At 58.7% G+C, this 56,657-nt stretch carries 57 protein-coding genes and 3 pseudogenes (2 of these 60 running past the window's edge); 39 read left to right on the top strand and 21 right to left on the bottom strand.

The window, feature by feature from the left end:
• A protein-coding gene (ggt, locus tag IHQ71_RS14650) for a gamma-glutamyltransferase (protein WP_258162707.1) crosses the window boundary here: on the top strand, positions 1-1,448 show its 3' portion. Its footprint begins 139 nt before the window's first position; 1,448 of the gene's 1,587 nt are visible here — the last part of the coding sequence; its start codon lies beyond the left edge, outside the window; the stop codon is at positions 1,446-1,448.
• Here the strand turns inward: ggt and IHQ71_RS14645 are convergent, their stop codons facing one another.
• Positions 1,449-1,964 (bottom strand): cupin domain-containing protein, encoded by a 516-nt coding sequence (locus IHQ71_RS14645; RefSeq protein WP_258162705.1) that lies wholly within the window; start codon positions 1,962-1,964, stop codon positions 1,449-1,451.
• A 337-nt stretch (positions 1,965-2,301) separates the two neighbouring features.
• On the opposite strand from IHQ71_RS14645, the gene IHQ71_RS14640 reads away from it, so the two are divergent.
• From IHQ71_RS14640 to IHQ71_RS14605, 8 genes are all read left to right on the top strand, one after another.
• The gene (locus IHQ71_RS14640; RefSeq protein ID WP_258162704.1) at positions 2,302-3,408 is read left to right on the top strand and encodes a BMP family ABC transporter substrate-binding protein; all 1,107 of its coding nucleotides are present in this window, start codon (positions 2,302-2,304) and stop codon (positions 3,406-3,408) included.
• A 70-nt stretch (positions 3,409-3,478) separates the two neighbouring features.
• Positions 3,479-4,591, top strand: a complete 1,113-nt coding sequence (locus IHQ71_RS14635; RefSeq protein ID WP_258162702.1) for an ABC transporter permease — start codon at positions 3,479-3,481, stop codon at positions 4,589-4,591.
• Entirely contained in the window at positions 4,591-5,511 is a 921-nt protein-coding gene (locus IHQ71_RS14630) for an ABC transporter permease (protein WP_258162700.1), read from the top strand. Before IHQ71_RS14635 ends, IHQ71_RS14630 begins: the two co-directional genes overlap by 1 nt.
• A gap of 19 nt (positions 5,512-5,530) precedes the next feature.
• Entirely contained in the window at positions 5,531-6,256 is a 726-nt protein-coding gene (locus IHQ71_RS14625) for a cysteine hydrolase family protein (protein ID WP_258162841.1), read from the top strand.
• Entirely contained in the window at positions 6,253-7,776 is a 1,524-nt protein-coding gene (locus tag IHQ71_RS14620; protein WP_258162699.1) for an ABC transporter ATP-binding protein, read from the top strand. Before IHQ71_RS14625 ends, IHQ71_RS14620 begins: the two co-directional genes overlap by 4 nt.
• A gap of 1 nt (position 7,777) precedes the next feature.
• A complete protein-coding gene (locus IHQ71_RS14615) occupies positions 7,778-8,458 on the top strand; it encodes a cysteine hydrolase family protein (RefSeq protein ID WP_258162698.1) in 681 nt (226 codons plus the stop codon).
• A 21-nt stretch (positions 8,459-8,479) separates the two neighbouring features.
• Positions 8,480-8,869 carry an oxalurate catabolism protein HpxZ gene (gene hpxZ, locus IHQ71_RS14610; RefSeq protein WP_308737955.1) on the top strand — a complete coding sequence of 130 codons (390 nt, stop codon included), beginning with the start codon at positions 8,480-8,482 and terminating at the stop codon, positions 8,867-8,869.
• An 18-nt stretch (positions 8,870-8,887) separates the two neighbouring features.
• Complete coding sequence (locus tag IHQ71_RS14605; protein WP_258162697.1) at positions 8,888-9,538, top strand: GntR family transcriptional regulator; 651 nt, start codon at positions 8,888-8,890, stop codon at positions 9,536-9,538.
• Here the strand turns inward: IHQ71_RS14605 and IHQ71_RS14600 are convergent.
• The 3 genes from IHQ71_RS14600 to IHQ71_RS14590 form a co-directional block, all read right to left on the bottom strand.
• Positions 9,535-10,686 carry a serine hydrolase gene (locus IHQ71_RS14600; protein WP_258162696.1) on the bottom strand — a complete coding sequence of 384 codons (1,152 nt, stop codon included), beginning with the start codon at positions 10,684-10,686 and terminating at the stop codon, positions 9,535-9,537. The genes IHQ71_RS14605 and IHQ71_RS14600 overlap by 4 nt on opposite strands.
• A gap of 67 nt (positions 10,687-10,753) precedes the next feature.
• The gene (locus IHQ71_RS14595) at positions 10,754-11,680 is read right to left on the bottom strand and encodes a DMT family transporter (protein WP_258162695.1); all 927 of its coding nucleotides are present in this window, start codon (positions 11,678-11,680) and stop codon (positions 10,754-10,756) included.
• Positions 11,681-11,768: 88 nt separating this feature from the next.
• On the bottom strand, positions 11,769-11,939 hold the full coding sequence (locus tag IHQ71_RS14590; RefSeq protein ID WP_258162694.1) for a hypothetical protein: 171 nt from the start codon (positions 11,937-11,939) through the stop codon (positions 11,769-11,771).
• A 189-nt stretch (positions 11,940-12,128) separates the two neighbouring features.
• On the opposite strand from IHQ71_RS14590, the gene IHQ71_RS14585 reads away from it, so the two are divergent.
• Entirely contained in the window at positions 12,129-12,359 is a 231-nt protein-coding gene (locus IHQ71_RS14585) for a hypothetical protein (protein ID WP_258162693.1), read from the top strand.
• Between the two features lie 7 nt (positions 12,360-12,366).
• Here the strand turns inward: IHQ71_RS14585 and IHQ71_RS14580 are convergent, their stop codons facing one another.
• The 4 genes from IHQ71_RS14580 to IHQ71_RS14565 form a co-directional block, all read right to left on the bottom strand.
• Positions 12,367-12,735 carry a hypothetical protein gene (locus tag IHQ71_RS14580; protein WP_258162692.1) on the bottom strand — a complete coding sequence of 123 codons (369 nt, stop codon included), beginning with the start codon at positions 12,733-12,735 and terminating at the stop codon, positions 12,367-12,369.
• Between the two features lie 85 nt (positions 12,736-12,820).
• Positions 12,821-13,639, bottom strand: coding sequence for an SDR family NAD(P)-dependent oxidoreductase (locus tag IHQ71_RS14575; RefSeq protein ID WP_258162691.1), 819 nt, complete (start codon positions 13,637-13,639; stop codon positions 12,821-12,823).
• A 2-nt stretch (positions 13,640-13,641) separates the two neighbouring features.
• Positions 13,642-14,772, bottom strand: a complete 1,131-nt coding sequence (locus IHQ71_RS14570; protein WP_258162690.1) for a class II histone deacetylase — start codon at positions 14,770-14,772, stop codon at positions 13,642-13,644.
• A gap of 87 nt (positions 14,773-14,859) precedes the next feature.
• Complete coding sequence (locus IHQ71_RS14565; RefSeq protein ID WP_258162689.1) at positions 14,860-15,333, bottom strand: group II truncated hemoglobin; 474 nt, start codon at positions 15,331-15,333, stop codon at positions 14,860-14,862.
• Positions 15,334-15,454: 121 nt separating this feature from the next.
• Here IHQ71_RS14565 and IHQ71_RS14560 point away from each other — a divergent pair, with 121 nt between their 5' ends.
• Positions 15,455-16,147, top strand: a complete 693-nt coding sequence (locus IHQ71_RS14560; RefSeq protein WP_258162688.1) for a superoxide dismutase — start codon at positions 15,455-15,457, stop codon at positions 16,145-16,147.
• 171 nt (positions 16,148-16,318) lie between these two features.
• The gene (locus IHQ71_RS14555; RefSeq protein ID WP_258162687.1) at positions 16,319-18,289 is read left to right on the top strand and encodes a calcium-binding protein; all 1,971 of its coding nucleotides are present in this window, start codon (positions 16,319-16,321) and stop codon (positions 18,287-18,289) included.
• 13 nt (positions 18,290-18,302) lie between these two features.
• On the opposite strand, the gene IHQ71_RS14550 is transcribed toward IHQ71_RS14555, so the two are convergent.
• Entirely contained in the window at positions 18,303-19,856 is a 1,554-nt protein-coding gene (locus IHQ71_RS14550; protein WP_258162686.1) for a S10 family peptidase, read from the bottom strand.
• A gap of 233 nt (positions 19,857-20,089) precedes the next feature.
• Between IHQ71_RS14550 and IHQ71_RS14545 the strand changes: the two genes are divergently transcribed.
• From IHQ71_RS14545 to IHQ71_RS14530, 4 genes are all read left to right on the top strand, one after another.
• Positions 20,090-21,520, top strand: coding sequence for an MFS transporter (locus IHQ71_RS14545; protein ID WP_258162685.1), 1,431 nt, complete (start codon positions 20,090-20,092; stop codon positions 21,518-21,520).
• Positions 21,521-21,727: 207 nt separating this feature from the next.
• A complete protein-coding gene (locus IHQ71_RS14540; RefSeq protein ID WP_258162684.1) occupies positions 21,728-21,991 on the top strand; it encodes a hypothetical protein in 264 nt (87 codons plus the stop codon).
• Positions 21,992-22,064: 73 nt separating this feature from the next.
• Positions 22,065-22,958 carry a hypothetical protein gene (locus IHQ71_RS14535; RefSeq protein WP_258162683.1) on the top strand — a complete coding sequence of 298 codons (894 nt, stop codon included), beginning with the start codon at positions 22,065-22,067 and terminating at the stop codon, positions 22,956-22,958.
• Positions 22,945-23,226: a PqqD family protein gene (locus IHQ71_RS14530; protein WP_258162682.1), complete on the top strand. Its 282-nt coding sequence runs from the start codon at positions 22,945-22,947 to the stop codon at positions 23,224-23,226. The genes IHQ71_RS14535 and IHQ71_RS14530 overlap by 14 nt, the downstream gene beginning before the upstream one ends.
• A gap of 4 nt (positions 23,227-23,230) precedes the next feature.
• Here the strand turns inward: IHQ71_RS14530 and IHQ71_RS14525 are convergent, their stop codons facing one another.
• Complete coding sequence (locus IHQ71_RS14525) at positions 23,231-24,556, bottom strand: S8 family serine peptidase (RefSeq protein WP_258162680.1); 1,326 nt, start codon at positions 24,554-24,556, stop codon at positions 23,231-23,233.
• Between the two features lie 104 nt (positions 24,557-24,660).
• On the opposite strand from IHQ71_RS14525, the gene IHQ71_RS14520 reads away from it, so the two are divergent.
• Both IHQ71_RS14520 and IHQ71_RS14515 read left to right on the top strand, forming a co-directional pair.
• Positions 24,661-25,191, top strand: a complete 531-nt coding sequence (locus tag IHQ71_RS14520) for an RNA polymerase sigma factor (RefSeq protein WP_258162678.1) — start codon at positions 24,661-24,663, stop codon at positions 25,189-25,191.
• Between the two features lie 5 nt (positions 25,192-25,196).
• Positions 25,197-25,994, top strand: a complete 798-nt coding sequence (locus tag IHQ71_RS14515) for an anti-sigma factor (protein ID WP_258162677.1) — start codon at positions 25,197-25,199, stop codon at positions 25,992-25,994.
• Here IHQ71_RS14515 and IHQ71_RS14510 read toward each other — a convergent pair.
• Positions 25,991-26,434 (bottom strand): hypothetical protein, encoded by a 444-nt coding sequence (locus tag IHQ71_RS14510; RefSeq protein WP_258162675.1) that lies wholly within the window; start codon positions 26,432-26,434, stop codon positions 25,991-25,993. The genes IHQ71_RS14515 and IHQ71_RS14510 overlap by 4 nt on opposite strands.
• A gap of 105 nt (positions 26,435-26,539) precedes the next feature.
• Between IHQ71_RS14510 and IHQ71_RS14505 the strand changes: the two genes are divergently transcribed.
• The 7 genes from IHQ71_RS14505 (at position 26,540) to rfbA (ending at position 32,226) form a co-directional block, all read left to right on the top strand.
• Positions 26,540-27,052, top strand: a complete 513-nt coding sequence (locus tag IHQ71_RS14505; RefSeq protein ID WP_258162674.1) for a hypothetical protein — start codon at positions 26,540-26,542, stop codon at positions 27,050-27,052.
• A 59-nt stretch (positions 27,053-27,111) separates the two neighbouring features.
• Positions 27,112-27,615: a cupin domain-containing protein gene (locus IHQ71_RS14500; protein WP_258162673.1), complete on the top strand. Its 504-nt coding sequence runs from the start codon at positions 27,112-27,114 to the stop codon at positions 27,613-27,615.
• A gap of 175 nt (positions 27,616-27,790) precedes the next feature.
• Positions 27,791-28,801 (top strand): NAD-dependent epimerase, encoded by a 1,011-nt coding sequence (locus IHQ71_RS14495; RefSeq protein ID WP_258162672.1) that lies wholly within the window; start codon positions 27,791-27,793, stop codon positions 28,799-28,801.
• A 21-nt stretch (positions 28,802-28,822) separates the two neighbouring features.
• Entirely contained in the window at positions 28,823-29,377 is a 555-nt protein-coding gene (rfbC, locus tag IHQ71_RS14490) for a dTDP-4-dehydrorhamnose 3,5-epimerase (RefSeq protein WP_258162670.1), read from the top strand.
• 21 nt (positions 29,378-29,398) lie between these two features.
• The gene (gene rfbB / locus IHQ71_RS14485; protein WP_258162668.1) at positions 29,399-30,454 is read left to right on the top strand and encodes a dTDP-glucose 4,6-dehydratase; all 1,056 of its coding nucleotides are present in this window, start codon (positions 29,399-29,401) and stop codon (positions 30,452-30,454) included.
• A 3-nt stretch (positions 30,455-30,457) separates the two neighbouring features.
• The gene (gene rfbD / locus IHQ71_RS14480) at positions 30,458-31,342 is read left to right on the top strand and encodes a dTDP-4-dehydrorhamnose reductase (protein WP_258162667.1); all 885 of its coding nucleotides are present in this window, start codon (positions 30,458-30,460) and stop codon (positions 31,340-31,342) included.
• An 11-nt stretch (positions 31,343-31,353) separates the two neighbouring features.
• Positions 31,354-32,226, top strand: a complete 873-nt coding sequence (gene rfbA, locus IHQ71_RS14475) for a glucose-1-phosphate thymidylyltransferase RfbA (RefSeq protein ID WP_258162666.1) — start codon at positions 31,354-31,356, stop codon at positions 32,224-32,226.
• Between the two features lie 102 nt (positions 32,227-32,328).
• Here the strand turns inward: rfbA and IHQ71_RS14470 are convergent, their stop codons facing one another.
• The 10 genes and pseudogenes from IHQ71_RS14470 to IHQ71_RS14425 all read right to left on the bottom strand — a co-directional run.
• Positions 32,329-32,688, bottom strand: coding sequence for a cytochrome C oxidase subunit IV family protein (locus IHQ71_RS14470; RefSeq protein ID WP_258162665.1), 360 nt, complete (start codon positions 32,686-32,688; stop codon positions 32,329-32,331).
• A gap of 9 nt (positions 32,689-32,697) precedes the next feature.
• Positions 32,698-33,420: a heme-copper oxidase subunit III family protein gene (locus IHQ71_RS14465; protein WP_258162664.1), complete on the bottom strand. Its 723-nt coding sequence runs from the start codon at positions 33,418-33,420 to the stop codon at positions 32,698-32,700.
• Between the two features lie 12 nt (positions 33,421-33,432).
• On the bottom strand, positions 33,433-34,137 hold the full coding sequence (locus tag IHQ71_RS14460; protein WP_258162663.1) for a cytochrome c oxidase subunit 3: 705 nt from the start codon (positions 34,135-34,137) through the stop codon (positions 33,433-33,435).
• Positions 34,134-35,912 carry a cytochrome c oxidase subunit I gene (locus tag IHQ71_RS14455; RefSeq protein ID WP_258162662.1) on the bottom strand — a complete coding sequence of 593 codons (1,779 nt, stop codon included), beginning with the start codon at positions 35,910-35,912 and terminating at the stop codon, positions 34,134-34,136. Before IHQ71_RS14455 ends, IHQ71_RS14460 begins: the two co-directional genes overlap by 4 nt.
• 56 nt (positions 35,913-35,968) lie before the next feature.
• On the bottom strand, positions 35,969-36,784 hold the full coding sequence (locus IHQ71_RS14450) for a cytochrome c oxidase subunit II (protein WP_258162661.1): 816 nt from the start codon (positions 36,782-36,784) through the stop codon (positions 35,969-35,971).
• 130 nt (positions 36,785-36,914) lie between these two features.
• Positions 36,915-37,301 (bottom strand): cytochrome c family protein, encoded by a 387-nt coding sequence (locus IHQ71_RS14445; RefSeq protein ID WP_258162660.1) that lies wholly within the window; start codon positions 37,299-37,301, stop codon positions 36,915-36,917.
• A 69-nt stretch (positions 37,302-37,370) separates the two neighbouring features.
• Complete coding sequence (locus IHQ71_RS14440; protein WP_258162659.1) at positions 37,371-38,186, bottom strand: DUF2189 domain-containing protein; 816 nt, start codon at positions 38,184-38,186, stop codon at positions 37,371-37,373.
• Between the two features lie 490 nt (positions 38,187-38,676).
• A complete protein-coding gene (locus IHQ71_RS14435) occupies positions 38,677-39,120 on the bottom strand; it encodes a hypothetical protein (RefSeq protein ID WP_258162658.1) in 444 nt (147 codons plus the stop codon).
• A 488-nt stretch (positions 39,121-39,608) separates the two neighbouring features.
• Positions 39,609-40,294 (bottom strand): annotated as a pseudogene (locus IHQ71_RS14430) (IS5 family transposase); the annotation flags it as partial.
• 161 nt (positions 40,295-40,455) lie between these two features.
• Positions 40,456-40,832 (bottom strand): annotated as a pseudogene (locus IHQ71_RS14425) (IS5 family transposase); the annotation flags it as partial.
• A 324-nt stretch (positions 40,833-41,156) separates the two neighbouring features.
• Here IHQ71_RS14425 and IHQ71_RS14420 point away from each other — a divergent pair.
• From IHQ71_RS14420 to IHQ71_RS14360, 14 genes and pseudogenes are all read left to right on the top strand, one after another.
• Positions 41,157-41,468, top strand: coding sequence for a hypothetical protein (locus IHQ71_RS14420; protein WP_258162656.1), 312 nt, complete (start codon positions 41,157-41,159; stop codon positions 41,466-41,468).
• Positions 41,469-41,819: 351 nt separating this feature from the next.
• Positions 41,820-43,949, top strand: coding sequence for an AAA family ATPase (locus tag IHQ71_RS14415; RefSeq protein WP_258162655.1), 2,130 nt, complete (start codon positions 41,820-41,822; stop codon positions 43,947-43,949).
• Between the two features lie 1,175 nt (positions 43,950-45,124).
• Positions 45,125-45,820 carry a sugar transferase gene (locus IHQ71_RS14410; protein ID WP_258162653.1) on the top strand — a complete coding sequence of 232 codons (696 nt, stop codon included), beginning with the start codon at positions 45,125-45,127 and terminating at the stop codon, positions 45,818-45,820.
• A gap of 50 nt (positions 45,821-45,870) precedes the next feature.
• Positions 45,871-46,836: a UDP-glucuronic acid decarboxylase family protein gene (locus IHQ71_RS14405; RefSeq protein WP_258162652.1), complete on the top strand. Its 966-nt coding sequence runs from the start codon at positions 45,871-45,873 to the stop codon at positions 46,834-46,836.
• A 10-nt stretch (positions 46,837-46,846) separates the two neighbouring features.
• Positions 46,847-48,211: a UDP-glucose/GDP-mannose dehydrogenase family protein gene (locus IHQ71_RS14400; protein ID WP_258162650.1), complete on the top strand. Its 1,365-nt coding sequence runs from the start codon at positions 46,847-46,849 to the stop codon at positions 48,209-48,211.
• 175 nt (positions 48,212-48,386) lie between these two features.
• Positions 48,387-49,196 carry a WecB/TagA/CpsF family glycosyltransferase gene (locus IHQ71_RS14395; protein WP_258162649.1) on the top strand — a complete coding sequence of 270 codons (810 nt, stop codon included), beginning with the start codon at positions 48,387-48,389 and terminating at the stop codon, positions 49,194-49,196.
• Positions 49,197-49,219: 23 nt separating this feature from the next.
• Entirely contained in the window at positions 49,220-50,227 is a 1,008-nt protein-coding gene (locus tag IHQ71_RS14390) for a glycosyltransferase family 2 protein (RefSeq protein WP_258162648.1), read from the top strand.
• Positions 50,228-50,295: 68 nt separating this feature from the next.
• Positions 50,296-50,901 (top strand): annotated as a pseudogene (locus IHQ71_RS32060) (glycosyltransferase); the annotation flags it as partial.
• The gene (locus tag IHQ71_RS32055) at positions 50,902-51,576 is read left to right on the top strand and encodes a glycosyltransferase family 4 protein (protein ID WP_374990024.1); all 675 of its coding nucleotides are present in this window, start codon (positions 50,902-50,904) and stop codon (positions 51,574-51,576) included.
• On the top strand, positions 51,573-52,655 hold the full coding sequence (locus tag IHQ71_RS14380; protein WP_258162647.1) for a glycosyltransferase: 1,083 nt from the start codon (positions 51,573-51,575) through the stop codon (positions 52,653-52,655). The genes IHQ71_RS32055 and IHQ71_RS14380 overlap by 4 nt, the downstream gene beginning before the upstream one ends.
• Positions 52,656-52,702: 47 nt before the next feature.
• Entirely contained in the window at positions 52,703-53,662 is a 960-nt protein-coding gene (locus tag IHQ71_RS14375; protein ID WP_258162646.1) for a glycosyltransferase family 2 protein, read from the top strand.
• Positions 53,659-54,963, top strand: coding sequence for an O-antigen ligase (locus IHQ71_RS14370; protein WP_258162644.1), 1,305 nt, complete (start codon positions 53,659-53,661; stop codon positions 54,961-54,963). The genes IHQ71_RS14375 and IHQ71_RS14370 overlap by 4 nt, the downstream gene beginning before the upstream one ends.
• 10 nt (positions 54,964-54,973) lie before the next feature.
• Positions 54,974-55,912 (top strand): hypothetical protein, encoded by a 939-nt coding sequence (locus IHQ71_RS14365; RefSeq protein ID WP_258162643.1) that lies wholly within the window; start codon positions 54,974-54,976, stop codon positions 55,910-55,912.
• Positions 55,909-56,657 carry the 5' portion of a hypothetical protein gene (locus IHQ71_RS14360; RefSeq protein WP_258162642.1) on the top strand. Its footprint extends 589 nt past the window's final position, so only the first 749 of its 1,338 coding nucleotides appear in the window; the start codon lies at positions 55,909-55,911; its stop codon lies beyond the right edge, outside the window. Before IHQ71_RS14365 ends, IHQ71_RS14360 begins: the two co-directional genes overlap by 4 nt.

The following is a 56,657-nucleotide window of genomic DNA, read 5'->3' as shown; positions in this document are numbered from 1 at the left end:
CGGCAGCCGTTCAGGCGGTGGTCGAACCGCAATCGACGGGCATCGGTGGCGATTGCTTCGTGCTCTATTCGCCGAAGGGTGAGGGGAAGGTACTGGCGTTCAACGGCTCGGGGCGGTCGCCTCTCGCGGCGGAACTCGATTGGTACCTGGAGCGGGGTTTCGCCCAAATCCCGGAAACGGGCGCCCATGCGGTGACCATTCCCGGCGCAGTGGATGCCTGGTGCCGGCTGCTCGCGGATCATGGGAAGAAGGGCATCGATGCGGCGCTGGCGCCCGCCATCCGCTATGCCGAGAAGGGCTGTGTGGTGCATGATCGCGTCGCCTTCGACTGGGAGGAGATCGCGCCGATACTGGCCCAGGATGAATATAGCGCCCGGATGTTTCTGAGGGATGGGCAGCCATTCAAAGCCGGTGACATCCATCGCCAGCCGGAACTCGCGCGCAGCCTCCGGCTGATCGCGGAAAAGGGTAGGGCGGGTTTCTACGAAGGCGAGGTGGCCGGCGACCTGGTGGCACGTCTCAGGGCGCTTGGGGGGCTTCACATGCTTGAAGACTTTGCCGCGACCAAAGGTGACTATGTCGTGCCGATCAGCGTCAACTATGGCGGCCACGATATCTTCCAGATGCCGCCGAACAACCAGGGTCTGACCGCGCTCCTGATGCTTAACATCCTCTCGGGCTTCGATCTAAAGAACCTCGATCCAGACGGCGCGGAAAGGCTGCATCTGGAGATCGAGGCGGGCCGGCTCGCCTATCGCGATCGTGACCGTTATCTCGCCGACCAGGACAGAGTGCATGTTCCGGTCAGGGAACTGCTGTCGAACGAATATGCTGCGGGCCTGCGGGCCGCAATCGATCCCGACAAGGCAATGGCTGAGCTTCCCGCTGTGGAGCTGCCCCGAGGCGACACGGTCTACATTTCGATCGTCGATGCCGATCGCAATGCGGTGTCCTTCATCAACTCCACCTATCATTCGTTCGGCGCTGCCGTGACGGGGCCGAAATCCGGCGTGGTATTGCAGAACCGGGGGACGAGCTTCCGGCTCGAAAGGGATCACCCGAATGTCATCGCGCCCGGCAAGCGCCCGCTCCATACGATCATGCCGGGAATGGCGGTGAAGGATAGACGTGTCGTCATGCCCTTCGGCGTCATGGGCGGCGCATACCAACCCTTCGGCCACGTGCATCTCATGACGAACGTCATCGATTTCGGCATGGACGCACAGCAGGCGCTGGACGCGCCGCGCGTCTTTCACCGCGACGGTGTGGTGGAAGTGGAAAACGGGGTCGCGCAATCGGTCATTGATGGCCTTTCGGCAAAGGGACATAAGGTCAAGCGGTCGGCAAAACCCTTCGGCGGCGGGCAGGCAGTGGTTATCGACTGGGAGAAAGGCACCCTGACCGGCGCGTCGGATCACCGCAAGGATGGCTGCGCGCTCGGCTATTGATCAGGATTTCGCATTCGGGTGGGCGTGGATCGGGTCGACCCAGTAGACCTCTTCCGGCTTCTCCACCGGATCGACATCCGTGATATTGACCACGACTGCCGTGTCGTCAGAGCGCACCAGCACGCATTCAAGAGGGTTGGCCGGGTCGGCGTTGATTTCCTGATGCGGCACATAGGGCGGCACGAAGATGAAGTCGCCGGCATCGGCTTCGGCGACATATTCCAGCCGCTCGCCCCAACGCATGCGCGCCTTGCCCTTGACCACATAGATCACGCTTTCGAGTGCGCCGTGATGGTGGACGCCTGTCTTGGCATTGGGCTGGATCGTCACGGTTCCCGCCCAGATCTTCTGCGCCCCGACGCGCGCGGTCGTGATGGCGGCCTGGCGGTACATACCCGGCGTCTGCGGCGTGTTGTCGTCGAGCTGGTTGCCCTTGATCACGCGGATGCCGTTGTGCTTCCAGTAATCGGGGGCGTGGTGGTGATCGTCGTGATCGTGGTCGTGATGATCGCCCATGGTTCCCTCCGCATATGGCTTTTTGGATTATAGGCACGGGCAAGCGATTGTCACCCGGGTCCGGTCGATCCGGTGCCGACGGGCACAAGGCGACGACTCGATCCTTCGAATTGTATGCAATGCATAAAATATTGCCTAAAAAATATGCGTATAGATATTGATGATGTAATATTGATCTATCCGCTCACTCGACACGGCGCGCCGCCAGAATCGATGCGGACTATAAAATTAATAAAAACAATATCTTACGTTTTTGAATTTTCCGAATTCCGTCTGGCATACAATTTGCGTTTCCCTTTACAGGGCGCATGACGCGCTGTTTCAGAGGGAGCCTGCCATGTCATCATTTGAAATTTCCCGCCGCTCGCTGATCAAAACCGGTCTGGCCAGTCTTGCCGCATCGGCCATGCCGCTTTCCCTAGCCCGGGCACAGTCCCCCGTCATCGTCGGCATTGTCTATGTCGGCCCCCGTGACGATTTCGGTTGGAACCAGGCCCATGCGGTCGCTGTCGAGGCGCTCAAGCAGGTGCCGGGCGTGACGGTCGTCGAAGAAGAAAACGTGCCTGAGACCGATGCGGTCGCCAAATCGATGGAGTCGATGATCAATATCGATGGCGCCAATCTCATCCTCGCCACCTCGTTCGGCTATTATAAGCCCTTCGTGCTCGAAATGGCGGCGAAATATCCGGCGGTTGCCTTCCGCCACGCAGCGCCGCTGTGGAACAAGGACGCCGATCCGAAAAATGCCGGCTCCTATTTCCCCTATCTCAACCAGGCGCATTACGTGAATGGCGTCGCAGCCGGGCTTTCAGCGCCAGGCGGCAAGATCGGCTTCGTCGCGGCCAAGCCGATCCCGTCGGTTCTCTCCAACATCAATTCCGTGCTGCTCGGCGCGCGCAGCGTCAATCCCAATGCGACCGTTCGCGTGATCTTCACCGGCGAGTGGTCGATGCCGGTGCGCGAGGCGGAAGCCGCCAATGCGCTGGTCGATGCGGGTTGCGAAGTCATCACCTGCCATGTGGACAGTCCGAAAGTGGTGATCGAGACGGCCGAAGGCCGTGGCGTCAAGACCTGCGGCCACAATGCCTCGCAGGCCTCGCTGGCACCGAAGGGCTTCATCACCGGTGCCGAATACAAGTGGGAAACGATTTACAAATCCTATGCCGCCGATATCGCGGGCGCCAAGGAACTGCCGAACTTCCTGGTCGGCGGCTACGACAAGGACATGCTGCGCTCGACGCCCTATGGCGCGGCCGCCACGCCTGAGGCGATCAAAGCTGCCGATGCGGCGATTGCGGCTCTGACCAAGGGAGAGCCGATCTACAAGGGCACGCTCAAGGACAATACCGGCAAGCTCGTCGTCGAAAAGACCTACGACAATTACGATCCCTATCTCGACGGCATGGGCTGGCTGCTCGAAGGCGTGCAGGGCTCGATTACCTGATCCGTCGCATCTGCGGAAATACCGGGCGGCCAATGTCGCCCGGCATCGAAACGAGCGGCAGGAGAAGGTCATGGCAATAAGCATAGACGCGGCGGCGGCAGTGCCGGTCAGTCGAGGCCAATCGGTGGCGGGGCTGAAATTCGCCGAGGCCGTCATCATTCCGGTGGCGGCACTCGTCGCATCGGCGCTGCTGTTTTCGATCTTCCTGCTGCTGCTCGGCAAGTCGCCTTTGATGTTCTTCGGCCTGATCTGGACGGGTGGCTTCGGTTCGAGCTTCTCTTTCCAGAACACGTTGCAGCGGGCTGCGCCATTGGTGCTCACGGGGCTCGCCTTTGCCATTCCAGCGCGGATCGGCCTGACCATGATCGGCGGGGAGGGCGCGTTGGTGCTGGGCGGATTTCTTTCGGCTGCCGTCGCCATTCCGCTGGTATCCAATGCGGTGCCCGTGTTCCTGACACTGCCGCTGATGGCGATAGCGGGCATGCTGGCGGGTGCCTTCTGGCTCGGTCTGACCGGCTGGCTCCGGCACTATCGCGGCGTCAACGAGACGATCGCCTCGCTGCTGCTCTCCTACATCGCGATTGCGATCATGAACTTTTTCGTCGAGGGCGGGCTGCGTGATCCGGCCTCGGCCAACAAGCCATCGACCATGCCGATCGGCGATGCCTATCGCGTTGGTGCCATGCCCGGCACCGATGTGCATTGGGGGCTCGGCGCGGGCATCATTCTCGCCATCCTGCTGCATTTGCTGATGACTCGCACCACCTTCGGCTTTGCCGCGCGGATGACCGGCGGCAATCCGCGTGCCGCCCAGGCACAGGGTCTGCCGGTCGGCTTCCTGCTGGTGACATCCTGCGCGATTGCCGGCGCCTGCGCCGGGCTCGCAGGCTTTTTCGAGGTCGCGGCGATCCATGGTCAGGCCAATGCCTCGCTGGTCGCGGGCTACGGCTTCACCGGCATTCTCGTTGCCTTCCTCGCGCGCCAGGTGCCGCTGGCGATCATTCCGGTCGCCGTCCTGTTCGGCGCGCTGGCTGCGGCTGGCGGCATCATCCAGCGGCGCATGGGATTGCCGGATGCAACGGTTCTAGTGCTGCAGGGACTGATCTTCGTCGTGTTGCTGACGTCTGACACGCTCTACGGCCGCATACCCTTCCTGCAGCCGAAATCCGGGAGTGCACGCTGATGGAAGACTCCATGCTCGTCACGGCGTTGATCGCCATGCTCGGCGGCGCGATCCGGGTTTCGACGCCCTTCATGTTCGTGGCGCTCGGCGAATGCCTGACCGAGAAGTCGGGCCGGGTCAATCTCGGTCTCGAAGGCTCGCTGGTACTGGGCGCCATGGTCGCCTATGCCGGTTCCTACCAGACCGGCAATCCCTGGTTCGGCGTGGTTCTCGCCGGTCTCTCGGGCATGTTCCTCGGCGCCATCCACGGCTATATCTGCAAGCTGCCCAAGGTTAACGACATGGCGATCGGCATCGCCATCATGAGCTTCGGTACCGGTCTCGCCTTCTTCTTCGGCAAGCCCTACATCCAGCCGACGGCACCCCGGCTTGAAGCCATCCCGCTTGGCGGCTGGACAGGCGACCCGCGTCTGGCCCAGGCGCTGGAAGTCAATCCGCTGTTCTTCGTCGGCATCGCGCTCGGCGTCTTCCTCTGGTGGGCGCTGAAGAACACCAAATGGGGCCTCATCGTGCGCATGACCGGCGACAGTGCGCCGGCGGCGAAGGCGATGGGCGTGTCGGTCGATCTTGTGCGCTTCATCGCCACCTCGATCGGCGGCTTCATGGCCGGCATCGGCGGCGCATTCCTGTCGCTCTATTATCCCGGTTCATGGAACCAGGGCCTGTCGTCGGGGCAGGGGCTGATGGCGGTGGCGCTGGTGATCTTCGCGCGCTGGGGACCGCTCCGCTGCCTGCTCGCGGCACTGCTGTTCGGCGCTGCCGGCGCGCTGGGGCCGGCGCTACAATCGATCGGGATTTCGCAAGGCTACTACTTCTTCAATGCGGCGCCCTACATCCTGACGCTGTTCATCATGATCGCCTCGGCCCAGTCGAAATCGGCTGCTCGTGAAGTGCCGGGCGAGCTCTCCATCAATAAATGAGGTCACGGTCATGGCATCCATGGACGAACGTATCGAGGCGGCAATCATCAAGGGCGGTATCACGCTCGCCGCCGATCCCTATCCTTGGCCCTTCGACGGCAACTGGGGCCCGCACAACACAGCGCTCGTCGTGATCGACATGCAGACCGATTTCTGCGCGCCGGGCGGTTATGTCGATTCAATGGGTTACGACATTTCGCTGACGCGCGGCCCGATCGTGCCGATTCAGAATGTGCTGAAAGCCATGCGCGCGAAGGGCTATTTCATCATCCACACCCGCGAGGGGCATAAGCCCGATCTCTCCGACCTGCCTGATAACAAGCGCTGGCGATCGCAGCGCATCGGCGCGGGAATCGGCGACCAGGGGCCGTGCGGGCGCATCCTCGTGCGCGGCGAACCGGGCTGGGAAATCATCCCGGAACTTCAGCCCGAGCCGGGCGAGGCGATCATCGACAAGCCGGGCAAAGGCACGTTCCTTGCGACCGATTTCCAGCTTGTCCTCAGTATGAAGAACATCCGCAATATCGTCTTCACGGGCGTCACCACCGACGTCTGTGTCCACACGACCATGCGCGACGCCAATGACCGTGGCTACGAATGCCTGCTGCTCGAGGATTGCTGCGCGGCGACCAAGGTCGAGAACCATCTCGCCGCCATCGACATGATCAAGATGCAGGGCGGCGTGTTCGGCGCGGTTTCAAATTCGGCAGATTTCATCGCCGCGCTGCCGGAGGCGAGCTCATGACCGAGACAGCCAAACGCGCGCCTTCGCTCGAAGCGCTCGGCATGACCAAGACTTTCGGCCATTTCACGGCGCTGGGCGATGTGTCGCTGCGGGTCGAAGCCGGTTCCTTCCATGCGCTGCTCGGCGAGAACGGCGCGGGCAAATCGACGCTCGTCAAGTGCATCATGGGCTTCTATGCCGCCGACAAGGGGCAGGTGTTGCTCGATGGGCAGGCTGTGTCGGTCAAGTCGCCCAAGGATGCGTTGGCCAATGGCATCGGCATGGTCTATCAGCATTTCACGCTGGTGCCATGCCTGACGGCGGCGGAGAACCTCGTCATCTCCCGCGCCGACGCGCCCACGATCATCGATTGGGCCAAGGAGCGCAAGGCGCTCGACGCCTTCATGCAGACCATGCCGTTCCGGGTGCCGATGGACACGCAGGTGTCGTCGCTGTCGGCCGGCGAAAAGCAGAAGCTGGAAATCCTCAAGCTGCTCTATCTCGACCAGCGCTTCATGATCCTCGACGAGCCGACATCGGTGTTGACGCCCGGCGAGGCCGACGAGATGCTGGGCCTGTTGCGCGGCATGACGGAACGCGGCGAGATCACCGTGTTGATGATCAGCCACAAGTTCCGCGAGGTGAAGACGTTCTGCGATCATTTCACCGTGCTGCGGCGCGGCCGGCTAACGGGCGACGGCGATGCCAACGCCTCCACCGTCGAGGACATGAGCCGGATGATGATCGGCGACACTGAAGTGAAGGAGCGCGCCGTCCGCGCGTCCATCGCTGAGAAGAAGGATGTGCTCGATCTCGCGGGCCTGTTCGCCGAGGACGAACTGGGGCTGCCGGCAATCCATGCGATCAATCTCAAGGTCAGGTCGGGCGAGATCGTTGGCATCGCCGGTGTCTCTGGCAATGGTCAATCCGCGCTTGTCGAGACGCTCTCGGGCCAGCGCCAATTGAGCCAGGGTCAAATCTTCGTCCGTGGCAAGGATTTCACGCCGACGCGCGGCAATTTCGATCGCTTCAAGGTGTTCGGCCTGCAGGAAGAGCCGCTGAAGAACGCGGCGGTCCCACGCATGAGCGTCGCGGAGAATATCGCCTTCAGAACCTATGACAAGCCGCCGCTCGCCAGTTTCGGCTGGTGGATGAAGCCCGGCCCGATGCGGCGCAAGGCCGAGGACTTGATCAAGAAATACAACGTCAAGACCACATCTCCGGACGCGCCGATCGAGGCTCTATCAGGTGGAAACGTGCAGCGCGCCATTCTTGCCCGCGAACTCTCGGGCGACGTCGATGTGCTGATCGTTGCCAACCCCTGCTTCGGGCTCGACTTTGCCTCGGTGGCCGATATTCGTTCGCAGATCATGGAGGCCCGCAATCGCGGTGCCGCCGTGCTGCTGGTCTCCGAGGACCTCGACGAGATCCTCGAACTCGCCGACCGGGTGGCGGTAATGTCGGGCGGCACGATCACTTATGTCTCGCCCATTGAGGATACCGACCGCAATACGATCGGCCAGCACATGGCGGGGCACTGAGATGATCGAGGTGCCCGCACGGCCCTATCCCTTTCCGCTCGACCCAAGACACACTGCACTGGTGGTGATCGACATGCAGCGTGACTTCATCGAGCAGGGCGGCTTCGGCGACAGCCTCGGCAACGATGTGGCGCGGCTCGAAGCCATCATTCCCACGGTTGCCAGTCTGATCAGCCTGTTTCGCAGGCAGGGCTGGCTGGTGATCCATACCCGTGAGGCGCACAAGACCGACCTCTCAGATTGCCCGCCATCGAAAATCCGACGCGGCAACCCTTCGCTGAAGATCGGCGAGGCCGGCGCCATGGGCCGGCTGCTGGTGCGTGGTGAACCCGGCAACCAAATCGTTGAGGGTCTTGCACCGATCGATGGCGAGGTTGTAATCGACAAGCCTGGCAAGGGCATGTTCTGGGCGACGGGGCTTGACGGGACGCTAGCGGAGCGCGGCATCACGCATCTGATCTTTGCCGGCGTCACCACGGAAGTCTGTGTCCAGACCTCGATGCGCGAGGCCAATGATCGCGGCTTCGAATGCCTGCTGGTCGAGGATGCGACGGAGAGCTATTTCGCCGAATTCAAGACCGCGGCGATCGAGATGATCGTGGCGCAGGGCGGCATCGTCGGCTGGGTCGCGCCGCTTGGGGCGCTGGAGAAAGCGGTCGCGGAGGCAGGGGCTCATGTCTGAAGAAAGACGTGGGAAGGCCGGATGATGGTGATCAACGATCTCGCCACGCTTGCCGAAGTCCAGGCGATCTTCGCGGCCTATGAGGCGGCTTTGCTCAGAAACGATAACGATACGCTTGCCCGCATGTTCCTGGAGCGGGACGAGACAGTGCGTTACGGGCTCAACGACGTGCAGCACGGTTACGTTGAAGTGCTCGCCTTCCGCGCGACGCAGGCGCCTTTCGAACGTAAGCTTGACCGCACCGTCATCACCAGTTACGGCACCGATTGCGCGACCGCCCAGACGCTGTTCATCCGCGACGATGCGCCTGATAAGATCGGCCGGCAGACGCAAGTCTGGGTGAGGACCGCGACGGGCTGGAAGGTTGCGGCCGCGCATGTGAGCATGATGGATGAACTTAATGGGCCTTGACCCCAACCGGATTGAACCGTGCTGAAGAGAGTGCCGCGCACATCGGCGGAGGATATCCGCCGCCAGCTTTCCGAACGCATTATCGGCGGTGAACTGGCGCCCGGTGCTGTGCTGGACGAAACCCAGCTTGCATCGGAGTTTTCCGTCTCGCGGACGCCGATCCGCGAAGCGCTCAAGCAATTGGCGGCGAGCGGGCTTGTCGAGCAGAAGCCGCATAGCCGGACGATCGTCGCCAAGCCCGATAATGATGCTTTGACCGGCATGTTCGAGCTCATGGGTCATCTCGAGGCGCTTTGCGCGGCGCTCAGCGCCGAACGGATGACCTCCGCCGAACGCCGTGCGCTGGACCAACTCCATGGCGAGATGGCGGGCGTGGTCTCCAACGGCGACCGGTTGAGCTATATCCGCTACAACGAGTTGTTCCACAATGCGATCTATACCGGCTCGCATAACAGCTATCTGGAGGATGTGACGCGGCTGACGCGCCAGCGGCTGCAGCCCTTCCGCCGGGCGCAGTTCTCAACGCTCGGACGCCTTGCCAAGTCGCATGCCGAGCACGGCCTGATCGTCGAGGCGATCCTCAGGGGCAACGGCATCGATGCCCAGAGTTTCATGCGCGCGCATATCACGCTGGTCGAGGACGCCTGGAACGAATTCGCCGGCGGTTAGCGCAGGGCATCCGCGATGGCGCGGAATGTCGCAAGCGTCAGCTTGTCGAGCGCGTCATCGACAGGTAGGGGCTGGGACGAGAACTTCACCGCAGTGACCCCGGCGCCCTTATCGACATAGATCCATTGGCCATGAATGCCGATGGCGCAAAAGGTGCCGGGGTGATCGGTGGGGATGTACCACTTCGAACGGTATCGCGCCTCGGGCAGCAGGTTGGTCATGTCACCCTTCTGCCAGGCCTCGGGATCACCTGATGTCATGATGTCCTTGATCCAGGCTTCGGGAATGACCTGGCGGCCATTGGCCTTGCCGTCCTGCCGCATCATGTCGCCGAAACGCGCAAGATCGGAAAGCGTGACACAGATGCCGCCGGCCGTGCGGGCGGCGCCGTTGCGATCCACGGTGATGAAGCCGCTGCTCTCGGCACCCATCGGCTGCCAGAGATAACGTGACAGCATTTCCGCCATCGGCAAGCCGCCGGCGTTTTCGAGCACCCAGCCCAGCAGGTCGGAATTCGGCGAGACATATTGGAAGCGCTCGCCGTGTGGGCCATCATCCCTCGGCAGCGTTGCGAGGAAATAATGCAGCCCGCCCTGATAGGGAAAGGCGCCGGGCGGATTCCAGTCCATGGCGACACGGTAGCGGGCGACATCGCCGAGCGGATCGAGATAATCCTCGATGAAGCGGACAGACACGGTCATGTCGAGGAGGTTGCGTACCGTGGCATCACCATAGGCGGAACCGATGATCTCCGGCACGTAGCGCGAGACTGGCGCATCCGGATCGAGTTCGCCGCGATCCGCCAGCACGCCCGCAAGCGTGCCGGTGACGGACTTGCTGACGGAAAAGATGATGTGACGGGACGAGGCGGTGGCCGTAGGCCCGTATTGCTCGACTACCACCGCGCCGCGATGGAGAACCATGAAGCCATCGGTATGGCTCTGCAGCAGCCCGCTTGATGCGCTCGATCCATCGACCATGACGGCCGCGAGGTCCAGTATCCTGCCGCGCGGCAGAGGGACGGTGCTCGGCGCGCACTCGATCGGTTGGGTGGCGATGAGCCGATCGACATTATGGAAACCGCGAACGTTGAATGGATGCGTGCGCCAGTTGGCAAGCGAGGCTTCGGGATAGTCTTCTTCGAGCATGTCACGATCCGGATCGATTAGGGCACAGGCTTTTGTGGCACATGGGCATCGCCGGTCCATCGGCTGCTTATGCAGGCTTGTTTTCGCGGGCACTCGGCGACGATAGGGCGAACATGCCCGCGGCAATGATAAGGCCGGCCCCGGCGAGGGTCGTGAGATGCGGAATCTCGCCGAAGAACAGGTAGCCCCAGAGCGGCGCCCAGAGCATGCCGGTATATTCGAATGACGTGACGACGCTAGCCTTGGCGATGCGGTAGGCGTTGGTGAGCAGGGTCATGGCAACCGCTGCGATGACACCGCAGGAGGCGATCAGCAGGAAATCCCGGGTGTTCGGCATCGACCATCCACGGATCAGGAAATCGATCGAGGGATGACCGGCCTCGTGCACGCCTATCGCACCGAAGAAGCCTGCGATCATCAAGGCCCCGGTGAGATAGACGCCGTTCTGGTAGAAGGCCATCACGGGGGCCGATGTCTCGGTACCCATCTTGCGGGCCATCAGCATTGCCAGCGCATAGGTCACGGACGAGAAGAGCGACAGCAGGGCGGCCGGTTCGAACAATCCGGCGCCGGGCCTGAGCATCACCATGACACCGACAAAGCCAACCGCGACAGCTGTGATACGGCGCCAGCCTATCGACTCTCCCAGAATGGGTGCGGCGAGCGCCATCGCGAAAAGCGGCACGGTAAAGAACAGCGCCACGGCATCGGCCAGTGGCAGGGCCGGAAACGCCATGTAATAGGTGGTATAGGCCACAAGCATCAGGGCTGAGCGGGCCACGAGCTTCCAGAATTCCCGGCCGATCAGGGAGCTGAGGCCGCCGTCGAAATGCACCATGACGAGAAGAATGGGCGCAGAGACAAGGCAGCGAATGGATACGACCTGGGTCAGGGCGTAGTCGCCCGACACGGATTTGATGATCGCATCCTGAATGGAGAAAATCAGAATCCCCAGGCAAAGATAGCCAATTCCAAGCGCGGCGCGATTCTGCAAGCTAGTCTCCCGATCTGCCGCCCTTCTACATTATCGGGAGATTTTTGCCTTCCCGACCGCGACATGCATGGCGCGGTCTGGCTCGCGCTCATCTTTTCGTTGCAGAACTCGTCATCGACCGCGCCGCCGCCGACATCGCATCACGATAGGTGGCGAAGGGACCGGCAAGCCATATCACCCGGTCGCCTGTATGAATCAATGCCGATTTGGAAATCGGGTCGAATATGAGATTGAAATTCGTCTTAGCTTTGCTGCGCATTCTGGATCTCCACGGGCTCATGTGGCTGTAAAATGCCAGCTGGATCGAACTGTTCCAAAACGGCGCAAAACGCGTGCAAACAGGGTGAATGAAGGGTTAAGAGGGGGTTCGCTCTATTAGGCATCTTGCAAATGCCATATAATACGCGCAATGTGCGTCGCCTTGAGGATCTTGAACAGGAGGAGAGCCATGTCTTTCCCACTTGACGCTGCGTCCTGCGTGATAAGACCCGAGCAGTTTGAAACGATCAAGCATGTCTATGAATCAGTGACCGCCGAAGAGTGGTTCACGCCGTCTTCCAAGCGCCGTGAGCAATTTGCCGCTTATCTGATGGAAGCATATCGCAACGGCTTGACCGATCCGTTCGAACTGAGAACGCTGGGCCGCGCTGCGGCGCGTGAGCGTTTCGCCATTCACTAATGCAACGTCAATGCAACGTCGGCGCTCCCAGCAAGGAGTGCGCGATCACGGTGAGGTTGGCCATATCGGGCGCCATCGTGTAAGCCGCCACGCGCTCGGGAAGCTCTGACTGGCTGTCATTGCCCGCGAATACGAAGGGGATGTCGAGTTCGACCAGGATATCGGCGATCGAGGTCGCCGCCTGCCGATCCAGCGCTGTGTCGAGGATTGCTGCCGAAATCGCCTGGTTTTCGAGAATGCTGGTGATCTGCTGCTTCATCGCCGATGGATCGTTGAGGCCAAAGCCGGCATATTCAAGCGCCAGCCGCATCTCGCTGACGAATTCATTCTGGATCACCAGAATTTTGGGCTGCAGCGGGTTTTGAATCTCCTGCATTTGCATTCTCCTTCGGCTGATCAACCGGATGGGAGATATTTTGTTCCAGCAATAGTTTAGCACTGGCCATCGCGGCGTTATTCGCTCAATCCTTTCGCACTGCTCCGGAAAACAGACTAGCGCCACGCGTCTCCAAGAGTTTCAGCGACGTATAGTCGAGGATTGATAGTCCGCCATCGACAACCAGCGTCTGGCCGGTGACGAAGGACGCGTCATCGCTAGCGAGAAAGGCCACGGCGTTGGCGATCTCGGCCGGCGTGCCCATGCGGTTCAGCACGCCGGGTGGAAGCTCCCATTGCCCGCTCGCTGTGCCGGTCGGGTTCTCGCTCGCATCGAGATCGGTGGCGATCCAGCCGGGGCTCACGCAATTGGCCCTGATGCCGAAGGGTGCGCCTTCGACGGCAAGCGAGCGGGTCAGCGCCTCGACCGCCGCCTTGACCACGCAATAGAGGCCCCAATTGCCGTGCAGCGTCGCCGTCGAGGATATGTTGACGATCGCACCGCCGCTGTCGCGCATCAGGGGCAGGGCATGGGACGAGACGAAATAGGTGGAGTCGAGGTTCGGCCCGCGCATCTTGTCCCAACGTGCGCCCGGGGCATCGTTCTCCTCGATACCGGAGCGGCGTGAGCCGATGCCCGCATTATTGACCACGACATGCAGGCCGCCCCAATCGGCGATGTTCGAGATCAGGTCGCGCACATCAGCTTCATCGGCCAGATCGCACGGGAAGAAAGTCGCGCGACCCCCAAGCGCCGCCGCTTCCGCCTCGACCCGGGCGCCCTTTTCGAGGTTGCGCCCAGCGAAGGCGACACGCGCGCCTTCTTCGATGAAGCGATGTACTATGCCCCGGCCGATACCGGAATTGCCGCCGGTGACCAGCACGATCCTGTCCTTGAAACGCATGCTCAGAACCTCCGCGCAGCAAATATGTCCGCCATCCGGTCGATCTGCGCCTTCTGATAAGCGACGAAATCGGCATTCGGCTGCTGGAAGTCGAGCCTTGTCTCCAACGGGTCCGGCGCGTCGATCGACGAGCCGGCAAGCGTCGCGATCACGGCATGTCCGCAAAAGGGCACATGGGCCTCGGAATAGCCGCCCTCATGGACCAGCAGCAACCTGCCGCCGCAGAGCTCGTCCGCCGCCTGCATTGTCAGTCGTGTCATATCGCGGAATGTACGGGAGGAGGCGAGCATGCGCGAGAGCGGATCGACGCCCGAGGCATCAAAGCCGCAGGCAACCACGATCGCGTCCGGTTTGTAGGCATGCAGCGCCGGCAGCACGATCCGTTCGAAGGCATGGAGATAGCCAAGATGGCCGGTGCCGGGAACCATGGGCACGTTGATATTGTAGCCTTCGCCGCGTCCGGCGCCGCGATCCTCCACCTTGCCGGAGTCACGCGGATAGTTGTTTTCCTGATGCAGCGAGATCGTCAGCACGTCGTCGCGCTGGTAGAAGATTCCTTCGGTTCCGTTGCCGTGATGGACGTCCCAGTCGATGACGGCTATGCGAGCTGCGCGCTTCTCGGCGAACGCTGCCTCGATCGCGATGGCGATATTGGCAAGCAAGCAGAAGCCCATCGGCTTATCGGGCAGGCAATGGTGTCCCGGCGGACGCGACAGGGCATAGGCGTTTCGCTGCTCGCCCTTGAGAACCGTGCGAAGCGCCTCGGATGCGAGACCGGCCGAGAGGGCGGCGATTTCGTAACCGCCAGGTCCGAATGGCGTACGCTCGCCCAGTTCGCCACCTTTTTCCGAGGAAAGCCGCTTGAAAGCACCGACATACGAAGCCGGATGGACTCGGCGCAGTTCCTCCTCCGTGGCGAGAGGCGCAGTAGAGACTTGCAATTGCCGAATTAATCCCGTGACTTCCATGAGATTCTTGAGACGCCGCTTCGTCTCGGGGTTCTCAGGTAAACCCCCTGCCACGAGCGGCTGCACCAATCCGCCCACAGGCATGATAAAGGCGTAGGACCCGCCGGAGTGCCAAAAACATTTCTCGTCCCACCAGAAGCCGGTTCCCGATACGCTCGCCGCCAATTCCGAATCCTCCTCGCCAAAGAGACTCGTTCATAGCACGGGCGGCGCCCAATGTCGGAAGAGCCAACGGGTCTGATGGTTCGAATACTAGGCCTTCTTCTTCGGAATGAATGGCCCGCCGGTCTCGCCCCAGCCCCACTTGGGCATCGGTGCATTTTCCCAGACCTTGGCGCCGGGAGCGGAGTTGATTACCGCCAGCCGCGTGCCCCATTCGAGATAACCGACCAGGGCGGAGGCGAATTCCGGATCGGCCGGCAATTCGAGATCGGTATAGGTGTCGAGCAGCAGGTTGATCCAGCGCCGGCGCATCGCTTCGGTCAGATGCTTGCCTAGGTGATGGCGGACCATTTCAGGATGGCCGCCGCGCTCCGTCGAATAGAGCGGTGGCCCACCCAGCACTTCGGCGAGGAACATGGCGACATGTCGGGGATGGCCCGCGTCCATGCCGGCGAAGACCGGCGAGAGCAGTTCGTCCTGATGGACGCGGCGGTAGAATTCATCGGTCAGGTGGTCGAGCGCATCGATGCCACCGATCCATTCGTAGAGTGTGGGTACTGTCAAAATTGATCTCCCTTTGGCGGAAAGATATGGAGATGCATGGACGCTATCAAGCGGTGGTGATGGAAACATTTTGAGCCTTGTTAGTTTGCGGATCATCGATCAGGAAACGAGGAGATCCGCCATGCATGTCACCCGCCGCACCGTTCTGACAGCCACGACCGTCGTCGCCAGTGCCGCAATCATCGGGACGCCGCATGTCTTGCGCGCCGCATTACCGCTGAAACAGCCGCCGCTGCCTTTCGCCGAGGATGCGCTGGCGCCGCACATTTCCGCGCGGACGGTCGGCCTTCATTACGGCAAGCACCACAAGAAATATTTCGATACGCTGAACGAGGCGGCCAAGGGCACGCCCTATGCGGACATGGAGCTTGTCGAGATTGTGAAGGCATCTGCGGGCAAGGACGCCGACAAGAAGATATTCAACAATGCTGCGCAGGCCTGGAACCACGTGGCCTATTGGGATCAGTTCGCGCCCGGCGGGCCCAAGAATCCGGAAGGCGATCTCGCCAAGATGATCGACGAGACATTTGGCGGCTACGATGCATTAGCGGAAAAGGTCGTCTCGGTTTCCGATACGGTCTTCGGCACCGGCTGGGTCTGGTTGACCCGCGACGATGATGGCAAGCTGGCGCTGGTCGGCTACGAAGACGGCAACAACCCGATCGCCGTCGGCCGCCCCGCCTATCTCGGCATCGATATCTGGGAGCACGCCTATTATCTCGACTACGAGAACCGCAAGCCCGAGCACATCAAGGCGGTGATGAATAATATTGTCAACTGGCGGGTCGTGGCTGACAGGGTAGCTGCGGGATAGGGAAACTGTTGCTCACCATTGCCCAACCGCTTCAGCGGCGGCCGGGCGGGTTCTCGAAATGCCTGCACAGCACAAATTTCCACTTGCATCAAATATGCGATCAGATGCATCTTTGAGCTGTGATGCTGGTTGTTGTTTATTAAAAGTTTGGCGTGCGGGGGGTGAGGATTTATGGCGAGCAGGCGTAAATTATATGGTTCGGAGGGAGACGATACACTTGCGGGCAGTTCCGGCGTCGATTGGATCTGGGGACTGGAAGGCCATGACATCGTTCGCGGCTATGGCGGCAATGACAGCATCGCGGGCGGTGCTGGAAATGATGTATTGTACGGCGGGCGTGGCGACGATTACCTGCATGATACAGAAGGAGACAGTGAACTTTACGGCGAAGAGGGTAATGATATTCTTAGCGCCGTGTACGGTATATTTACCCTCGTTGGTGGCGCGGGTAATGACCGTCTCTACGCCAGCGTCGCCACTGGTCTTTTTGACGGCGGCGGCGGTCGTGATCTTATTTCGCTCGGCACTCTTGCCGGCGGCGTCGCGAGCATCACGGGCGGCACAGGGGACGACACGATCGTCCTACAGAACGCCAACGGTAACAGCAATCTCTCGATAGACGCCGGGGAAGGTTTTGACACGTTAGGGTTTACGGTTTGGGATCCCTCCACAGTGGACGTCGACTGGAGCCGCGTATTGAATGTTGAAAGCATCGAATGCGAAGTCGATTACGCGAAGTTCATCATCAGCGATACCATCTTCGAGCACAACGAACATTGGAGAATTTCCGGCACGCAACTGGACGCGTCAGCTGTTACCAAAGGCACCGTTGAACTGATTGGCTCTTTTCGCAGTGCCGACACTTTGGTCGGCGGCTCTCTTGACGATGTGCTTTTTGGCGACTGGAAGAATGATATACTCAAGGGCGGTGACGGAGACGACAGGATCGACGGGGGCCGCGGAGAAGACATAGCTTTGTTCGATGGAGATTTTGCGGATTACTCCATCGCATACGACTTCAAAAAGGGCATCGTGACTGTAACTGATGTGGGCCCCGGCGAAACCGACACGATCAGCAATGTCGAACTCCTCCGTTTTGACGACCTTGATTATCATGTGGAAGTCTTGGGGTTCACCCGTACAGGCGGTGCAGGCAACGACAAGCTTGCGGGTGGCAACGGCAACGATATCCTCATAGGGCGGGGTGGAAATGACCAACTGGCCGGCAAGAGAGGCGCCGACTGGCTCGACGGCGGAGCCGGCAACGACACGCTGAGGGTTAGCACCGTGGGTTCCGGCGATGAGGGCCACGACACTCTACTTGGCGGTGAGGGCAATGACGAAATCTGGGTTAACGGCGGATATGGCTTTATCGATGGCGGGGCCGGCCTGAACAGAATCAATGTGTTCGGAGGGGTACATACGATTTTGGGTGGTGTTGACGGAGATGCTATCTGGGTTAGCGATGCGCTGGGAGGGACGGTGCTGAGCGGCGCGGGCGATGATTTCGTCATGGCCTATGGAACGTCACTATTCGTTGACGGCGGCAAGGGCAATGACGTTTTGCAAGGCTGGCCCAGCAGCCATAAGATGGATGTCGATTTCGACGGGGGCGAGGGCTTCGACACGTTCGTTGTGTTCGAAGCCAGGTTAGTCGATTGGAGTCGCCTGATCAATATCGAGAGGCTGGAAGTCGAATTTATAGACACCGCCATATTCGAGCTGACGGATGCGATGTTTGCTCGCCAGTCTTCATGGATCATCGATTTTTCGGACTCGAAAGACGGGTTTACGCCAGATGATCCGCCTGTGCTCATTGACGGTTCCGGTGTAACGGCGGGACAACTCACACTGATCGGCCGTGACCTTACCGGGGACACCTTGATCGGCGGCGCCCTGGATGACAGCCTGTCGGGTTTGAATGGCAACGATATTCTTGACGGCGGCAAGGGCGACGATTTCATCGATGGCGGGAAGGGCGTCGACGGCGCAGTCTTCAGCGGCGCGCTTGCCAATTATGCGATCTCCTACGACGAGGAATCGAAAACCTATCAGGTGACCGACAACGTAGGCGACGATGGCACCGATACGATCAAGGATATCGAGAAGCTCCGTTTCACCGATCAAGTTTATTGGTTCTGACGCAACGAGGTTGCTATTCCGTGCTGGCGCCGCCCGCATAGAACGCCCGCGCATCCCGGCTCGCCTCGGTCCGTGAATCAGCCCGCGTGTAGAACATGTGCCCGCCGCGATACTTGGTGAGTTCCGTCCGCCCTTTGGCGAGTGTCGGGGGCAGGTGGTCGAGCACGTAGCGGCTGGCGCCGTAGGGCGTCAGCACGTCGCTGTAACCGTGCATCACCATCAGCCTGAAGCTTGGAATGGCGGACAGGAGGTCGCGGATATCTTTCGAGGCGCCGGCATCGGCGCGGGAGCTCTCGCGTCCTTCGCCCCAGTTCCAGCGGCGGTTCACATCGAGCGACAGCAGGTTGTAGGTCATATCGCAGGCATAGTTGAGTTCGTTGCGGGCGTAACCGGCAAAGACTGAACCATATGCACGGGTGAAGCCATCGAGCACCGGGTCATCGGAGCGGTCCAGCGGCGTTTCCGGATAGGCATCCGGTGCCGTGTAGCCTGCGTCATAAGGGCTTGCGATCCGGCCGTCTTCGGTTTTCGAGAAAACGTCGCCGACGAAGCCGCCGGCCCGGACGATCTTGTCACGGTCAATGCCGGTCATTTCGGCGAGTTTCGAATAGAACGCATCGCCGTCCGGTCCGGATGGCGTCGCGCCGGCCAGCGAGACCATGTAGTCGGTCATCGCATAGTGTTCGGCCTTGGCGACAGCTTCGGGGCTGAATGTGTTTGTGCGTTCGAGTTCCGCCGCAGCGATGGATGGAAGCTGCAATGCGGCGCCAAGCGGATAATCGGTTGCACCGAAAATCAGCCGTGCTTCGATCAGCGGCGAGACCATGATGATGCCGGAGATCAGCATGCCCTGAGTGTTTTTCAGCGCCATTCCGACCTTGGCCGCACGGAAGCCACCATAGCTTTCGCCGAGCAGATATTTTGGCGCGGAAGTGCGGTTGTTGTGCTGGGTGTAGAGTGCGATGACCTTGGCAATCGTCTCGGCGTCCTGCCTGACGCTGTAGAAATTGTCGGAATTGTTTGCGGCCCGGCTCCAGCCGGTGCCGACCGGGTCGATCAGGACGAGGTCGGTGAAGTCGAGCCAGCTGTCGGGATTATCTTTCAACTCAGGTGTCGCGCCATCGTCGTTGCCGGGGCCGAAATCGAGAACGCGCGGTCCGACCAGGCCGAGATGAAGGTAGGCGGAGGCGGCGCCCGGCCCGCCATTGAAGGCGAAGGTGAGGGGACGCTTGCCGGTGGAATCCTTCGCCACATAGGCGGTGTAGAAAATCTTGGCCGAAATCTTGCCGTCCTGGCCGAAGAGATCGAGCGTGCCCGCTGTCGCGATGTAGGCGATTTCGCGTTTTGCGGTCTTCAGGACGTGGCTGGTCTCGGCATTGGCCGGCAGGAGTTTGAGTACTCCCTCGGCGGGCGTGTTATCCCGTGCCGTCCCAGCATACGCCGGCGCACTGTCCCGCTTCGTCTCAGCGTTGGCCGACGCGCCATCCCGCGCGTTCTCGGCGTAGGCCGGCGTGAGCATAAGTGCGGTCGCCGTGACGACCAGGGGCAGCAATGCGCGAAGCTTCATCTGGATTCGGTCTCCGTTTCGATACGGTTGCCCGAACTCTAAGGCGGCATTCAGGCCCGGGACACTCAATTAATGTTGATCCCGGTTTTGAACCCGGGTGCGCTGCCTGCAACTGGGTCTGGCGCCGAACGAAACCTTGCGCCGAACGGGGCAAGCCCGCTTGCCGTCGCTGCAATCTGGATGGTAGCTAGAGGTCGAGACCTACGGGACTCGGGCCCACCTGAAAGACATCCATGGATAAATCAGCATCCGCACCTGGCGAAGCGTCGGATTCCGCTCCGCCGCCCATTGTTTCGCCGGCCGTTCTCCGCTGGGTTCTGCCGGTTACAATCCTTGGCTCCAGCATGGGCTTCATCGATGGATCGGTGGTGAATGTCGCATTGCCGGCAATGCAGTCGTCGCTGCAATCGAACCTTGCAACCATGCAATGGGTCGTCAACGGATACATGCTGACGCTCGCTAGCCTCATACTGCTCGGTGGTTCGCTTGGCGATCGTTATGGACGGAGGCGGATCTTCATCCTCGGGCTTATCCTGTTTGCCGCTGCCTCTTTCTGGTGCGGCATGGCGCCGAGTGCCGGGATGCTGGTCTGGGCGCGGCTGGCCCAGGGCGCGGGCGCGGCACTGCTCATGCCTACGAGCCTTGCGATTATCGGCGCCGCCTATCCGGAGGCGGAACGCGATCGCGCGATTGGCATATGGGCTGCGTCCGCCGGCCTGTTGACCGCGCTTGGCCCGCCGCTCGGCGGCTGGCTGGTGGATGTGATAGGCTGGCGCTCGATATTCTTCATCAATCCGCCGATCGCGCTTCTTGCGCTGGTGCTCGCATTGAAACTGCCTGCCGACCGCCGACCCGAGAAACCGAAGCGCCTGGATTGGGCGGGCTCGGCGCTAGCGGTCCTGACGCTCGGGTTGTTCAGCTACGGTCTGGTGGCGCTCGGCGACGGAAGCGCCGCGACGGGCCTCGCCACGCTTGGAGCGTCGATCGTCGCGGGCATCTTGTTCCTCGTCGTGGAGAGCCGGTCGAAGGCGCCGATAATGCCTCTGTCGCTGTTCAAGAACCCGAATTTTTCGGGCGCCAATGCGGTCACCGTCCTGCTTTATGCCGCACTCAGTGGAGCGCTTTTCATTCTACCCTTCCTGCTGGTCAAGGTGCATGGCTATAGCGCCACGGCCGCTGGTGCCGCACTGTTGCCGTTCTCGGTAATCATCGGGCTCGGTTCGCGCTGGGCAGGCGGCCTTTCTGGCAAGCTAGGCAAGCGGACGCCGCTGATCGCAGGACCGGCGCTCGCCGCGACCGGATTCGGTATCCTCGCCCTGACGGGGCACATTGAGAGCTACTGGATCGGTGCATTTCCCGGCCTGCTCCTCTCCGGTCTTGGCATGACGATCAGCATTCCACCCTTGACGGCGGCGATCTTCGACGGCACGCCGGAAGAAGCGAGCGGCACCAGTTCGGGGATCAACAATGCGGCTGCGCGCGGTGGCGGCCTCCTTGCGGTGGCCGCGATCGGGCTGGCGTTCGGCGGCGCCGATCTCACCGAGATCGATGCGGCATCTCTGCAGTCCGCGTATGCCATCGTCATGGCCGGCGCTGCCGTGCTTGCACTGTTGTCGGCAGGCTGTGCCGCCATTTCAATCAGCCCGGTTCGCAAAGCCGGCTGAGCCACCCACAATCTTCCTGACATTTTTTCTCCGCGTGCGGGGAATAAGGCACGCGATCTTCCGTTCTTCCCCTCGAAAGCAGCGTGGAAACGCGAACCCCGGGGGTTTCCAGGCCGCTTCTCGTCAATAGCTGGCCAGTTGGCCAGCGTCCACACGACAACTGGGTGCAAATCCAAATGCGCCGAAAATCGATTGGAAGGACAGAAGATGACTGACAAGAAGAACCCGGATATCGAGACGACCGACGGCGAGCAGATTTCGCTGTCCCGCCGCTCGGCCCTTCTGAAGCTTGGACTTGCGACTGTCGCGGTCTATGCGGCACCTGCTCTGCTGACGCTGAGCGAGGCGGAAGCAGGTAGGCGCGGCGGTTCCGGCAAGAAGTCGGGCAAGAACACCGGCAAGGGCCGGCGCAGCAGGCGATCGAAGAGGTCGAGACGGTCGCGGCGCAGCAGGCGTTCCCGCCGCAGCTGATAGCTGCTGCACGTGAGACAGACGCGGCCGGTCGCGACCGGCCGCGATTTCTTCGTCAAGACGAGTTTCAGAGATGACCATCCATCGCTTCGAGATTTACGGCGAGCCGGTCGATTTCGTCGACTGCCGAGAGGTTGCGAAGGGATTCGCATCCATCCTGCGGGGTTGGGAGGTGAGCGAAGTGCCTCACGATCCGGCCATTCCCGCCTATGTCACATTCTGCCGGGCGGGAGGCATCTACGATTGGAACACGCCCTGGCTCAAGGGTCGCAATCGCCGCGATGACAATCCAAGCCTCGACCTGATGGAAGCGGTCTGCGATTTTCATTATGAATTCATCGATTGGTTTACCGACCGGAACCCGGCGCATTTCTGCGTCCACATGGCGGCTGTGGAGTTCGGCGGCAAGGCTGTGCTCTTTCCCGCTATTCAAAAGGCCGGAAAAAGCACGCTGGCGCTTCATTGCGTGCAGAGCGGTTTTCGATTGCTGGGCGACGATGTCGTGGCGATCGATGGAGGCACGAGCGAAGCCATCGCGTTGGGCCTGTTACCGCGCATGCGGCTGCCGCTTCACCCATCCTTCGGACCGGGTTTCGTGGATTTTATCGGCCGCCAAGCCGGGCTTTCCGACAAGCGCTGGCGATATGTTTCCCTCATCGAAGGGCAGATCGCTCCCTATGGTGAGCGTTTCCCTATCGGCGGCGTGGTGATCCTCGATCGCCGCAAGGGTATGAAGGCGTCAATTTCGCATGCGCCCGACAGCGCTGCGCTAAAGGCGCTGATCGATCGCAATTTCGGCGCGCTCGGTGATCCCGGACGCATATTCGATTGCTTCAGAACGCTGGTCCGCGCCGCGGATTGCCGCGTGCTGGCCTATTCGGATCCCGAGGAGGCGGTGGCTCTTCTCGCCAAAACGTTCGGCGATGCGTCGAATCCAGCAAGGGAGAGGGAACATGCCAGCGCCTAGCCGGCAATTCGTCCGCTATCGTTCTGTGCGCGAGGAGCGTGTGGACGACGTTCTTTTCCTTATCGATCAGGAGGGCAAGGCGATCCATGCGCTGGCGCCAATCGGCGCGGGAATCTGGTCGTTATTGCAGACGCCGGCTTCAATTGCCGAGACCAAGCGGATATTGAAGCAGGCCTTTCCGGGTGTTCCGGCCCGGCGCATCGCCATGGATGTGGATGAGATATTTGCCGAGTTCGAAGATTTCGGGTTGATCCAGCATGCGCGCTGACACTTCAACTCCGGCAGAGGCCGCTTATGTCGAGCAATCCCCAGCCGAACACATCGTCGCGGCCCGGTGTGCCGAGATCGTCGGTCTGGTTTTCGAGCACGATACGAACCTCTTCGTTGGAGAAGCCGGGATTGTTCGCCTTGATCAGCGCTACGGCGGCGGTGACGAAGGGCGCGGCGAAGGATGTGCCGTTGCGCGGTCGCTGCCCGCTGACGGAGGCTGCGGTCCAGACATTCACGCCGGGCGCCGCGATATCGATATGGCCGCCCTGCGCCGCGCGCCGGTAGATCCGTTTGTTATGGTCCACGGCGGTCACGGCGATCACATTAGGGTAGGCAGCCGGATAAACCGGCTTGGCGCGCGGGCCGTCATTGCCGGCTGCGGCAACGAGAACGATCTCCCGGGCCTGCGCATCGGCAATGACCTTGTGCAGAAGCGCATTGTCCGGCCCCGAAAGGCTCATGTTGATGACGCCGATTTCACGGGATGCCAGGATATCGATGGCCCGCACGAGATCGAGGCCGGCGGCGATATCGCCTTTGCGGAAAGCATCGACAGCAATCAGTTCCCAACCAGGCAGCAAACCCGTCACGTCGCCCTTGCCGACGAGAAGGGCCGCCACCGCCGTGCCATGCTTGGCACCAGAGCGCTCCGCTTCTCCCTCTATCAGGGGCATGGATGTGATGCGGCTTGCGGCGAGCGAGGGATGCGCCGTGTTGATCTGCGTGTCGATAAGGCCGATCGGTTGGGCCGGGCCGCACCGGAGCGAGTTCGAGTCCTCTGGCCAACCCGCGATATGGCGGACGAGGCAGCGCTCGCCGATGCATTGCCGGGCGTCCGGCCGGTAGTAGTGATTGAAATCGACCAGTGCGGCTGGTGCGACCGCGCGCACCGCCAGCCGCGCGGCATTGAGCGTCATGCGACGCGGAACCTGGAGCTTGACGATGTCGGTGTCTTCAAGCGCCAGGCGGTGGCGCTCGACGATCCGGTAGCCGCCCGCAGTGAGCGTCGCGATCGTATCGTCGCTGAGACCGCTCGCGATCAGCATGCCCGGCTCGTATTGCGCAGGACGCGTCTCGGCGCGCGAAGCACGCCGCTGACGCGGTCGGCGCTTGCGGAAGAGTTCGAAGATCGCCGGGCGGTCATCGTCGATGCGTTCGCCACGATCGCGGTTGCGTCCGCCACCCCTGCCGCCACCGCCGCCATCATCGTCGGCGTAAGCCGAGCTGATCGAGGGCGTCATGCCAGGCTCGTCGAAATCGGTCATCGTGAAGGCGACCGCTGCCAGCATTGCGATCACGCTATTCCAAAGTTTGCTAGATTTGGTCATGATGCGTTCAACCGGTCAGGCTTGAGGGACAGCTGTTCCGGTCAAACGTTGTGGCAGACGATTTATTCCGTGAGAGCGCAAAGAATCTGGCGGAGGAGGTAGCCATGTCTCAGGTAATTTCGTTCAGTGCACGGCTTATCGGCTTCCTACCCAATATGCGTCGCTTCTCCATCTCGCTCACCGGTTCGCCGGATATCGCCGACGATCTGGTCCAGACAGCCTGCGAGCGTGCGCTTGCGCATCAGGAGAGCTTCGACCCTGACACCCGATTCGATGCCTGGATATTCCGTATCATCCGCAATCTCTGGATCGACCAGGTGCGGCGGATCCGGACTGCCGGTCCGCGCGAGGAAATAGACAATCACGCGGCCGTCCTCGGCGTCGGCGGCGAAGGCGATGCGCTGGCGCGGATGGAACTGAAGGAAGTGGCCACGGCGATGGCAAGCCTTTCCGCCGACCAGCGCGAGGTGCTCGTTCTGGTCTGCATCGAGGATTTCTCGTACCGGGACGCTGCCGACATGCTCGACCTGCCGATCGGTACAGTAATGAGCCGATTGGCGCGAGCCCGGAAAAATCTCGCGATTGCGAGTGGAATAATTCAAGGCAAGGACCGTTCTTCGGATGAGAAAGGTTGAGGCAGATGACCACAGCGGATTTTGACGATGAGACATTGATGGCCTTTGCCGACGGGGAGGCGGACGAGATCACGATCGCGCGCGTGATGCGTGCCATGGCGGGCAGCCCCGCGATCGCGGCGCGTGTCGAGATGTTTCGTGCCACGCGTACCAAGGTTGCGCAGTCCATGAAGCCTCTGATCAGCGAGCCGGTGCCGCCCGGACTCAGGTTATCGGTCGATGCGATGATCGAGCGCGACGCTGAGGCAAGGGCGCTGAAGGCCCGAACGCAGAAGGCGCCCGAACAGAATATCGTTGAGCTCGCGCCTTGGCTCAAAAAACGTCCTGGGCTCAGGACGCCGCCATGGTTCGCGCCGCTCGCAGCCTGCATCGTGCTGATGATCGGAGCGGCCGGCGGCTATGTCGCCGGCGTGACGATGCCTGCTCAGGTGCAGCCTGAATTCGCTTCGATCCAGGATCCCGCGATCATCAAGGCGCTCTCGGAAATTCCATCCGGCGGCCATGTCGATTTGCAGGCATCGGGCCGCACGCTGGAACCAGTGCTCAGCTTCAAGCTGGAAGATGGCACGCTATGCCGCGAATACAAGCTGCGCGAAGCCAATGCGAAGGGCGTGATTTCAATCGCGTGCCTGGACAATGACCGCTGGCAGACGCATCTGTTGATGGCTTCGGCGCAGCCTGAAGAAGGGTATGCCCCGGCGGGTGCCGCCGAGACGATCGATGCTTATCTTGCCTCCATTCACGCAGGTTCGCCGCTCGATGGTACGGCTGAGGAGGAAGCACTTCGTTCGATCCGGCGCTAGCGGATCGAGGAGCGAATGCTATCGACCACGTTCGGTGGCAGATGGGAAGCGAGATCCCGCAGGCGATGCCGCAACTGATCATAAGCGCGATCGGGGGCACTCTGCGCCGGCGCGACGCTGAGCCTGCCAAGCACGAAGGCTGCGGCCGAGGCTGCGAGCACCGCATAGAACGGATAAGTCCGCACGGTCGTGGTGACCGTATCCGTCGCTGTGCCTGCGGAGTGCGCTACCGCTCGGCCAGCCTTGTTGCCCATCTTGGCCAGCGACCCGCTCAGCGTTTCGACCTGCTCGCGCAGCGCCTTGAGCTGCTCGTTCAGGTGCTGGATCGCGGTCTGCCGTTCCTCATTCGTCATCATGTTCTCCTGACCATCATCGCCAACTTTCGTTCCATCCTTGCCGACTACGGCCAGGGGTACCTTTTCTCCGATTTTCGCTGCCATGACGGCCTCCTTTTGTGTTGCCGCCTTAACGTGTGCCAGCGAGGGAAGTTCCGATTTCCGGAACAAAGCCTCGACTCGGCGGTTGCTTGGCAAAAGGAGACAGTCATGCGAAAGCTTCCATTTCTCACCCTCGCGGCCGCAGTCCTTGTTGGCGGTGCAACATCGCTTCAGGCGGCCAATGAAGCCGAATTCCTCAATTCGCTCGATGGACAATGGTCGGGAGGCGGCATGGTCAAGATCAGGACCAATCGTGACCCGATCAACGTGACTTGTAATTTCCAGTCGAACGGAATCGAAACCGCGCTTTCTCTCGACGGCAAATGCCGCGGTCTGCTGGTTGTCAGCCGATCGATCTCCGTCGACCTGAAGACGGACGGCGGCCGGTATCACGGCCAATACCTGGGCGCGGGAACGGGCCCCGCCAATCTGGCGGGATCGCGCGAGGGTAACCAGATCAACCTGACGATCAGGTGGGCCAAGGAGGTCAATGGCGACCGCCGTGCGGAATTGAAAGTGCGCAAGGTCGGCGACAATGGCATGAAGCTGACGACTGTAGATGTCGATCCGGAAAGCGGAAAGCGCGTGGTCACCAGTGAAATCAATCTGGTACGGGAGTAGTCGCCCGCTGTTTGCGAGCTGATGGGGAAGAGCCGGTTAGCATTATCGGAAAATCAGGCATGACTGTCGAAAGCACACTGTTCGAGCGAAGTGATTGGGTTCCCAACAATCCGACTTTGCCTGTGCTTATCTATCGCCGGGCATTGCCCTTGCATGCCGACATGGCGGCCGAGTTTGAGGAAAGCTTCAGGCAGAACGGCTGGCAGGGCCTGTGGCGCAACGGCGTGTTTTCCTATCAGCATTATCACACACATGCCCATGAAGTGCTGGGTATTGCTCGCGGGCAGGCGCACTTGCTGATCGGCGGACCTGCCGGACGCAAGATGAAAGTCGGTTCGGGCGACTGCCTGGTCCTGCCTGCGGGGACCGGACATATGCGGTTGAGCGCGAGCGACGATTTCCTGGTTGTCGGCGGCTATCCGCCGGGTCAGCATGCCGACATCCGCACGGCTGATCCAGGTGAGGCAGGGCTTGCAGCCATCAAAGCGGTGGCTCTACCGCGGACCGATCCCATCGAAGGGCGAGATGGCGCTCTTGTGAAGCTATGGAAATCGCACGAGTGAAACGTCCTAAAGCGCACTTGCTCTCGAACGGATTTTGAACCCGGGTTCACAGCCTTTGCGGACAATCTTGCAGCGAAGAGGTTGTTCGCTGCGATTTTTTATGTAGGACAACGGGCGGGTCCGCCATCCTTAGTCAAGCGTACCCGACGGTCGGCTGGACGACAGGGAGTTCGCATTGAGATATTTCGTGACGGGAACCGCTGGTTTCATCGGGTTCCATCTTGCTAAGCGGCTCCTGGACGATGGGCACTCCGTCACCGGTTTCGATGGCATGACCCCCTATTACGACGTATCGTTGAAGGCGCGGCGCCACGCGATTCTCAGGCGTTACGAACGCTTCCGCCCGGTGATCGGCGTGCTGGAGGACAAGGACGCGCTGCTGGCTGCCGCGCAGGAAGCCGAGCCCGACGCGATCATTCATCTCGCGGCACAGGCCGGCGTCCGCTACAGCCTGGAAAACCCCAAGGCCTATGTCGATTCCAATCTGATCGGCTCGTGGAACCTGCTGGAAGTCGCCAAGCACATCCGCCCTGCTCACCTGCTTCTCGCATCTTCCTCGTCGGTCTATGGCGCGAACGAGAAAATCCCCTTTGCCGAAGACGACCGCGCCGACGAGCCGATGACGCTCTACGCGGCGACCAAGAAATCCATGGAATTGATGGCGCACAGTTATGCGCATCTCTACGATATCCCGACCACGGCATTCCGCTTCTTCACGGTCTATGGTCCCTGGGGCCGGCCCGATATGGCGCTCTTCAAATTCGTCGATGCTATCCTGCATGACCGCGAGATCGAGATCTATGGCGAAGGCAAGATGAGCCGTGACTTTACCTATGTCGATGATCTCGTCGAAGGGATCGTCCGGCTGATCGGGATCGTGCCGGATGAAGGGAACCGCATCGTCGTGGATGGCGTGTGTGATACATTGTCCCTCCAGGCGCCCTTCCGCGTCGTCAATATCGGCGACGGTCACCCGGTCGAGCTTATCCGCTTCGTCGAGACGATCGAGCGGGCCATCGGCAAGCCGGCAATCCGCAAGTTGTTGCCGATGCAGCAAGGCGATGTGCCGCGCACCTATGCGTCGTCCGGGCTGCTCAATGCGCTGACCGGATTTACGCCACAGGTTGATGTGGAGGAGGGCGTGAAGGCCTTCGTCGATTGGTATCGTGCCGAGATCATGCGATAGCGGCGCAAGCGGGGATAGATCATGGAATTCAAGACCTTCGACATTTGCGGACCCTTGTTGATCGTGCCGAAGCGTATCGGCGACACGCGCGGATGGTTTGCCGAGACATTTCGTGCCGATCTTTTCCTGGAGAATGCTGGGCCGGTGGAGTTCGTCCAGCACAATCAGTCGATGTCGGCAGCCAAGGGTACGGTTCGCGGGATGCATTTTCAGCTGGAGCCCATGGCGCAGGGCAAGCTCGTGCGCTGCCTGAAGGGCGCTATCCTCGATGTTGTCGTCGATATCCGCCGGTCGTCGCTGACGTTCGGGCAGCATGTCTCAGCGGAACTGACTGCGGAGAATGGGCATCAACTCTGGGTGCCACCCGGCTTTGCGCATGGCTTCGTCACGCTTGTCGAGAACACGGAAGTCTTTTATCTGGTGACCTCCCGCTACAGTCCCGCGCACGACCGAGGGCTGTTGTGGAGCGATCCGGCACTTGGCATCGATTGGCGGATCCGCGAAGGAGAGGCCCAGCTTTCGGACAAGGATCGGAAACTGCCTGTGCTAAATGATCTCCAGGACCTTTTCGACTAACATCCATGTGATGGGAATATCATGCGTATATTGGTGACAGGCGGGGCGGGCTTTATCGGATCGGCGCTTGTTCGCCATCTCGTAAGAGACGTCGGCGCTGAGGTGCTCAACGTCGACAAGCTGACCTATGCCGGCAATCTTGCATCGCTGAAGACCATCGAGAATGCCCCGAACCATCGTTTTCTCAAGGCCGACATCTGCGATGGCGTGGCCATGCATGCCGCGTTCACGGAGTTCCGGCCAGATCGCGTGATGCACCTTGCGGCGGAGAGCCACGTCGATCGCTCGATCACAGGTGCTGCCGATTTTGTCCAGACCAATGTCATGGGGACGTTCCAGTTGCTGGAAGCCGCGCGTCGCTATTGGAACGGCTTGCAGGGCGCCGAGAGGGACGCGTTCCGTTTCCTGCATGTGTCGACAGATGAAGTCTACGGCTCTCTTGGCGACGAAGGACTGTTTCACGAGACGACGCCCTATGATCCGTCGTCACCCTATTCCGCCTCCAAGGCGGCCAGCGATCATCTGGCAATCGCCTGGCAGCGGACATACGGCCTGCCCGTCGTCGTGTCCAATTGCTCCAACAATTACGGACCCTATCATTTCCCGGAAAAACTGATCCCGCTCATTATTCTCAATGCGCTCGAGGGAAAGCCGCTGCCGGTCTATGGCCAGGGCGTGAATATCCGTGACTGGCTCTATGTCGAGGACCACGCACGCGCGCTTGACCTGGTTGCTTCGAAGGGGCAGGTGGGCGAGAAATATAATGTCGGTGGCCGCAATGAGCGCCGCAACATCGACGTCGTCAGCCGCGTGTGCGAAATCATGGACCGGCACAATCCATCCGGCGGTCCGCACGAGCGCTTGATCAACTATGTCACCGACCGTCCCGGTCATGATGCACGCTATGCCATCGATGCAACGCGTCTGGAAACCGAGTTGGGCTGGAAGGCGCTGGAGACGTTCGATACGGGAATAGAGAAAACCGTGGCCTGGTATATCGAGAACGGCTGGTGGTGGAAGCCGCTTCGCGACAAGGTCTATTCCGGCGAGCGACTGGGCGTCTTGAAGAAGGATTGATCGATGCGGATCGCGGTGACCGGCAAGCAGGGGCAGGTGGCGCAATCGCTGGCCGAGATCGGACCCGATAGGGACGTCGAGATCGTTCTCGTGGGGCGTGCGGAACTCGACCTGCAAGATGCTTCGACAGTGTATGAAGCAATCTCCCGGGCGAAGCCGGATATCGTTGTCTCCGCCGCTGCCTATACTGCTGTGGACAAGGCCGAGTCCGAACCGGGCCTAGCTTTTGCAGTCAATGCTGCGGGTGCCGGGGCGGTTGCCGAAGCGGCGGCAAGGCTGGGTGTTCCGGTCATTCATCTCTCGACGGACTACGTCTTCGACGGCTCGCTGGATCGGCCCTATCGCGAGGATGACGAGGTCGGGCCGGCGTCGGTCTATGGCGCATCCAAGCTCGAAGGAGAGCGGCTTGTTGCTTCTGCAACGCCAGATCACGTGATCTTCCGCACGGCATGGGTCTATTCCCCGTTCGGTAACAATTTCGTCAAGACTATGCTCCGGCTTGGAGAGACGCGGGGAGAGGTCGGTGTGGTCGCGGACCAGATCGGTTGCCCGACGTCGGCGCTGGACATCGCCGAAGCGATCATCGCCGTGGCCGCGAAACTTGCAGCGGAGCCCTCATCAGACCTTCGCGGTATCTTTCATCTCACCGGATCGGGCCAGGCGAGCTGGGCCGATTTTGCCGAGCATATCTTCAGGTCAGCCGTAGCCGCGGGCAGGACGCCGGTAAAGGTGAACCGGATCACGACTGCGGATTATCCGACGCCGGCCCGGCGTCCGGGAAATTCGAGGCTGTCTGGCGAGAAGCTGCAGCAACGATATGAAATTCAATTGCCGTACTGGCGAGGGTCGGCGGATCGTGTCATCAGGCGCCTGTTGTCGGATGTCTAAGGGAGAACTGCATGAAGGGCATCATACTTGCCGGCGGCAGCGGAACGCGGTTGCATCCGATGACGATTGCGATCAGCAAGCAAATCCTGCCGGTCTATGACAAGCCGATGATCTATTATCCGCTGACCACGTTGATGCTGGCTGGCATCCGCGAAATCCTGATCATTTCGACGCCGCATGACATGCCGCATTTCCAGAAGCTGCTCGGTGATGGCAGCCAGTGGGGTATCTCGTTGTCCTATGCGGTGCAGCCGAGCCCGGATGGTTTGGCACAGGCCTTCATCATCGGCGCGGACTTCATCGGCGCATCGCCCTCATGCCTTATCCTCGGCGACAACATCTTCTTCGGTCATGGACTGCCCGAATTGATGAATGCTGCGAAGGCAAAGGGCAGGGGAGGCAATGTCTTCGCCTACCATGTCGTCGATCCCGAGCGCTACGGCGTGGTCGAATTCGATGACAAGATGAAGGCTCTCTCCATCGAGGAAAAGCCTCAAAAGCCGAAATCCAACTGGGCGGTGACGGGGCTCTATTTCTACGACGCTCAGGTCATCGACATTGCCGCCAACCTCAAGCCGTCGTCGCGCGGCGAGCTCGAGATCACGGATGTCAACCGGATCTACCTGGAACGCGGCGAACTGGACGTCTCCATCATGGGGCGGGGCTATGCCTGGCTCGATACCGGAACGCCCGACAGCCTGCTCGAGGCGAGCGAATTCGTGCGCACATTGGAGAAACGCCAGGGATTCAAGATCGCCTGCCCGGAAGAGATTGCCTTGGGGCAGGGTTTCATATCCGAAGCGGAGTTCGAGGCGCTCGCTTTGAAATTCGGCAAGAGCGACTATGGGCGCTATCTGAGGTTCGTGCTGAAGGATTGGTCATAGCTCGTACCAAAACAGGACTGTCATCTCTGCCCGCTAGGGTTTTCATCCTTAGGCGTCGGCGCCGATCGGTTCGCGGGCACCGTCACGCGAAGGAACCAAGCCTCAGGCCCCGGCGCTGAAGAACAACAGGCGGGTTAAGCTCGTATAGTTCGACTCCGAAATCATCAGTGCGACGAAGACGAGCACCAAGATAGGCGGAAGCAGGATCACGTATACAAGTGCAAGCCGCTCCCATGCCATGTGCATGAAGACGGCGACGATGAGTCCTGCCTTCAGCATCATGAAGACGATGATCAGGGACCAGCGCAGGTAGCCCTGGATGCCGAAATAGTCGACCATGTAGGAGCAGGCGCTGAGTATGAAAAGCCAGCCCCAAACCACGAGATAGAGCTTGATCGGATGCTGCTGGGTGGACGTCGCTGCCGTGTGCGTCACCCCGGAATCCACTGTCGTTTCTGACATCGCATCACCTCACCAGAGATAGAAAAACGCGAAGATGAACACCCAGACGAGATCGACGAAGTGCCAGTAGAGGCCCATGATCTCGACGACTTCGTAATTGCCCTTGCGGCTGGTGAAGAAGCCCCGTCGCTCCGTGTCGAAATCCCCCCGCCAGACCTTGCGTGCGATGATCAGGAGAAAGAGCACGCCGAAGGTGACATGGGTGCCGTGAAAGCCTGTGATCATGAAGAAGGACGAGCCGAATTGCGCCGCCCCCCAGGGGTTCCCCCAGGGCCGCACGCCTTCATGGATCAGCTTCGACCATTCGAACGCCTGCATGCCGACGAAGGCGGCGCCGAGGATGGCGGTCAGCAGCATGAGCGCCGCAGTCTTGCGCCGGTCCCTGCGGTACCCGAAGTTGACGGCCATGGCCATGGTGCCGCTGCTGCTGATGAGCACGAAGGTCATGATCGCGATCAGGATGAGCGGGATCTCGTGGCCGCCAATGGTGAGCGCGAAGACCTTGCTCGGATTGGGCCAGGGGACCAGGGTCGACATGCGAGCCGTCATGTAGCTGAGCAGAAAGCACCCGAAGACGAATGTGTCGCTCAACAGGAAGATCCACATCATGGCCTTCCCCCAGGACACGTTCTTGAACGCGCGCTGGTCCGAGGACAGATCCGCGGCAACGCCGCGCAGCCCAGCGGGCCGTACAATGGGTCCGGTTGCGTGAGTTTCGGCAGTCTGCGACACGATCGATACTCCCTATGAGAGCAATTGCCCGCAAATCTCGATGAAATCCCGCGCCCAGCCGGCAAAGAGCGCGAGCAGGATCAACCAGACGACAAGCATGAAATGCCAATAGGTGGTGCATAATTCGACGCCGAGGCGCATACCCGATGTCACCTCGCTGCCCCGTGCCTTGATCATCGTTCGGCCAAGCGCCAAAAGCCCGCCGAGGATGTGAAGGCCATGCATGCCCGTTATCACGTAGAAGAAGCTGCTCGCCGGATTGCCCGCCAGACCGTAGCCTTCGGCTGTCAATTCGCGCCATGCGAGGATCTGACCGGCGAGAAAGAGGACCGCCAGCGCAAAGGCAACAAAGAGAGCGAGCCTCATCGTATTGGCGCGACCGTGCTGCGTTTCGAACCCCGCCCATTCCAGAGCGACGCTGCTCAAGATCAGCACCGCCGTGTTCAGCCAGAGCTGACGGGGAAGCGGCGTCGACCACCACTCGCTTTCCCCGACGCGCATGAGGTAGGCGCTGATGAAGAGGCTGAAGAGAGAGCCGACGACTGCCAGAAACACGCCGAGACCGATCTTGGCCGGTTCCATCGGCGGGCGCTCCCCGATGGCCGGCTTTTCGAGGTGTCCAACCTCCAGCCACGGCCGGGATGTCAGGCGCTGGCGGGTCATCCACCAGATGACGACCGCCGCGATGCCCGCGAGGAAGATCAGCATGACGGTCATGATGCCGCCTCGCGCGTCATTGGGCTGAGCCCGGGCTGGTTCTGCGGGATGAAATCCTCCGGTGCCCCGGGCACGCTGTAGTCATAGGCCCACCGGTAGACGACCGGCAGTTCCTTGCCCCAGTTTCCATGCGCCGGCGGTGTCTGCGGCGTCTGCCATTCGAGCGTCGTGGCGCGCCATGGATTGCCGCCCGACGGCTTGCCACGTGTCAGGCTCCAACCCAGATTGAACAGGAACAGCACCTGCGCCGCGCCGACGATCAGCGCAACGATGGTGATGAACTCGTTTAGGGTATGCGCCGAAGGCGGCATGAAGGACATCTCGCCCAGTTCGTAATAGCGGCGCGGCACGCCAAGCAAACCGATATAGTGCATGGGAAAGAAGATCGCGTATGCGCCGACGAACGTGACCCAGAAGTGGATCTGGCCCATGACCTCGTCGAGCATGTGCCCCGTGATTTTTGGATACCAGTGGTAGATGGCGCCGAAGACCACCATGATCGGCGCCACGCCCATCACCATGTGGAAGTGCGCCACGACGAACATCGTGTCGGAGAGCGGCACATCGACGACCACATTGCCGAGAAACAGCCCCGTCAGCCCGCCGTTGACGAAGGTGACGATGAAGGCGAGCGCGAAAAGCATCGGCAGCGTCAGATGGATATCGCCGCGCCAGAGCGTCAGAACCCAATTGTAGACCTTGATCGCCGTGGGCACCGCGATGATGAGCGTGGTGGTGGCGAAAAAGTATCCGAAGGCCGGATTCATGCCGCTGACATACATATGATGCGCCCAGACGACGAAGCTCAGCACCGCAATGATGAGGATCGCCCAGACCATCATCCGGTATCCGAAAATGTTCTTGCGTGCATGCGTGCTGATGAGGTCCGAGACGATGCCGAAGGCCGGAAGCGCCACGATATAGACCTCGGGATGGCCGAAGAACCAGAACAGATGCTGGAACAGGATCGGGCTGCCGCCCCCATGCTTGAGCTGCTCCCCCATCTCGACGATCGCCGGCATGAAGAAGCTCGTCCCGAGCAGCCGGTCGAACAGCATCATGACGGCAGCGACGAACAGTGCCGGAAAGGCGAGCAGCGCCATCACCGTCGCGGTGAAGATGCCCCAGACGGTCAGAGGCATGCGCATCAGTGTCATGCCGCGCGCGCGGCCCTGCAGCACGGTCACGACATAGTTCAGGCCGCCCATGGTGAAGCCGATGATGAACAGGATCAACGACGACAGCATCAGGACGATGCCCCAGTCTCGACCGCCAGGCGTGCCCGACATCACCGCCTGGGGCGGATAGAGCGTCCATCCGGCGCCTGTCGGCCCGCCCGGCGCAAAAAAGCCGGCGACCAGCACTAGCACGGCGAGCAGGTAAATCCAGTAGCTGAGCATGTTCGCATAGGGGAACACCATATCGCGGGCGCCCACCATCAGCGGAATGAGATAGTTGCCGAAACCGCCGAGAAACAGTGCGGTCAGCAGGTAGATCACCATGATCATGCCGTGCATGGTGATGAATTGGTAGTAGCGTTCGGCATCGATGAAAGTGAAGTAGCCGGGAAATCCGAGCTGCAGCCGCATCAGCCAGGAAAGCACCAGCGCCACCACGCCGATGGCCGTGGCGGTCAGCGCATATTGGATGGCGATCACCTTGGCATCCTGGCTGAAGACATATTGTGTCCACCAGCTTTTCGGATGGTAGAGTTCCACATCCTCGACTTCGGCGGGCTGTATGATGGCTTCATCGCCCGTTCGGACATCAACCATATTCTTCCTCCCGGTTCCTCCCGGCGTCTCACATCCCAATGCCCAAGCCGGCGGCTTCAGTCCGCCGGCGGATTTTCCACCGATGCGGTCATCTGCGAGAAAGTCTGCTGCTCGCGCAGCCAGGCTTGATAGGTGGCCTCGTCTTCGACGACGACCGTGCCCCGCATCTGCGAGTGAGCGACACCGCAGAGTTCCGCACATAGAATTTCGAAGGTTCCCGTGCGCGTCGGGGTGAACCAGAAATAGGTGACGCTGCCGGGGATCATGTCCATTTTCGCCCGGAATTCGGGCACATAGAAGTCGTGCAGAACGTCCGTCGAGCGGAGCAGGATGTGAACCGGCTTGCCGATGGGCAGATGCAGTTCACCGCTCTGGACGATGACGTCGTCGAGGCCTGCCGCATCGCCGGGATCCACCCCCACAGGGTTATCGGCGCTGACCGCGCGCGTATCGGCCCGGCCAAGTTTTCCATCCGTTCCGGGAAGCCGGAAACTCCATAGCCATTGCTGGCCGAGTACCTCCACGGCGGAGGCATCGGAGGGCACGGTCACGAACTGTTTCCACACGATGAGGCCGGGCGCCAACATGGCTGCCACGCCGATCGCGGTACCGATGGCAAGCCACGATTCGAGCCGGCGGCTCTCGGGCTGGTAGGCTGCGACATTTCCAGGGCGATGCCGGAAGCGCCAGACGCAATAGGCCATGAAGGATACGACAAGCGAGAAGACGACGCCGGTGATCCAGAAGGTTATCACGATGGTATCGTCGATATAGCTCCAGTTTGACGCGATCGGCGTCCACCACCACGGGCTCAGCAGGTGGAACACGATGGAAGCAACCACCACCACGACGAGAAGCAGCACTACGGCCATTCTGCCCCCCTGACCCGGTCACGACGCCATCGCACATGATCCGGCAAGAGAATTTTTAGCATTATCTCATAAACATCTCATACGTGCAAACCACGGGCTGAGATGCCTTATCAGGCGCCGCTCATCCCGGCTACTTGGAAAACTGCTTCAGATAGGCAACGACATTGGCGATGTCGACTTCGTCCTTCAGCCCCGGAAACACCATCTTGGTTCCCTTCACCTTTTTCCTCGGATCGTGGAGATAGTCGCGCAGCGTTGCTTCATCCCAGACAAGTCCGCCTTCGCCGGCGGCCAGCATCGCCGGTGAGTACTTGAAATCCGGATGCGTCCCCGCCTTGCGGCCCAACACGTGGTTCAGCGACGGGCCAACCTTGTTCTTGTCGGTGTCCACCACATGACAGACCGCGCATTTCTTGAACACGGCTTCGCCTGCTGTCGCATCACCCTCCTGCGCGTGGCCACCGAGAGCCGAAACAAACACAAGTGGCAGACTGATGAAAATTGCACGACACTGCATGATTCCCTCGCTCCGTTGCACCGGTCCCTCCAGGAAACGGCGGATTCAATCAAACTCGTCTCCCGATACTCAGAGCGCTCCATCCTCCTCCATCGGGACGATCAGTTTGCGATAGAAGTGCCAGGTCGCATGACCAAGGACGGGCAGGACGATCGCGAGTCCGATAAAGAACGGGATCATGCCGGCGACGAGCAAGCCCGCGACGATCAGGCCCCAGAGCGCCACTGGCCAGGGATTGGCAAAGGTGGCACGAATGCTCGCATTGATCGCCACGCCTGTGCGGACATGACGGTCGAGAAGCAGGGGGAACGTCACCACCGTCGTCGCGAGCACGACGACGGCGAAGAAGAAGCCGATGATATTTCCCCACAGGATCATGAACCAGCCCGCCGGGGTCGTGAACACATCCGACACGAAGGAGAAGATCGACGCCGGAGCAGTCTCGCCGAAGCTTGCGACATAGATTCGCTGGGCCACCATGAGCCACACGATGAACAGCACCAGCAGCAGGACACTGACGGCGATGATGGACGGCATGGCTGGCGAGTGGCGCACTTCGAGCGCATGAAACCAGGAGCTATCCAGCCCCTGCTCTCGACGCCGACTGATTTCGTAAAGGCCGAGCGCTGCGATCGGCCCCAGAAGCGCGAAGCCCGACATCAAGGGATAGAGCAGCGGCACCAGGTTCTCACCAACGCTCCAATACGCCAGGACGATGCCGGCGATCGGGTACATCAGACAGAGAAAAACGTAGTGCGATGGCTTCGCGTTGAAGTCTTCCAGCCCCAGCCTCAGCGCATCCATGATGTCTGCGGTGCCGACCTTTCGAACCACGGGGCGCGCATATTCGCCGCGCGCGTTGACCATGACATGAGATGTCGCCATAGCGTCTCTCCCTCCCAGTCGCAATCCGTTGGCAGCGTACATAGACTCGTCATGCGTTCGCCGCCAGAACCACAACCGGAACATTATCAGATCCGGCCGGGTTTGTCGCCTCCTCGGCAGCGAGGCCGGACGGAAGATGCCTATTCCAGCGATCGACCTTTGCGATGTGGGAAATGGTGCACGCCCCCGCGGCACCGCTCAGTGCAGATCTAATTGAGAACTGCTGGCCGCTCACCCTTCAGGTTCTGAGCCTGGGGAGCGACCGGGCTTGACGCAAAAAAGCCGCCACATTTCTGTGACGGCTTTGATTTGGTTGCGGGGGCCTGAAACCACCGAGACTTGTAACCTCAGACCATATGCGTTCAGCAAGAGGCGGAAATCATTTCTTCATAAGGCCCCTGTCACGGCAGCTTCGCGCCACTAGCGGTCCAAGACGCTCAAGACGTTGTCGCCCTATGGCGGCGTCGTGCTTTCCGTTGGCCGACAAAGGCTATTTCATAGTGATGGTGAGGTCGTCTACACCGAACGTTAGCATAAGTCCGTTGCGCTCGACCGATAGCTCCAGATAGACGCCGTTGGAATTTTTCAGCCACATCTTGCCGCGACTGGTTTTACCAACAACAAAACCAGTTCTCGTAGCGGTGTACCGACCCGCGAACTGCCGCCTGGATTTAAGATTGTAGACCGTGCCAGTGGCTTTGATCGAAGCAAAGCCGGTCCCGCCGAACCCAAGGCCATTGATTTTAAATGGATAGCTATGGCCGCCAATATGCAGGACGCCTTTTCCCATTCCGACGGTCAGATAGTAACCGGCCTGGCGCTGAACAATATCGACGGTTCCGCTGGGACGGAGCTTTTTATCAGCGGCCTCCGACCACGTCGACGCGACTAAGAAAGCGAGGAATGCAAGGGCAAATTTAGGAAAAGGGGTCATAAGATCCTCAGTGGGACAGTTCAACCGGACGGAATCCCCTAGCCATCGCAGCAAACTATCTTCAAACACGGGCTTTGTCTAGAAATGTGCAGCTCGCAGCACAGTAAACACTATGATCTGATCAAACCCACCCAAGTTGCCGCAAACTACTAACTAATTGGACTTGGCCGCCTTAATTTGAGGTGTTGGGAGCAGAACCACGGACCGAGCTATTCGACCGTGATCGTGATTGCTGCTCCGCGCCAAAAGCGGTCAAGACGCCTCGGAAGACCGCGCGGTTTGGCCAATTGAGTGGCGCTGGCCAAGCCTATGGGTCGGACGTTCCCTAAGTAGGTCGGTCGCGACGGCGTCGCGGCTGCGCCAATAAATTAGTTCATCACGCGTCGGGGTTGCCCTGGATGGGGATTAGGCTCCAGACTCAATCAAGCCCACCAGATGACAAGAGCAGCGATGTAGCATGTCGCTGCGAAGTTGAGCATCAGCTTGTCATATCGTGTCGCGACACGCCTCCAATCCTTGAGACGGCAGAAGGTGCGTTCAATAATATTTCTGCGCCTGTAGGCGACAGGGTCGAAGGGTTGCATCCTCTTTCGAGTAGGGTTGTTGGGAATGACCGGCTCGGTGCCGCGCTTGATGAGGAAGTCGCGTAAAGCATTGCTGTCGTAAGCAGTGTCTGCGGCGCATAGGCGGCTCGGAGGCAGAGGCGCGAGCAGCGGAATGGCAACGGGTGCGTCGCCACGCTGTCCAGGCGTTATTCGCAGTGCGATGGGACGGCCGCAACCATCGACAACAGCATGGATTTTTGTCGATCTGCCGCCTCGCGAGCGACCGATTGCTTCGCCATCCGCCCCCCTTTTCCGCCGGCCGCTGATCGATGGGCCTTGGCAGTGGTGCTGTCGATCATATGGATATCCCGATCGCTGGTTTGCACCAAAGCCTCAAACAACCGACGCCAGATTCCCCGTGCCGACCAGCGATGAAACCGGTTGTAGATTGTCGTTGCCGGTCCATAGCAGGTAGGACAATCTTGCCATCGACAGCCCGACCGTAGCACATGAATGATCCCGCTGATCACCCGGCGGTCGTCAGTGCGATGCGCGCCGGGTTGATTGGTCGGAAGCAGAGGCGCAATGACGGCCCACTGCTGATCGCTAAGCCAGAACTCTCCTGCCATGATCCAAAGCTCCCATTGTCATGGCAGTGAATCACAAGGCAAAAATACAATCAATAGTTTGATTGGGTTTGGAGCCTAGTGCGAGACATCTGTTGCGAAGCGGCTGACAAGGTGCGTCGGATTGTGAGATTCCAACGTTACGCCCTAGGTCGTGTGGACATTTATCTGATCCACAGGTCGATAGCAGCGATTGTGACGACTGCGCGGTGATTTCTTGCGGGAAGCGGGTGGCAACTCTGCGAAAGTGCTCGAGTTTCGAGAAGCAGCATTCGATGAGGTGGCGCTGAGTATAGAGGTGCTTGTCCAGCGGATGTTTTTGAGCGCGAGACGGATTGTTGGGGATCACCGCCACAGCGCCTTTCTCTGCGATGACGTCTCGCAGATGATCGCTGTCATAAGCGGTATCGGCCATGACGATGTCGGCCGGCAGGCCTTCGATTAGGGTATCGGCTTGCGGCGCATCGCCCTTCTGGCCGGCGGTCAGCGTGAAGCGGACCGGGCAGCCGAGACCACGCACAGCCATGTGTATCATATTAGAGCGCTGGCAGATTCACGCAGCCTGGCCCGGTCTTGATGAGAGTTCAGTTGCAGCGCTGGCCGGGGCATATCAAGTCGATGTTCAATCTGTCGACGTGATATCCTCGGCAGAAGGTGATCGGCGGTTCTTAAAGGCGAGACTGGCTTTGCTTTCGATCTCATTGGGACAAGGCGGAGTTGAAATGCACGCATAATATTTGGACAGCAGTCATATCGGTGAACACTGTCCAAACTCTGGCGGCTCAGCTTAACGCTATTGTCAATTTATGCTTTCATTTTGCCAAGGACCACGTGATAGTCTCCCGAAGACGTCCGGAGAAGTAGTATGAGCGTAGAAATGCAAGTAGCCACACTGGTGATCGGTGGCCTTGTGATTTGGGTAGTTGTCAGTTTTTATTGGCTGCGCGTTCTGGCCTGTGCCGGACTCCTTGTTGTTTGGGGTGTTGTAGCAGTGCTGGGGCCAATCTATCTGGCGGCCGAGGCCTTCCAGGGAGGTCAAATCGACAAGAGCGTGTTTATCTTGCTTGTCTGTGCTGTCACTGGCGGTCTGTGGTACTTTGCATTTAATGCTGCCCGCGATTGGTATCGTCGAATGAAGAGAGTTGGTTTCTCAAAGAAGCGCTGGAATGCACGGTGACGACCCGGCAATCAAACGCTCGTCATCAGCGGCAGTCACATTCTGGTTCCGCTCAAAACCGCATCTCGAACTCGAACGGAAGGTGTGCTTCAAGCACAATCGCTGGTTTGGGTGTGCGAGCCCGGCAACGACAACACAATTGGCGGGTTAAATCGAAAGCGTCTCAGATTTCATCGCCGTGTTCGACCGGATTATCGGTTTGTCAGCCCTGAAATGATGGTGCTTTGTAAGTTAACCAACATGCCTCATGCAGCTTTTCATTCGCAGCAATTCTGATACGTAAATATTTTAGTAACCAAGACACGGCTCGCCTTTCGTAAGGTGCTGGCCAGGGAAAGCGTCGAGACCTGCATGGGAAATGAAATTGATATCAAGAGCATTCTGGGTTTGGTCAGGCGGCAGATCTGGATAATTGTGTCAGTTGTAATTGGCATCCTCGCGCTTACTGTACTTGCTACTCTCTCGCTTACCCCGAGTTATACAGCAACGGCCAAAGTTCTGGTCGACCCGAGCTACAAGGATTTGCTCAGGCCAGCGGCCGACACTCAGTATTCGAACACCGACAACTTCAAGGTCGATAGCGAAGTCGCGCTGATTGCCACCGACAATGTCATGCTACAGGTCATTCAAGACTATGGTCTCGTGAATGACAGCGAATTCGGCGTGTCCTTCAAACCCGCTAGCGACCTATTGACACGCCTAGGCCTGAGACGATCCACTCCGATGACCGGATCGCGGGCGTTGGCTCTCGTCCTTGGCAATTTAAATAAATCAGTCGATGTTGCACGTGACGGCCTCACCTACCTCATCTCGGTCTCCGTGACGTCCCAAGATCCTGCCAAGGCAGCAAAACTGACAAACGCGCTGGTCGATGCGTATATTCAACAGCAGATCCAGTCAAAGATCTCTCAGGTCGTCGCCGGCCGTCGAAGCCTGCAGACACGCGCTGACGAGGCAAACAACGCACTCGTCGCCAGTGAGAGGCAGTTTGATCAGTTTTTGACTGAGAATCTCGATCGCATCGAAAAGGAGACTGGGTCGACTGACATCTCTCGCCTGCGCGCTGAACTTGAAAGAATTCAGAAAGAGCGCAATGAGCAGTCGGGCGCCATCCAATTGGCCGAACTCAGCATGAAGTCGGGGGACTATTCGGCGATAATTGGAGCGTTGCAGGACGAGGCTTTCGCTCAGCTTGAGTCGCGCCGTGCGAAACTCAGCTCCCAATTGGCACTTTCGGCGGAAAATAGTGCTGACGCCCTGGACCTTCGTGCAGAACTTCAGAAGGTAGAGAAGTCGCTCAAAAATCGCGCTGCCGCTGAGGTGAACTCGATCAAAAAGGAGATCGCGACAGCGGAGAAGAATGCCGGCGATGTGCGCCAGCAACTTCGCACGTCAATCCTTGCCAGCAACTTGCCTCCAGAAGTCCTGACGAACATTTATTCGATGCAGCAGACTTCCGAGATCGCACGTACCCAATATCAGAACATGTTGGCACGCATTCAAGAACTTGATGCACAAGCGACCCTGCAGGTTCCCGATAGCCGGGTGGTCTCGGCCGCCCTCGTGCCGGCAATTCCATCATTTCCAGACAAGCGGATCATACTCATCGCTGCCTTCGTCGTTGCGCTCGGGCTCGGCTTTGGCTTTGCTATTTTGCGCGAGCATTTCATCGGAGGCTTTGTAAACGACGAGCAGATTGAATCTGTGCTGAGAGTTCCTTTGGCTTCGGTTATGCCTCGTCAATTGGCAGGAGAAGTGACGCATTCGATTGCCGACCTTACGTTAACGGCGCCCTTATCGATGTTTTCCGAAGGCGTTCGCCGGATCAGGGTGAAAATCGAGCAAATGCTTTTCAAGCGCAATGGCGGGAAACCATTGGAAACTCGTGACGGCATCACCATCCTCGTGTCGTCGACCGAACCTGGTGAAGGCAAGTCCACCGTTTCCCTTGCGCTTGCGAGAACTCTATCCGCATCAGGAAAAAAGGTCGTGCTCATCGACTGCGACCTTCGCAAGCCTACTATTCACAAGCTGCTTGGGCTTGAGGCGAGCACTGAACTGGTAGAATTGCTTCGCGGCAATGAGATACCGCAGCTTTTCACCAAGATCACGATCAAGGATCCGTTGAGCAACCTCACTGCTATCGTTGGCGGTAGGGTAGGCGATCAAGCGACAGATGAATTGCTAATGGGTGACAGAATTTCCCGTCTCCTCGCTGCCGCGAAGAAACACTTCGATTACGTCGTCATCGATACGCCGCCGGTCGATCCAGTTGTCGATTCCCTGTATCTGGCGCGCCACGCGGATGTAATCGCCTTCATCGTTCGCTGGGCAAGCACCTCACAATCGTTGGCGAAGAAATCTATTGCCGCTTTGGTTGAAAGCGCCCAACCCGGCACGCCCGTCGTCGCTGTGCTCAATCAAAAAGAACAAGCTAAGATTGCCGGATATTACAGATACTCGGGTTATTACACAAAATAGTATCGTATTTGGGATTTGCGTATTTCTGTTGCCGTAGACTCCTCCTTCTGCGCCGGATCGACAGGGGATAAACATCCAGCGGTTTGATGATGGTCTCGCAGTAGTCGACGGGGCCAATCGGCAACATCTGCGGATTGGCTCGACACGAGCGCCGGACGATGTTCGCCAATGAGGAAGTTATCGCTTCGGCGAGTGATCGAGTTCCGCCTGGGCAAAATAGCGGAGGCCTGGGGTAACATCTCATTGTTCCAACGGAGGTCGCGGGTCCGACACGCCAGAGCTTGCATCTTGCCGGCGATGTCTCTCGGCGGACCAGATCGCTTCTGCAATCGATCTCGACTGTCTTGCCACTCATGGCTGTATGTGCCGAGCTCCCGATGTTGGCGGCGGTCGCGGAAACCGTCGCCGCCGGTCGCGGTGGGTGTTCGGATTCGACCAAGCGCCGGAGTGGCGTTCGGTCGAGAATTTGTTCGCCGTTCTGCTTGTCACTGCTCCGTTTTCTAACGAGTGGGCCGGCGACAACCTTGGAGCAATTCATTTCCTTCGGTCAGCGACCGCTTCATCTCCCAGATTCAGGCTCCGAAAGGCCTTAGGCATGATACACTTTTGCACGCGACAGATGCCATGGACCTTACCTGCCGCGCCCTGAGCTTTCGGGGCTCTTTCACCCCAACAGCAAGTTCAATATGCGCGAAAGCGTGCGAACCGCCCACTCGTGGCATATGTTCATACCGCCGTAATGAATATATTCAGTAGAAGCGTCCGCCTTGTCCAGATTGTCTGTTTAAAGTACGCATGGTCGGCGCAGATTCCATTTTGGCAAAAAGTGTGCCTAGGCAGCAATTGGTCGTAGCAAAGGGTGAATAGGCTGGCTTTAAGCGGGATATTCATATAAAAAATTGCGCCGCTCTGGATAGTTCTAGTGAGTCCGCTATTGGTTACTATGGGCGCTGAGTCTCCTTTTTGAGCATCACGGCATAAGTGATTTGCTGTTTAGACGGCGACGCGCTCAATATTTGATCAATAAAGTTTTATGACAACTGCACGAAGCTTTCGCGGTTAACTATTGACTAACTATGGGGGTGACAATAGCGCAGAAATACTGTAGTTCCTGTTGTTAACTAATTGTTAACGGTAGAGTTCTTGGTCTAAGGGCCGTGGATAGGTGTTTCCAGATGAGTGAGATGGATGCAGGTATGGGTTCCATGTTGTTGCAACCTGTTGCCCAACAGGAAAATATTGATGCGCGCCAATTTGGAGCTTATCCGAGCCAGCTTATATTCAAGCGTGCAGTGGACATTGCTGTATCGTTCGGCGCTCTGCTTGTTCTGTCGCCATTTTTCATCATTATCGCATTGGCGATTAAATTCACTAGCCCTGGGCCCGTGCTCTTCCGGCAAGTCAGATGGGGCTTGGACCAGCGAACTTTTGAAGTGCTCAAGTTCCGCTCAATGCGCTTCGAAGAGTGCGACACGTCCGGCGTGGCTCAGACCGTGGAAAATGATCCGAGGTTGACGCTCGTTGGGTCGTGGTTTCGCAAGTCGAACATCGACGAACTGCCCCAGTTGTTCAATGTGCTGATCGGCGACATGTCATTGGTTGGGCCGCGCTGTCATCCGGTCGGCATGCTCGCCTGCGGAAAACCATATGAAGAATTGGTGAGCAATTATCATCAGCGTCACAAGATGCGACCAGGCATAACAGGCCTCGCGCAAGTGCGAGGTCTCAGAGGGCCGACTGTCCAGGGGAGCAAGGCTCGCCAAAGGATAGTCTGCGATCTCTACTATATCCAGCACTTTTCCCTCTGGCTGGATGTCAAGATCATCGCGTGCACAATTAAGAACGAGCTGTTTGGGGGGACCGGCTTTTAGTCTTTAATTTGATGGCTCCTCGCAGGAGCTAGAGTGGGGAATGTCAACTCGTGAAAAAAATTCTTGTTACAGGCGGCGCAGGTTTCTTGGGCGCATTTCTGTGCGAACGACTGTTGGCTGAAGGTCATCAGGTCACTTGCCTTGACAACTATTATACCGGCGCGAAAGCAAATATCGGCCATCTTCTCGGCCGCAACGGCTTCAATCTCATCGAACAATCGGTCTGTGATCCTGTCGCCGGAGCCTATGATGAAATTTATAATTTTGCATGCCCGGCGTCTCCGCCGAATTATCAGGCTGATCCGATATACACATTCAAGACCAGTGTTCTCGGCACGCTGAACATGCTCGAGCATGCCAGGAAATGGGGCGCAAAAATCCTCCAGGCATCCACTTCGGAGGTCTATGGCGATCCGCTCGTCCATCCGCAGAACGAACCCTATTGGGGCAACGTCAATCCGATCGGTGTCCGATCCTGCTACGACGAGGGCAAGCGTGGCGCCGAAACCCTGATCTACGATTTTCAAAGGCAACACGCGATCAACGTTCGCGTCGTGCGCATCTTCAATACCTATGGCCCAGGCATGAACCCGGGAGACGGTCGTGTTGTCTCGAACTTTATTGTTCAGGCGCTGAGGGATCAGAACATAACAATCTATGGCGACGGCCGCCAGACGCGGTCGTTCTGCTATCGTGACGATCTCGTCGAAGGCATCATCCGGCTGATGAACGCACCCGACAATGTCTCTTTTCCGGTCAATATCGGGAACCCCGCGGAATTCACCATCCGTGATCTGGCGAATATCGTGCTTGAGACCGTGTCATCGCGGTCAAAACTGATTTTCGTCCCGCAACCTCAAGATGATCCGATGCAACGGTGCCCCGATATATCTCGGGCCCGGGAGTATCTTCGTTGGGAGCCGAAGGTGGCCCTTCGTGAGGGGCTTGTGGCTACAGTTGAGTATTTTAGTGAGCGAGTAGCGATCCAAGCCGTTCAGGGCGTGAAGATCGCGTAGGGAGCGTAGGATGAAAATAGTAATCATCGGATCAGGCTATGTCGGCTTGGTCGCTGGCGCGTGTTTTGCTGAACTTGGACATCACATAATCTGCGTAGACAATGATGCTCGCAGGGTTCTGGCCCTCAGGAATGGAGTCATTCCCATCTACGAGCCGGGTCTCAAGGAAATGGTAAAGGCAAACGTGGCAGTTGGTCGCCTAAGCTTCACAGAGGACCTTGAGAGCGCACTCAAAGGTGCGCGAGCCGCCTTCATCGCAGTCGGGACGCCGCCGCGTCCCACGGATGGCCACGCCGACATGAAGTCTGTGTATGCGGTAGCTCGCGCCATCGGCGAGAAGGCGAGCGGGGACCTGGTGGTGGTTGATAAATCGACTGTTCCCGTCGGGACTGGCGACGAAGTCGAGCATATACTTAAAAGCGCTAACAGGCCGTTCCGCTTCGCAGTAGTTTCCAACCCCGAATTCTTACGCGAGGGCGCTGCAATTGACGATTTCCTCAGGCCGGACCGCGTTGTCATCGGGGCAGAAGATGGATGGGCTAGGGAAATCGTCTCACAAATCTACGATGTCGAGAGTTTCAAGTGCGCGTCAATGCTACACACTTCTCGTCGCTCGGCTGAACTCTTGAAATATGCCGCCAACGCCTTTCTGGCGATGAAGATCACGTTCATCAACGAAATAGCCGACCTTTGCGAAGCTGTAGGCGGTGATATACGCGACGTAGCTGATGGCATCGGCCTCGACAGTCGAATAGGGCGAAAGTTCCTCAATGCCGGTCCGGGCTATGGCGGGTCGTGCTTCCCAAAGGACACCCTCGCCATCTCGAAGATTGCGCGCGACTATCGTGTAGAACTCCGTACGGTCGAGACCGTAATACAGGTCAACGAGAGCCGGAAGCGTGCGATGGCGCTGCGCGTTCTCGATGCCTGCAACGGCTCGGTCCAAAATAAGACGATTGCGATCCTCGGCCTGGCTTTTAAGGCCGACACGGATGATATGCGTGACGCGCCATCGATTCCGCTCGTGCAAGCGCTGCAGGATTTCGGAGCCCATATCCGTGCCTACGATCCTGAAGCGATGGATAACGCTCGGAAGATATTCTCGAATGTCACCTTCTGCGGAGGAGTGCTCGAGGCGGCTGCTGGAGCCGACGCCGTCGTGTTTATGACCGAGTGGAATGAATTCCGGCACATCAATTTGAACACACTGCACTCAAGGATGGCCTCATCCGTCTTTGTCGATCTCCGTAACCTGTTTTCGGAAAACGTGGTCGCCGCTGCCGGATTCGACTATTGGTGCATAGGCCGCAAGAATGCCGTGGCACAGACGTTGCGCGATCCGCTCGCCGTGCAGCGAAGGATTGCTGCGATATGAAGCCGCTGCCGTTTTCCAATGTAGAGTTCCGAATTGGAAGGGACGAGAGTTCAGCGATGTGCTGGTCCCAGCGAAAAGTTCGAACTGGCTGCCCGTGCGGACGTGGGCGCAATTCCGTAATACCCCGCCCTGCACTTCAAAGCCCATCCAGTGGGAAATACTGCTGGGCGGTTACATGAGCAGCCGCCTGGAACTGCGAACCGGCGGTGTCCGGCCCCCGTGGCATTCCGTCCTCGGAATGCGACTCGACCACATTGACTGGCCTGACGGCGTGCAATTGATTATTGACCGTGCGGCCTCGGGAGAATCCGGCTATTGCTGTGTCCCCGATGCAAGGGAATGCGTAATGTGCTACGATGATCCTGCGCATTTGTTGATCGTTAACAATTCTGTTCTCGTTTTGTCGGATAGCACTATCCTTCAACGTTGCAGGGCACTGCTTTACCGGGTTCGCGTGGCTGAGACGATTAAGGGTGCGGATCTAATGCTGGAACTTTGCAGAACCGCCGAAGCAAAAGGTCTCAGTATCGGATTGGTCGGCGGCAAGGATGACGATGTCCTCGAGGCGCTGCGTCGTGAACTATATCTTCGATTTCCACGCCTTCAGATTGTGATTGCGATATCGCCGCCGTTCGGTCCAACTTCCGAGGAAGAAGATCATGCCCAATTGGACGCGATCCGGGCATCCGGTGCCCAGCTGATCTTTGTAGGTCTTGGCTGCCCAAAACAGGAACGCTGGATGGCGAAGCACCACGCGCATGTCAACGCCACGATGGTCGGTCTTGGCGCGGCTTTCGATTTTATTTCGGGCGCGGTCAAGCCATCCGCGCCATGGGTGCATCGATATGGATTTGAATGGCTGTATCGGCTTGCATCGGAGCCTCGACGGCTATGGAGGCGGTATCTCTTGACGGCACCCAGGTTTTTTGCATTGGTCGTGGTGTCCCATCTGAAAAGCAGCGTATCGCGAGCGCGGCAAGCCTGATGAATGATCGCTGAGGGAAGATCTTGGACCTGAAGTTTTCGGTCATCATACCCGTGTACAATAGACCCGTCTTGCTTCGGCGGGCGCTTCTGTCATGTGTAAACCAGAGTTATAAAAACGTCGAGATCATAGTCATCGACGACTGCTCGGCTATACCTGTCGAAGACATTTGCAAGAATCTGGGTGACGACAGAATACAGTGTATCAGAAACAACGTAAATCTCGGATTCTCGGAATCTCGCAATCTGGGATTGGCTTTAAGCACCGGAGACTATCTGAGTTTTCTCGACTCGGACGATGTGTTGTCCTTGGACAAATTCAGCCGTGTTGCTGACTTCATCGACAGCTCTGGTGCCGACATAGTGATTAATTCTCAATATCGCGTGCTCTCGTCGTTGGATGATTTCTTTTGTGTCGAAATATTGCCGGACATTCAGAGGGTGAAATTGGGGAATCTCGCCGAGAACATGTTCAGGACAGGCGACTTTATCCAAGCGAACTCATATACCGTAAAGCGTGAGATCGCAGCGTCCAAGAGGTTTGATAAAAGATACGGAATTTGGGATGATAGCCAGTACATCCTGTCGTGCACGCAGGTCGCTGAAAATATTCAATTCTTGAACGAGCCGCTCTCGGTTTTCTTCGATCTCGCGGATCCGACCCGGGCTTCTCAAAATCGCTCCATTGAGCAGCATGAGGATATGTTGAAGTATCTCTCCAATGTATCATTTGGGCGAGCTCCAATCTATTTCCGCGCTTTGGCCGTATCCGACTCAATCTTTTACGCTGACCCGCTCTCCGCAGTCCGGTTCCTATGGTCGGGTATCCGCAACGGCGTGAGCACAGAGCGCTCTTTGTTCTACCTCTTTCGGTGCATTGTGGGCTTCGGCAGGGCAAAAAGCATAAGCATCGCGATTAAGGCTTTCGCGCAAAGGCTTCGCGGACGCGGCAATTCCGAACAGCAGACTGCTTTGCGAGACCTACTCATGGGGCGCTCCAGCAACAATGTCAGCGGGCCGCCAGCGGTCTAGTGGGTTCGGAGGTGATTTTGCCAGTCGTGAAGAGCGTAAAATACTCCAGGAGCGCTGTTGGCAGCGTTATGGCGCAGGACCTAGAGCCGGATCGAGCATCCCGAAAACGCGGAGGCAATGTGACAACGCCTATCAAAGTACTCCTTGTGCACAACCAGTATAAACTACGGGGTGGAGAGGACGCGGTTTTTGAAGCGGAACGGTCGATGCTTGAACGCGGGGGGTATGAAGTAGAGACGCTTTGTGTTTCAAATCATGACCTCCAAAGCACGATGTCGAATGTGGCCGTCGCATTGCAGACACCCTACAGCCCTTCGGGTCATCGCAGAATGGTCGAGGCTCTCGCTGCGGCGAAGCCCGACATTGTGCATGTCCATAATACGTTCCCCATTCTTTCCCCTTCGATATTTTATGCATGCTCAACGGCAGGCGTTCCAGTCGTGCACACATTGCATAATTTTCGAATTTTGTGCGCCAACAGCTTCCTGCTTCGTGACGGAAAAATATGCGAGGACTGCATAACAGGATCTCCTCTCAACGGTGTTCTCCATAAATGTTATCGGTCGTCCTACGTCGCTTCCCTGGCAACGTGTGCCAACATAGGCGTCAACAAATACCTTGGTACGTGGTCCAAAAAAGTTGACAGATTCATTGTACTAAGTGAATTCGCCAGAATGAAATTTCATGACGGTGGCATTCCTGCTGAGCGTATTTGCCTGAAACCCAATTTTGTTCGGGCCCCGGTTTCTCATCCTCTCTGGAAGACCAGGAGTGGTGCCATATACATCGGCAGACTTAGCGCCGAAAAGGGCGTCAAGTCGCTGATCGAGGCGTGGCGAGGAATTGACGTGCCGCTGACCATCGTCGGCACCGGACCGGAAGAGAGCAATTTGAGGGAGCAGGCTAAGGACAACGCAGCGATCAAGTTTACAGGGTTCGTTTCGCCGAAAGCTGTTGGCGAGATGCTCTCCCAGTCAGAGGTTACAATTGTGCCAAGCATCTGGAACGAAATGTTTGGCATGACCGTGATCGAGGCAATGGCCTATGGCGTGCCTGCCATTGCTTCCAGGATTGGGAGCCTGAAGGAACTCGTTGCCCATGGGCACAACGGCCTGCATTTTGAGCCGGGCGATCCGGATGACCTTCGTAGCCGCGTCAGGGAGTATTTTTCGCCACATTTTGATCGCCAGACGATGGCCAGAAATGCGCGGGAAGAATTCGAGAAGAAATACACTGAAGAGGAAAACCTCGAGAGACTGTCGGAGATCTATGCTTCCGTTCTTGGAGAGCGCCGGTCCCGAGATCCGAAGTCGCTTGCATTTAATGCAAACATGCGGGCGCCAGCATGAACGTTTCGGTTCTATTACCCGTAAAGAACGGTCTCCCATATCTTAAGGAGGCGCTTTCCAGCATTCTCTCGCAGGATGCGGTGGAATTGGAAGTGATCGCAATTGATGATTGGTCGACCGATGGCACGCTGGAATATCTTGAGGAATTGGCGGCAATCGACAACAGGGTGATTGTAGCCGGAAATCCCGATAGCGGCCTCGTTTCGGCGCTGAACTTCGGCCTGAGCATCGCTAGTCATGAATTTGTCGCCCGAATGGATGCCGACGATGTCGCGCAGCCGATGCGGCTCCATCGGCAGGCGGTCTATCTCTCGCAAAATCCCGAGGTTGCCGTCGTCGGAGGACAGGTATGCCACATCGACGAGAACGGGAGTAAGACTCTTGAGCGGACGCTTCCAAGGAGCTCGACTGCGAACAAGTTCTGGTTGGATTATATGTGCCCTGTCGTCCATCCTGCAGCAATGATGAGAAAATCCGCGATCCTGAAGCTTGGCGGATACCGGGCGGCATTTCTCGCGGCAGAGGACTACGATCTTTGGCTGAGGGTGTGTGATGACGGCAAGATCGTGAATTTGCCGAGCTATGTCCTCGACTATCGCATCCATTCGTCGAGCGTTACACAGAGGAAAATCCAACAGCAGATCATGTCGATCGTCTACGCGCTCTACTGCACCGAAATGCGGCGGCGGAGTGGGGCGGATCCCGTTCTCGGCCGGACCAAACCGATCGAAACGGCGGATTTCGACGGCCTGCCGGTGAAATGGCGCGATCTTCTCGCACTACTCACTCTCAACTATGCCGTAGACTGCAGTCCCAAGGCCTCAATCGGCGGCTTGATCAACGATGCACTTCGCGTTCTCGAGAGCCGAAGCCAGACAGGAACCCTTCGCGCCATGGCTCTCTGGGTTCTGTCGAGGGCGAAACGCAAGACCATGGACGGCGCGTCGATAAGTTGGAGTCGGTTGCTGATGGCGGTCTTGTCGAGCCCGCAAACTTTGATGGCATCGACGGCACTGTTCTTCAATCGTTATCGGCTCATGCAGCAGCCGGCCGACGGCATCCTAACCTTGGCGCCCTGAAAAAGGGTAAGCTGGCAACTCGAAATCAATTTTAGCGGCTAAGAACAATGGCAACAAGCGAGTCGAATAACCAAGCCTACGAAGCCGATCGGGAGCCGGCTGCTCGCGAACGCGCGCCTGAGGTTTCGATCGTAATCCCATGCTACAACCGTAAAGATATGGTGACAACAGCTGTGGGCAGCGCGCTGGCACAAACAATGAAGTCGATCGAGGTGATTGTTGTCGATGACGGATCGACGGATGGCGCCGCGTCGTCGTTGGAAGCAATCGGGGACGCCAGAGTTAGAGTCATTCGCCTTGCTCAGAATTCCGGCGGTGCGCATGCGCGAAACGTAGGAATCGAAGCTGCGACGGGAAAATATGTAGCTCTACTGGACTCGGATGACTGGTGGCATCCCACAAAGCTGGCCAGCCAGCTCGATTTGACGAGAGACACAGACGCGCAAGGAAATTGGGTCATCTATAACAGGATAGAGCGGAGGGGAAAATTCTCTTCCATGTATCATCCCCAAAGGCCCTTCGATCATACGCGCGATGATTTGGCCCGTTACCTGCTTGTCGAGAAAAATTATATGCAAACGAGCGGCTTGCTGGCGCCGACGCAGTTCTTCAAAAAGGTTTGGTTCGATGCGGCCTGCAAGAGGCATCAGGACGTAGACATCCTGCTGCGTATGCGCGATGCGGGCGCGCGCTTCATATACTGCGACAAGGAGACCGTCGTTTATTTGGATCACGACGGCGGTGATAGGGTAGGGCAATTGAAATCGGTCGATCCAACGCTCGATTGGATGCGGAGTCACGCGCGGTATCTGAGCGGTGAAGTGAAGGCCGAGATGCTGGTTTACTACGTGGGCGAGCAATTGCTTCGCCAAAGAAAGCCGATCGGAGCATTCTATGTATTTCAGGGGGTGCTCACCTACCCGCCAATCATTAAGTCTCTGTTTGTGAAATGCTGGTCTGCTCTTGCCAGATCCAAATCCGCGCGGGAACGGGAGGCATCGCAGTGACAGACGAGACCATGGCGCAAGCTTCATACCCGGGCGTATCAGTTGATAGTCGCCCCCAGCCGTCCGACGCAGCGCTGATCAGATATGGCGATTTTGCTCTGTTTCTGTGCCTGTTTCTCTATTGCAATTCGATCTGGGTATGGCCCACCGATGCACAGGCAGGCGCCGGCTTCGAAAGGCCTTTTGCGAGTTTGCACCGGTATGCCTGCTACATGGGCTTGATTTGGCCTTTCATCGCTGCGAGGCGTCTGACCTGGACCTGGTCGTTCCAACAGTTCGTGCTCTTTCTGTTCATGATGCTTACCGGATTCTCTGTGCTTTGGTCGATAAGCGAGTCGTTGACCTTCAAGACCGTCTTATCCTTGGTATCCTCTGTCGTCTTCTTCCAATACTACGTCGAGAAGTATAGTGGCAGGCTCGTTCTCAATCAACTCATCGTGGCCTCGACGCTGGTGCTTCTGCTGTCGGTCGCCGCAGCCCTTGCCCACGTTAACGTTACATTGATGGCCGGTTTTCATGAGGGGCTTTGGCGCGGCTTTTTCGTTCACAAGAACCCGTTCGGCGCGTTTGCTGCATTTTACGCATTGCTCGTGTTTTATGCCGCCGGCAGACTAGGCTATGGCACCATGGCCAGGACCTTGATGCTAGTGCTTGCGGTTGTCGTCCTGCTAAAATCGAGCTCGTCAACTGCTATTCTGGCACTTGGTTCCGCCGTGGTGTTGGTGACGGGTGTCGTCACGTTGAGAACCATGACTAGAAACGCCATCCTGACGTGGCTGCTCATCGCCATTTGCGCAGCGCCGGTGGTGTTCGGCATTTGGGCATATTTCGCCGATGTGCTGGAACTGGTGGGGCGCGACTCCACTTTTTCGGGCCGGGACCGGGTTTGGCCCTATTTCTTGCGGATCATTGAAACCAATGGGTTTTGGGGCACCGGATACGGAACACCTTTCCTTCCTGGTACGTTCGCTATTGACGCTCAGGAATCCTTGTTCTGGTCGGTTCGTTCGCCACACAACGCGTTCCTTGGTCTGGCGCTTAACGTTAGTTGGATAGGCGCGGGTCTTTTCGCTGCCTGGCTCATGGCGAATTTGTTCTCGGCCGTGAGCCTGTCGCGCGTCACGAAATTCGGAAGTCTCTATTTGGGATTCTGCGGATTTTCGATGCTGCTCTGCCTTGTTGAGACGACGGGTTGGGCGGATATCACGCGGGGCGATTTCTTTTTCCTCTATGTGTCGGCTCTGATCGCCGGCCAGGAAATCATGCACGGCGCGGGGCCGGATCCGGAAGTGAAATCTTGAGGTCTTTTGCTTGATGGTTTCCTTATTTGCCTCTCTCATTGAACTGGCGCGTCGCTTTAAACGCAGGGTATTTGCGCCCGCTCGATGGCATGCCATCGAAGTCAGAGTTCGTTGGTGGCTGCACGGGCGTGGACTTGGTGGCAAGCCGGCCTCACACACGCTGTCGCACAAGCTTATTGTGTCGATGACGTCCTATCCGCCCCGATATTCGACACTGGCACTTTCGCTCAAATCCCTGCTCATGCAGTCCATGCGAGCGGATGAAGTGGTGCTTTGGATCGCTGACGACGATTATGCTCGCCTGCCGATGGACGTGTTGAATCTCCGAGTGTCGGGGCTTTCGATCAAGACATGCAAGGATTGGCGGCCGTACAAGAAGCTGATCCCGCAACTCCTTGAGACACCAGATGCCGCGATCGTCACGACGGACGATGACATCTATTATCCGCCGACGTGGCTAAAGGAATTGGTCGAAGGGATTCGACCCGGCGCCCGGGAAGTGTTGTGCCATCGGGCTCATAAGATCATCTATAGCGACGAACAAGGGAAACCGGATCCCTATCTCGAATGGGTTCATGGGACGTCCGACACCAGTTCCTCTTCCAGGATTTTCCCGACGGGTGCGGGAGGAATACTTTACCCGCCCGGAATCCTTCACCCGGATGTGACAAATCCGGATTACTTTCTCACCTATTGCCCGACCGGCGATGACATCTGGTTCTTCTTCATGGCCGCCAGAACCGGCGCGTCCTTCCGGAAGGTGGGACGGGTCCGTCCTTTGATTGCGTGGGATGGAACGGAGGACAGTGCGCTTTGGAACAGCAATCAGTTGGCGACGGGAAATGACCGGATGATAGCCGCCATGGTGGAACGATTCGGTGACCCATGGGCGAAGAGCGGGATGCTTCCGCGTGATGAGCGCAAATTGGATTATGGGTCTGCCCGATGATGAATGCCTCGATCACAGTCAATCCGATCGGTACCTTCCTGCCGATCTCGATCCCAGACGGCTTGTCAGAGCTTTATCTGGACGGGGTGCTGAATGACCGTCGCAACGACACGACGATGGAGATGGACGGCTACAGCGTCTATCTGGCATTGAAGGCATTGGATTGGATGCGTCCTGGTGGCTTTGCCGGCGAGCGTAAACAGATCGTCGATGCGCTTCTTACCAGAATGTCCCAGTGCGACGGTTTCTTCAGCCACGGCGCCTGGACAGGTTCGCCGGAAGAAATCCATTTCAGGTTTACCGCCACCGCCGTTCGGCTTTTGCTCGAGGGATGGCAGGATGGTCTCTGCCGACTGGAAGACCTTCGAAGTGTCCTCGACAGGCATGTCAGCTATTCGGAGACGCTTCCTGTCGGATTGTGGTTTCTGCATGATTCCCTGGAGTTGGCCGAAACCCGCGCACTTGATCCATCACGGCCGACCTCCAACCACGCCTGGGGTTCCTCGCTCAAGAACTGCATGGTGTTGAACACGCATCTGGACACTTTGGCGACGCTTATTCATTGCCTGAACAGAGGGGTGATCCCCGAGGCCGAGGCAGCGTCTTACCTGGACCGCGTCAGGTCGGCTCTTGATGCGCTGCAGGCTGTGCTTGAGCAAAACCGGTCGCTCAGCTGGAAGATCTTCTCTTTCTTTGACAGCAGGTTCCGGGAACTTACCTTTTCGCTGTCTTTCCTTCCAGAATT

Origin of the sequence: Rhizobium sp. TH2 (assembly GCF_024707525.1) — a bacterium.
Classification (GTDB): domain Bacteria; phylum Pseudomonadota; class Alphaproteobacteria; order Rhizobiales; family Rhizobiaceae; genus Rhizobium_E.
Note: the sequence above shows the minus strand (reverse complement) of the source record. Positions and strands in the feature narration are given on the sequence as shown.

Coding starts and splice junctions, on each gene's coding strand:
- IHQ71_RS14645 (WP_258162705.1), bottom strand. CDS start 1,964: ATGGGCGATCATCACGACCACGATCACGACGATCACCACCACGCCCCC.
- IHQ71_RS14640 (WP_258162704.1), top strand. CDS start 2,302: ATGTCATCATTTGAAATTTCCCGCCGCTCGCTGATCAAAACCGGTCTG.
- IHQ71_RS14635 (WP_258162702.1), top strand. CDS start 3,479: ATGGCAATAAGCATAGACGCGGCGGCGGCAGTGCCGGTCAGTCGAGGC.
- IHQ71_RS14630 (WP_258162700.1), top strand. CDS start 4,591: ATGGAAGACTCCATGCTCGTCACGGCGTTGATCGCCATGCTCGGCGGC.
- IHQ71_RS14625 (WP_258162841.1), top strand. CDS start 5,531: ATGGACGAACGTATCGAGGCGGCAATCATCAAGGGCGGTATCACGCTC.
- IHQ71_RS14620 (WP_258162699.1), top strand. CDS start 6,253: ATGACCGAGACAGCCAAACGCGCGCCTTCGCTCGAAGCGCTCGGCATG.
- IHQ71_RS14615 (WP_258162698.1), top strand. CDS start 7,778: ATGATCGAGGTGCCCGCACGGCCCTATCCCTTTCCGCTCGACCCAAGA.
- hpxZ (WP_308737955.1), top strand. CDS start 8,480: ATGATGGTGATCAACGATCTCGCCACGCTTGCCGAAGTCCAGGCGATC.
- IHQ71_RS14600 (WP_258162696.1), bottom strand. CDS start 10,686: ATGCTCGAAGAAGACTATCCCGAAGCCTCGCTTGCCAACTGGCGCACG.
- IHQ71_RS14590 (WP_258162694.1), bottom strand. CDS start 11,939: ATGCGCAGCAAAGCTAAGACGAATTTCAATCTCATATTCGACCCGATT.
- IHQ71_RS14585 (WP_258162693.1), top strand. CDS start 12,129: ATGTCTTTCCCACTTGACGCTGCGTCCTGCGTGATAAGACCCGAGCAG.
- IHQ71_RS14580 (WP_258162692.1), bottom strand. CDS start 12,735: ATGCAGGAGATTCAAAACCCGCTGCAGCCCAAAATTCTGGTGATCCAG.
- IHQ71_RS14575 (WP_258162691.1), bottom strand. CDS start 13,639: ATGCGTTTCAAGGACAGGATCGTGCTGGTCACCGGCGGCAATTCCGGT.
- IHQ71_RS14560 (WP_258162688.1), top strand. CDS start 15,455: ATGCATGTCACCCGCCGCACCGTTCTGACAGCCACGACCGTCGTCGCC.
- IHQ71_RS14555 (WP_258162687.1), top strand. CDS start 16,319: ATGGCGAGCAGGCGTAAATTATATGGTTCGGAGGGAGACGATACACTT.
- IHQ71_RS14550 (WP_258162686.1), bottom strand. CDS start 19,856: ATGAAGCTTCGCGCATTGCTGCCCCTGGTCGTCACGGCGACCGCACTT.
- IHQ71_RS14545 (WP_258162685.1), top strand. CDS start 20,090: ATGGATAAATCAGCATCCGCACCTGGCGAAGCGTCGGATTCCGCTCCG.
- IHQ71_RS14540 (WP_258162684.1), top strand. CDS start 21,728: ATGACTGACAAGAAGAACCCGGATATCGAGACGACCGACGGCGAGCAG.
- IHQ71_RS14535 (WP_258162683.1), top strand. CDS start 22,065: ATGACCATCCATCGCTTCGAGATTTACGGCGAGCCGGTCGATTTCGTC.
- IHQ71_RS14530 (WP_258162682.1), top strand. CDS start 22,945: ATGCCAGCGCCTAGCCGGCAATTCGTCCGCTATCGTTCTGTGCGCGAG.
- IHQ71_RS14525 (WP_258162680.1), bottom strand. CDS start 24,556: ATGACCAAATCTAGCAAACTTTGGAATAGCGTGATCGCAATGCTGGCA.
- IHQ71_RS14520 (WP_258162678.1), top strand. CDS start 24,661: ATGTCTCAGGTAATTTCGTTCAGTGCACGGCTTATCGGCTTCCTACCC.
- IHQ71_RS14515 (WP_258162677.1), top strand. CDS start 25,197: ATGACCACAGCGGATTTTGACGATGAGACATTGATGGCCTTTGCCGAC.
- IHQ71_RS14510 (WP_258162675.1), bottom strand. CDS start 26,434: ATGGCAGCGAAAATCGGAGAAAAGGTACCCCTGGCCGTAGTCGGCAAG.
- IHQ71_RS14505 (WP_258162674.1), top strand. CDS start 26,540: ATGCGAAAGCTTCCATTTCTCACCCTCGCGGCCGCAGTCCTTGTTGGC.
- IHQ71_RS14500 (WP_258162673.1), top strand. CDS start 27,112: ATGACTGTCGAAAGCACACTGTTCGAGCGAAGTGATTGGGTTCCCAAC.
- rfbC (WP_258162670.1), top strand. CDS start 28,823: ATGGAATTCAAGACCTTCGACATTTGCGGACCCTTGTTGATCGTGCCG.
- rfbB (WP_258162668.1), top strand. CDS start 29,399: ATGCGTATATTGGTGACAGGCGGGGCGGGCTTTATCGGATCGGCGCTT.
- rfbD (WP_258162667.1), top strand. CDS start 30,458: ATGCGGATCGCGGTGACCGGCAAGCAGGGGCAGGTGGCGCAATCGCTG.
- rfbA (WP_258162666.1), top strand. CDS start 31,354: ATGAAGGGCATCATACTTGCCGGCGGCAGCGGAACGCGGTTGCATCCG.
- IHQ71_RS14470 (WP_258162665.1), bottom strand. CDS start 32,688: ATGTCAGAAACGACAGTGGATTCCGGGGTGACGCACACGGCAGCGACG.
- IHQ71_RS14460 (WP_258162663.1), bottom strand. CDS start 34,137: ATGACCGTCATGCTGATCTTCCTCGCGGGCATCGCGGCGGTCGTCATC.
- IHQ71_RS14455 (WP_258162662.1), bottom strand. CDS start 35,912: ATGGTTGATGTCCGAACGGGCGATGAAGCCATCATACAGCCCGCCGAA.
- IHQ71_RS14450 (WP_258162661.1), bottom strand. CDS start 36,784: ATGGCCGTAGTGCTGCTTCTCGTCGTGGTGGTGGTTGCTTCCATCGTG.
- IHQ71_RS14445 (WP_258162660.1), bottom strand. CDS start 37,301: ATGCAGTGTCGTGCAATTTTCATCAGTCTGCCACTTGTGTTTGTTTCG.
- IHQ71_RS14440 (WP_258162659.1), bottom strand. CDS start 38,186: ATGGCGACATCTCATGTCATGGTCAACGCGCGCGGCGAATATGCGCGC.
- IHQ71_RS14435 (WP_258162658.1), bottom strand. CDS start 39,120: ATGACCCCTTTTCCTAAATTTGCCCTTGCATTCCTCGCTTTCTTAGTC.
- IHQ71_RS14420 (WP_258162656.1), top strand. CDS start 41,157: ATGAGCGTAGAAATGCAAGTAGCCACACTGGTGATCGGTGGCCTTGTG.
- IHQ71_RS14415 (WP_258162655.1), top strand. CDS start 41,820: ATGGGAAATGAAATTGATATCAAGAGCATTCTGGGTTTGGTCAGGCGG.
- IHQ71_RS14410 (WP_258162653.1), top strand. CDS start 45,125: ATGAGTGAGATGGATGCAGGTATGGGTTCCATGTTGTTGCAACCTGTT.
- IHQ71_RS14400 (WP_258162650.1), top strand. CDS start 46,847: ATGAAAATAGTAATCATCGGATCAGGCTATGTCGGCTTGGTCGCTGGC.
- IHQ71_RS14395 (WP_258162649.1), top strand. CDS start 48,387: ATGAGCAGCCGCCTGGAACTGCGAACCGGCGGTGTCCGGCCCCCGTGG.
- IHQ71_RS32055 (WP_374990024.1), top strand. CDS start 50,902: ATGAAATTTCATGACGGTGGCATTCCTGCTGAGCGTATTTGCCTGAAA.
- IHQ71_RS14380 (WP_258162647.1), top strand. CDS start 51,573: ATGAACGTTTCGGTTCTATTACCCGTAAAGAACGGTCTCCCATATCTT.
- IHQ71_RS14375 (WP_258162646.1), top strand. CDS start 52,703: ATGGCAACAAGCGAGTCGAATAACCAAGCCTACGAAGCCGATCGGGAG.